Annotated in this window: 58 protein-coding genes and 1 other RNA gene (2 of these 59 running past the window's edge); 20 read left to right on the plus strand and 39 right to left on the minus strand. The window is 64.6% G+C overall.

The window, feature by feature from the left end; all coding sequences use genetic code 11:
* Positions 1–1,172, minus strand: partial view of a methylmalonyl-CoA mutase gene (gene scpA / locus FIU94_RS00325; RefSeq protein ID WP_152463872.1) — the 5' portion only. The gene continues 952 nt to the left of window position 1, outside the view; 1,172 of the gene's 2,124 nt are visible here — the first part of the coding sequence; the start codon lies at positions 1,170–1,172; its stop codon lies off the left edge, out of view.
* Positions 1,141–2,133: a hypothetical protein gene (locus FIU94_RS00330; protein WP_254702576.1), complete on the minus strand. Its 993-nt coding sequence runs from the start codon at positions 2,131–2,133 to the stop codon at positions 1,141–1,143. Before FIU94_RS00330 ends, scpA begins: the two co-directional genes overlap by 32 nt.
* 99 nt (positions 2,134–2,232) lie before the next feature.
* On the opposite strand from FIU94_RS00330, the gene FIU94_RS00335 reads away from it, so the two are divergent.
* Positions 2,233–2,694, plus strand: coding sequence for a DUF4174 domain-containing protein (locus FIU94_RS00335; RefSeq protein ID WP_152463873.1), 462 nt, complete (start codon positions 2,233–2,235; stop codon positions 2,692–2,694).
* Between the two features lie 85 nt (positions 2,695–2,779).
* On the opposite strand, the gene FIU94_RS00340 is transcribed toward FIU94_RS00335, so the two are convergent.
* The 8 genes from FIU94_RS00340 to FIU94_RS00370 all read right to left on the minus strand — a co-directional run bounded on the left by FIU94_RS00340 (position 2,780) and on the right by FIU94_RS00370 (position 9,359).
* Positions 2,780–3,556 carry a hypothetical protein gene (locus tag FIU94_RS00340; RefSeq protein ID WP_152463874.1) on the minus strand — a complete coding sequence of 259 codons (777 nt, stop codon included), beginning with the start codon at positions 3,554–3,556 and terminating at the stop codon, positions 2,780–2,782.
* 8 nt (positions 3,557–3,564) lie between these two features.
* Positions 3,565–5,565: an acetyl/propionyl/methylcrotonyl-CoA carboxylase subunit alpha gene (locus tag FIU94_RS00345; RefSeq protein WP_152463875.1), complete on the minus strand. Its 2,001-nt coding sequence runs from the start codon at positions 5,563–5,565 to the stop codon at positions 3,565–3,567.
* Between the two features lie 117 nt (positions 5,566–5,682).
* On the minus strand, positions 5,683–5,916 hold the full coding sequence (locus FIU94_RS00350) for a hypothetical protein (RefSeq protein WP_152463876.1): 234 nt from the start codon (positions 5,914–5,916) through the stop codon (positions 5,683–5,685).
* A 313-nt stretch (positions 5,917–6,229) separates the two neighbouring features.
* On the minus strand, positions 6,230–6,577 hold the full coding sequence (locus FIU94_RS00355) for a hypothetical protein (protein WP_152466893.1): 348 nt from the start codon (positions 6,575–6,577) through the stop codon (positions 6,230–6,232).
* A gap of 78 nt (positions 6,578–6,655) precedes the next feature.
* Positions 6,656–6,802 carry a hypothetical protein gene (locus FIU94_RS20805; protein ID WP_172975818.1) on the minus strand — a complete coding sequence of 49 codons (147 nt, stop codon included), beginning with the start codon at positions 6,800–6,802 and terminating at the stop codon, positions 6,656–6,658.
* Positions 6,803–7,016: 214 nt separating this feature from the next.
* Positions 7,017–7,397 carry a DUF6497 family protein gene (locus FIU94_RS00360; protein ID WP_152463877.1) on the minus strand — a complete coding sequence of 127 codons (381 nt, stop codon included), beginning with the start codon at positions 7,395–7,397 and terminating at the stop codon, positions 7,017–7,019.
* Positions 7,398–7,443: 46 nt separating this feature from the next.
* Positions 7,444–7,698 carry a Rho termination factor gene (locus FIU94_RS00365; protein WP_152463878.1) on the minus strand — a complete coding sequence of 85 codons (255 nt, stop codon included), beginning with the start codon at positions 7,696–7,698 and terminating at the stop codon, positions 7,444–7,446.
* A 128-nt stretch (positions 7,699–7,826) separates the two neighbouring features.
* Positions 7,827–9,359: an acyl-CoA carboxylase subunit beta gene (locus tag FIU94_RS00370; protein ID WP_152463879.1), complete on the minus strand. Its 1,533-nt coding sequence runs from the start codon at positions 9,357–9,359 to the stop codon at positions 7,827–7,829.
* Positions 9,360–9,528: 169 nt separating this feature from the next.
* Here FIU94_RS00370 and FIU94_RS00375 point away from each other — a divergent pair, with 169 nt between their 5' ends.
* Positions 9,529–10,764: a multidrug effflux MFS transporter gene (locus tag FIU94_RS00375; RefSeq protein ID WP_152463880.1), complete on the plus strand. Its 1,236-nt coding sequence runs from the start codon at positions 9,529–9,531 to the stop codon at positions 10,762–10,764.
* Positions 10,765–10,842: 78 nt separating this feature from the next.
* Positions 10,843–12,243: a short-chain fatty acyl-CoA regulator family protein gene (locus tag FIU94_RS00380; RefSeq protein WP_152463881.1), complete on the plus strand. Its 1,401-nt coding sequence runs from the start codon at positions 10,843–10,845 to the stop codon at positions 12,241–12,243.
* Here the strand turns inward: FIU94_RS00380 and FIU94_RS00385 are convergent, their stop codons facing one another.
* From FIU94_RS00385 to FIU94_RS00415, 7 genes are all read right to left on the minus strand, one after another.
* Entirely contained in the window at positions 12,244–12,903 is a 660-nt protein-coding gene (locus FIU94_RS00385; protein ID WP_152463882.1) for a thermonuclease family protein, read from the minus strand.
* Between the two features lie 54 nt (positions 12,904–12,957).
* The gene (gene betA / locus FIU94_RS00390) at positions 12,958–14,616 is read right to left on the minus strand and encodes a choline dehydrogenase (RefSeq protein WP_152463883.1); all 1,659 of its coding nucleotides are present in this window, start codon (positions 14,614–14,616) and stop codon (positions 12,958–12,960) included.
* Between the two features lie 259 nt (positions 14,617–14,875).
* Positions 14,876–16,333, minus strand: a complete 1,458-nt coding sequence (gene betB / locus FIU94_RS00395; protein ID WP_152463884.1) for a betaine-aldehyde dehydrogenase — start codon at positions 16,331–16,333, stop codon at positions 14,876–14,878.
* A gap of 61 nt (positions 16,334–16,394) precedes the next feature.
* Positions 16,395–17,903, minus strand: a complete 1,509-nt coding sequence (gene betC / locus FIU94_RS00400) for a choline-sulfatase (RefSeq protein ID WP_152463885.1) — start codon at positions 17,901–17,903, stop codon at positions 16,395–16,397.
* A complete protein-coding gene (gene betI, locus FIU94_RS00405) occupies positions 17,900–18,478 on the minus strand; it encodes a transcriptional regulator BetI (protein WP_152463886.1) in 579 nt (192 codons plus the stop codon). The genes betC and betI overlap by 4 nt, the downstream gene beginning before the upstream one ends.
* A gap of 85 nt (positions 18,479–18,563) precedes the next feature.
* Positions 18,564–19,466: a DMT family transporter gene (locus tag FIU94_RS00410; protein ID WP_152463887.1), complete on the minus strand. Its 903-nt coding sequence runs from the start codon at positions 19,464–19,466 to the stop codon at positions 18,564–18,566.
* A gap of 37 nt (positions 19,467–19,503) precedes the next feature.
* On the minus strand, positions 19,504–20,103 hold the full coding sequence (locus tag FIU94_RS00415) for a LysE/ArgO family amino acid transporter (protein ID WP_152463888.1): 600 nt from the start codon (positions 20,101–20,103) through the stop codon (positions 19,504–19,506).
* Between the two features lie 89 nt (positions 20,104–20,192).
* On the opposite strand from FIU94_RS00415, the gene FIU94_RS00420 reads away from it, so the two are divergent.
* Together FIU94_RS00420 and FIU94_RS00425 are read left to right on the plus strand one after the other, a co-directional pair.
* Positions 20,193–21,107, plus strand: coding sequence for a LysR family transcriptional regulator ArgP (locus FIU94_RS00420; protein ID WP_152463889.1), 915 nt, complete (start codon positions 20,193–20,195; stop codon positions 21,105–21,107).
* A 73-nt stretch (positions 21,108–21,180) separates the two neighbouring features.
* A complete protein-coding gene (locus FIU94_RS00425) occupies positions 21,181–21,426 on the plus strand; it encodes a hypothetical protein (RefSeq protein WP_152463890.1) in 246 nt (81 codons plus the stop codon).
* A gap of 259 nt (positions 21,427–21,685) precedes the next feature.
* Here FIU94_RS00425 and FIU94_RS00430 read toward each other — a convergent pair whose 3' ends face one another.
* On the minus strand, positions 21,686–22,432 hold the full coding sequence (locus FIU94_RS00430; protein ID WP_152463891.1) for a YebC/PmpR family DNA-binding transcriptional regulator: 747 nt from the start codon (positions 22,430–22,432) through the stop codon (positions 21,686–21,688).
* A 152-nt stretch (positions 22,433–22,584) separates the two neighbouring features.
* Between FIU94_RS00430 and FIU94_RS00435 the strand changes: the two genes are divergently transcribed.
* On the plus strand, positions 22,585–24,357 hold the full coding sequence (locus FIU94_RS00435) for an SLC13 family permease (protein WP_152463892.1): 1,773 nt from the start codon (positions 22,585–22,587) through the stop codon (positions 24,355–24,357).
* Positions 24,358–24,486: 129 nt separating this feature from the next.
* Here FIU94_RS00435 and FIU94_RS00440 read toward each other — a convergent pair whose 3' ends face one another.
* Positions 24,487–25,887, minus strand: coding sequence for a hypothetical protein (locus tag FIU94_RS00440; RefSeq protein WP_152463893.1), 1,401 nt, complete (start codon positions 25,885–25,887; stop codon positions 24,487–24,489).
* 331 nt (positions 25,888–26,218) lie between these two features.
* Here FIU94_RS00440 and FIU94_RS00445 point away from each other — a divergent pair, with 331 nt between their 5' ends.
* Positions 26,219–27,253 (plus strand): aminoglycoside phosphotransferase family protein, encoded by a 1,035-nt coding sequence (locus tag FIU94_RS00445; protein ID WP_254702577.1) that lies wholly within the window; start codon positions 26,219–26,221, stop codon positions 27,251–27,253.
* Here the strand turns inward: FIU94_RS00445 and FIU94_RS00450 are convergent.
* From FIU94_RS00450 to mgtE, 5 genes are all read right to left on the minus strand, one after another.
* Positions 27,250–29,022 (minus strand): SLC13 family permease, encoded by a 1,773-nt coding sequence (locus FIU94_RS00450; RefSeq protein WP_152466895.1) that lies wholly within the window; start codon positions 29,020–29,022, stop codon positions 27,250–27,252. The two genes, FIU94_RS00445 and FIU94_RS00450, sit on opposite strands and share 4 nt — an antisense overlap.
* A gap of 118 nt (positions 29,023–29,140) precedes the next feature.
* Positions 29,141–29,953 (minus strand): TIGR00282 family metallophosphoesterase, encoded by an 813-nt coding sequence (locus FIU94_RS00455; protein ID WP_152463894.1) that lies wholly within the window; start codon positions 29,951–29,953, stop codon positions 29,141–29,143.
* Positions 29,954–30,067: 114 nt separating this feature from the next.
* Positions 30,068–31,258, minus strand: a complete 1,191-nt coding sequence (locus FIU94_RS00460) for a hypothetical protein (RefSeq protein WP_152463895.1) — start codon at positions 31,256–31,258, stop codon at positions 30,068–30,070.
* A 134-nt stretch (positions 31,259–31,392) separates the two neighbouring features.
* Positions 31,393–31,956: a 5-formyltetrahydrofolate cyclo-ligase gene (locus FIU94_RS00465; RefSeq protein ID WP_152463896.1), complete on the minus strand. Its 564-nt coding sequence runs from the start codon at positions 31,954–31,956 to the stop codon at positions 31,393–31,395.
* Positions 31,953–33,359, minus strand: coding sequence for a magnesium transporter (gene mgtE, locus FIU94_RS00470; RefSeq protein WP_152463897.1), 1,407 nt, complete (start codon positions 33,357–33,359; stop codon positions 31,953–31,955). Before mgtE ends, FIU94_RS00465 begins: the two co-directional genes overlap by 4 nt.
* Before the next feature lie 100 nt (positions 33,360–33,459).
* Between mgtE and guaD the strand changes: the two genes are divergently transcribed.
* Positions 33,460–34,764, plus strand: coding sequence for a guanine deaminase (gene guaD, locus FIU94_RS00475; protein ID WP_152463898.1), 1,305 nt, complete (start codon positions 33,460–33,462; stop codon positions 34,762–34,764).
* 120 nt (positions 34,765–34,884) lie between these two features.
* Here guaD and FIU94_RS00480 read toward each other — a convergent pair whose 3' ends face one another.
* From FIU94_RS00480 to FIU94_RS00495, 4 genes are all read right to left on the minus strand, one after another.
* A complete protein-coding gene (locus tag FIU94_RS00480) occupies positions 34,885–36,225 on the minus strand; it encodes an 8-oxoguanine deaminase (RefSeq protein WP_152463899.1) in 1,341 nt (446 codons plus the stop codon).
* A gap of 116 nt (positions 36,226–36,341) precedes the next feature.
* Complete coding sequence (locus FIU94_RS00485) at positions 36,342–37,142, minus strand: inositol monophosphatase family protein (protein ID WP_254702578.1); 801 nt, start codon at positions 37,140–37,142, stop codon at positions 36,342–36,344.
* A 67-nt stretch (positions 37,143–37,209) separates the two neighbouring features.
* On the minus strand, positions 37,210–37,584 hold the full coding sequence (locus FIU94_RS00490; protein WP_152463901.1) for a helix-turn-helix domain-containing protein: 375 nt from the start codon (positions 37,582–37,584) through the stop codon (positions 37,210–37,212).
* Positions 37,585–37,856: 272 nt separating this feature from the next.
* Positions 37,857–38,735 carry a LysR family transcriptional regulator gene (locus FIU94_RS00495; RefSeq protein ID WP_152463903.1) on the minus strand — a complete coding sequence of 293 codons (879 nt, stop codon included), beginning with the start codon at positions 38,733–38,735 and terminating at the stop codon, positions 37,857–37,859.
* A 123-nt stretch (positions 38,736–38,858) separates the two neighbouring features.
* Between FIU94_RS00495 and FIU94_RS00500 the strand changes: the two genes are divergently transcribed.
* The 3 genes from FIU94_RS00500 (at position 38,859) to FIU94_RS00510 (ending at position 40,379) form a co-directional block, all read left to right on the plus strand.
* Complete coding sequence (locus FIU94_RS00500; protein ID WP_152463905.1) at positions 38,859–39,086, plus strand: DUF1127 domain-containing protein; 228 nt, start codon at positions 38,859–38,861, stop codon at positions 39,084–39,086.
* A gap of 139 nt (positions 39,087–39,225) precedes the next feature.
* A complete protein-coding gene (locus FIU94_RS00505) occupies positions 39,226–40,002 on the plus strand; it encodes a Bax inhibitor-1/YccA family protein (protein WP_152463907.1) in 777 nt (258 codons plus the stop codon).
* Between the two features lie 68 nt (positions 40,003–40,070).
* Positions 40,071–40,379 carry a DUF1272 domain-containing protein gene (locus tag FIU94_RS00510; RefSeq protein WP_216643254.1) on the plus strand — a complete coding sequence of 103 codons (309 nt, stop codon included), beginning with the start codon at positions 40,071–40,073 and terminating at the stop codon, positions 40,377–40,379.
* Positions 40,380–40,400: 21 nt separating this feature from the next.
* On the opposite strand, the gene FIU94_RS20810 is transcribed toward FIU94_RS00510, so the two are convergent.
* From FIU94_RS20810 to gatC, 8 genes are all read right to left on the minus strand, one after another.
* Positions 40,401–40,547: a hypothetical protein gene (locus tag FIU94_RS20810; protein ID WP_172975819.1), complete on the minus strand. Its 147-nt coding sequence runs from the start codon at positions 40,545–40,547 to the stop codon at positions 40,401–40,403.
* Between the two features lie 82 nt (positions 40,548–40,629).
* Positions 40,630–41,709, minus strand: a complete 1,080-nt coding sequence (locus FIU94_RS00515; protein WP_254702579.1) for a Hint domain-containing protein — start codon at positions 41,707–41,709, stop codon at positions 40,630–40,632.
* A gap of 128 nt (positions 41,710–41,837) precedes the next feature.
* A complete protein-coding gene (rpmG, locus tag FIU94_RS00520) occupies positions 41,838–42,005 on the minus strand; it encodes a 50S ribosomal protein L33 (protein ID WP_007119221.1) in 168 nt (55 codons plus the stop codon).
* A gap of 190 nt (positions 42,006–42,195) precedes the next feature.
* An RNA gene (gene rnpB, locus FIU94_RS00525) (RNase P RNA component class A) lies at positions 42,196–42,617 on the minus strand.
* A 95-nt stretch (positions 42,618–42,712) separates the two neighbouring features.
* A complete protein-coding gene (locus FIU94_RS00530; RefSeq protein WP_254702580.1) occupies positions 42,713–43,306 on the minus strand; it encodes an N-acetylmuramoyl-L-alanine amidase in 594 nt (197 codons plus the stop codon).
* Positions 43,307–43,365: 59 nt separating this feature from the next.
* Positions 43,366–44,130, minus strand: a complete 765-nt coding sequence (locus tag FIU94_RS00535; protein WP_152463910.1) for a hypothetical protein — start codon at positions 44,128–44,130, stop codon at positions 43,366–43,368.
* A 37-nt stretch (positions 44,131–44,167) separates the two neighbouring features.
* The gene (gene gatA, locus FIU94_RS00540) at positions 44,168–45,655 is read right to left on the minus strand and encodes an Asp-tRNA(Asn)/Glu-tRNA(Gln) amidotransferase subunit GatA (protein WP_152463912.1); all 1,488 of its coding nucleotides are present in this window, start codon (positions 45,653–45,655) and stop codon (positions 44,168–44,170) included.
* Positions 45,655–45,942 carry an Asp-tRNA(Asn)/Glu-tRNA(Gln) amidotransferase subunit GatC gene (gene gatC / locus FIU94_RS00545; protein ID WP_152463913.1) on the minus strand — a complete coding sequence of 96 codons (288 nt, stop codon included), beginning with the start codon at positions 45,940–45,942 and terminating at the stop codon, positions 45,655–45,657. The genes gatA and gatC overlap by 1 nt, the downstream gene beginning before the upstream one ends.
* Positions 45,943–46,088: 146 nt before the next feature.
* Between gatC and FIU94_RS00550 the strand changes: the two genes are divergently transcribed.
* The gene (locus FIU94_RS00550; RefSeq protein WP_152463915.1) at positions 46,089–46,781 is read left to right on the plus strand and encodes a metal-dependent hydrolase; all 693 of its coding nucleotides are present in this window, start codon (positions 46,089–46,091) and stop codon (positions 46,779–46,781) included.
* Here FIU94_RS00550 and FIU94_RS00555 read toward each other — a convergent pair.
* From FIU94_RS00555 to FIU94_RS00565, 3 genes are read right to left on the minus strand one after another with little or no spacing between them, the layout of a single operon-like run.
* The gene (locus FIU94_RS00555; protein ID WP_152463917.1) at positions 46,771–47,220 is read right to left on the minus strand and encodes a hypothetical protein; all 450 of its coding nucleotides are present in this window, start codon (positions 47,218–47,220) and stop codon (positions 46,771–46,773) included. The genes FIU94_RS00550 and FIU94_RS00555 overlap by 11 nt on opposite strands.
* Positions 47,217–47,837, minus strand: a complete 621-nt coding sequence (locus tag FIU94_RS00560; protein WP_152463919.1) for a DUF5671 domain-containing protein — start codon at positions 47,835–47,837, stop codon at positions 47,217–47,219. The genes FIU94_RS00555 and FIU94_RS00560 overlap by 4 nt, the downstream gene beginning before the upstream one ends.
* Complete coding sequence (locus FIU94_RS00565; RefSeq protein ID WP_152463920.1) at positions 47,838–48,296, minus strand: nucleoside deaminase; 459 nt, start codon at positions 48,294–48,296, stop codon at positions 47,838–47,840.
* A gap of 62 nt (positions 48,297–48,358) precedes the next feature.
* Here FIU94_RS00565 and FIU94_RS00570 point away from each other — a divergent pair, with 62 nt between their 5' ends.
* From FIU94_RS00570 to FIU94_RS00605, 8 genes are all read left to right on the plus strand, one after another.
* On the plus strand, positions 48,359–49,189 hold the full coding sequence (locus FIU94_RS00570) for a pseudouridine synthase (protein ID WP_172975820.1): 831 nt from the start codon (positions 48,359–48,361) through the stop codon (positions 49,187–49,189).
* A gap of 202 nt (positions 49,190–49,391) precedes the next feature.
* Positions 49,392–50,210, plus strand: coding sequence for a TerC family protein (locus FIU94_RS00575; RefSeq protein WP_152463922.1), 819 nt, complete (start codon positions 49,392–49,394; stop codon positions 50,208–50,210).
* A 44-nt stretch (positions 50,211–50,254) separates the two neighbouring features.
* Complete coding sequence (locus FIU94_RS00580) at positions 50,255–50,485, plus strand: hypothetical protein (protein ID WP_152463923.1); 231 nt, start codon at positions 50,255–50,257, stop codon at positions 50,483–50,485.
* A 2-nt stretch (positions 50,486–50,487) separates the two neighbouring features.
* Positions 50,488–51,378: a 5-bromo-4-chloroindolyl phosphate hydrolysis family protein gene (locus tag FIU94_RS00585; RefSeq protein ID WP_152463925.1), complete on the plus strand. Its 891-nt coding sequence runs from the start codon at positions 50,488–50,490 to the stop codon at positions 51,376–51,378.
* 39 nt (positions 51,379–51,417) lie between these two features.
* The gene (locus tag FIU94_RS00590; protein ID WP_152463927.1) at positions 51,418–52,614 is read left to right on the plus strand and encodes a toxic anion resistance protein; all 1,197 of its coding nucleotides are present in this window, start codon (positions 51,418–51,420) and stop codon (positions 52,612–52,614) included.
* 7 nt (positions 52,615–52,621) lie between these two features.
* Positions 52,622–53,581, plus strand: coding sequence for a DUF2927 domain-containing protein (locus tag FIU94_RS00595; RefSeq protein ID WP_152463929.1), 960 nt, complete (start codon positions 52,622–52,624; stop codon positions 53,579–53,581).
* A gap of 157 nt (positions 53,582–53,738) precedes the next feature.
* Positions 53,739–54,854: an SPFH domain-containing protein gene (locus tag FIU94_RS00600; RefSeq protein WP_152463930.1), complete on the plus strand. Its 1,116-nt coding sequence runs from the start codon at positions 53,739–53,741 to the stop codon at positions 54,852–54,854.
* A gap of 231 nt (positions 54,855–55,085) precedes the next feature.
* Positions 55,086–55,503, plus strand: the 5' portion of a protein-coding gene (locus tag FIU94_RS00605; protein WP_152463932.1) for a cytochrome b/b6 domain-containing protein. The gene runs 137 nt beyond the window's last position; 418 of the gene's 555 nt are visible here — the first part of the coding sequence; it begins with the start codon at positions 55,086–55,088; its stop codon lies off the right edge, out of view.

Raw genomic sequence — 55,503 nt, forward strand, 5'->3', positions numbered from 1 at the left:
CCTGCCAGCGGATCGACCACGTTCGTCACCCCGGTTTCCTCCTGCAGGATCAGCTGGGTATTGCGCGCGATGCGGGCAGAGTGGTCGGTGGGCAGACCGATGGCTTCGTCAAGCGAGTTGGTATGCAGCGACTGGGTGCCGCCCAGGACCGCGCTCATCGCCTCATAGGCCGTACGCACCACGTTGTTGTAAGGGTCCTGCTCCGCGAGGCTGACGCCGGAAGTCTGGCAATGGGTGCGCAACATGGACGACTTTTCGTTCTTGGGTTCGAACTCCTCCATGATCCGCGACCACAACAGACGCGCGGCGCGCAGCTTGGCCGCCTCCATGAAAAAGTTCATGCCGATGGCAAAGAAGAACGACAAGCGCGGCGCAAAACGATCCACGTCCATACCGGCGGCAATGGCCGTGCGCACGTATTCGCGCCCGTCAGCGAGCGTAAACGCAAGCTCCTGCACCAGGTTCGCGCCGGCCTCCTGCATGTGGTAGCCCGAGATCGAGATGGAGTTGAATTTCGGCATCTCGTTAGCGGTGTATTCGATGATGTCCGAAATGATCCGCATCGAGGGTTCGGGCGGATAGACGTAAGTGTTGCGGACCATGAACTCCTTGAGAATGTCGTTCTGGATCGTCCCCGACAGCTGTGCCCGGTCCACGCCCTGTTCCTCTCCCGCGACGATGAAGCTGGCCAGGATCGGGATCACCGCGCCGTTCATGGTCATCGAGACCGAAACCTGATCGAGCGGGATGCCGTCGAACAGGATCTTCATGTCCTCCACGCTGTCGATGGCCACGCCCGCCTTGCCCACGTCGCCCTCCACCCGGGGGTGGTCGCTGTCATAGCCGCGGTGGGTGGCCAGGTCGAAGGCAACCGACACCCCCTGCTGGCCCGCCGCCAAGTTGCGCCGGTAGAAGGCGTTGGATTCCTCGGCGGTGGAGAAACCGGCGTATTGCCGGATCGTCCAGGGCCGCCCCGCGTACATCGTGGCCTTGACCCCGCGCGTGAACGGCGCTTCACCGGGGATCGACCCCAGATGATCCAGCCCTTCGGTGTCCTGCGCCGTATACAGCGGCTGTACGTCGATCCCTTCCAGCGTGCGCCAGGTCAGATCGTCCAGGCTGCGTCCGCGCAGTTCCTTCTCAGCGATGCTGCGCCATTTGTCTTTGCTCATGAGCTTGTCCTTCCGTCATATGCGCCGGAGGCAGGCTTGTGCCCGCTCTTTTCCGGGTTTCATCCACTGTCAGTGTCGCAAGACCATCTGCACCGGCGGCAAGCCAGTGCAGATCGTCGGCATATCTTTCGCGCAACGCGGCGGCCTGCGCGGGGGTAAAGGGCTGCCAGCGGCCCTGGCCGCGCGGCAGCACCGTCGGGTCCTCCCCCCTTTCGGTGAGAACGCCGCGCAGGTCGGTCAGGGTCAGCGACCGGTTCAACCAGCGCATGCGGCTGTCGCCCGGCAGGTCCAGGCCCACCGCCTCGCGCAGCATCCGCTCGGGGCGGCCTGCAAAGGTCTCGAACGGCATTACCCTGATGTCCGCCTCCGGCAGGGCGCAGGTAAGGTCGGTGATCACCGCGCGCCAGCCGCGTTGGCCCCGCGCGATCTGCGCGTATTTTTCCGTGTCATGGATACTGTGCCCCCGCGCCGCCGTCAGCGCCGAGGCGGAGGCCCACCACAGGTCCTGCGCGCGGATCGACAGCACCACCCGCGACACCCGCCCGCCAAAGGCGGCCGCGAGCCGCGCCGCGCGGTCGCCCGCGGCGGGATACAACATGGCGTTGCGGAACGCCGTGGTGCAACTGCCCAGCATGTTCTCATCGCTGACCACCAGCTTTTCGAAGCCGCGGGCTTCGGCGCGGTCCGCAAGCATCCGCACCCGGCCCTCGGCCCGGCGACGCGCGCGGGGCGACATGCCATGGAACAGTCCGGGAAAGACCGATTTGCGGGTCCGCCCCGGCCCCCAGAACCCGATGTGGTTACGCTCAAGCGTGCCGAGGTGGTCGCGGACATAATGCTGAAATGTGGTCGTGCCGGTGCGATGTGCGCCGAGATGCAGAATGACATCCATGATGCTCTGGCCAATCTTCTTGCAGAAGGCCGCCCGGTCCGGCCATGTCACGGGGAACGTCCCGGTCATGGGGCCAAAACCCTTGAGGTGTGCTTAATGGGCGCAGTACCGAGAATGTGCATCGCATTTGCGCGCACAGCACCTATATTCAAGTTCATGAAGAGAGTTATGGAACGTCTGCTTGCGCTTGTTTTTGCTGGGGTATTCGCTGCCACAGCTTCGGCCCAGTCCAACGCTTTCGGCGAAGGCGGGCTGCTGTTCGCCCCCGGTGAAACGGCTGATTTGAGCGAATTTCGCTGGAAAAAGCGCCCCGTAGTGGTCTTTGCCGACAGCCCGAACGACCCGGCGTATATCGAACAGATGGAACTTTTGCGTGCCCGGCCCGAAGATCTGGCCGTGCGCGATGTCATCGTCCTGAGCGATACCGACCCGGACGCACGGTCGCCTCTGCGGCTCAAGATGCGGCCCCGTGGCTTCATGCTGGTGCTGGTGGGCAAGGACGGCGGGATCAAGCTGCGCAAACCCTTTCCCTGGGACGTGCGCGAGATCACGCGGAGCATCGACAAGATGCCCATGCGCCAGCGCGAGATCCGCGAGCGCAAGGAGGCCGAGGGCGTCGTCATCCAGTAAACCTTGTGACCGGCGGCCCGCTGCCTTATATTGAGGGGGCAAGAGGGAAGGAACACGATTATGGACAAAGACCCTGACATCCCGTTCACACCGATCCCCGTGACCTGGCGGACAGGTCCGCGTCCCGGCTATTGATCACTCGATCGGCGGCTTTTCGGCCGCCGTCGGAATAGGCGCGTATCAGCCGCAGCGCGTGCTTGCCAAAGACGAACGCCTGTTTTCTCATCCCCACGTAATCCGAATAGATCGCGATCCGCCGCTCGGCGTCCAACGTGCGGAACGTGTCGCCGCGCATGTCGTCGACCAGCGCCGACATCGCCTTGATCACGCTGTAATACGCGACGATGGCGTCAATGGTCTGGCGTGGCAGCACATCGAGTTCGGCGATCACCGCATCGTAGACATGGTCGTGCTGTTCGCGCGGCAGAAAAGGGATGTAGTCGTGGTCTTCGCGCATCCGGTCGATCAGGTCGGTCACATATTGCTCTGAACTGTCGGCCTCCCAAAGCGATTCCAGCGTATTGCCGATCTCGGCGTAAAGCGCCTTGTGATAGTCGCGGGTCTTTTCCGCCCGTGCCCGCGCCTTGCCGCCTTCGGCAAAGATCGCCGTGGTCAGCCAGCCGATGGCGATGACCAGACCGGCGATGATCGCCTGGCTCACGCGCGGGTCGATCTGCCCCATCATCGGCAGCGCCAGCCAGACCAGCGCCCCCACCACCACGACCACCGGCAGCCCGATGGTCAGAAAGAACTGCGCAATGATACGCCCGGCAACCTGTGCTTCCTTCCAGACCGCCAGCAGCACGGCGCATAGCACCGCAGCCGCCAGCAGGATCAGGGGAAAGGTCGGGGTTGCCAGCATGGGACCGGTTACTCGAATTCCATGATCACGTCATCGACCGCCAGACTGTCGCCCTCGCCCGCGTTGATCTTGGACACGACGCCCTTGCGTTCGGCGCGCAGGATGTTCTCCATCTTCATCGCCTCGATGGTGCAAAGCGCCTGCCCCTCCTGGACCTCTTCGCCCTGTTCGACCGACATCTTGACCACAAGGCCCGGCATCGGACAGAGCAGCAGCTTGGAGGTATCTGCCGCTTCCTTGACCGGCATCAGCCGGGCCAGTTCCGCCTGACGCGGGCTGCGCACATGGACCCGCAGGTCGGCGCCGCGGGTGCGAATGCGGAAACCGCCCGAAATCTTGCCCACTTTCAACACCAGCGGGGCGTCGCCAACCTTCATCTTGGCCAGTTGGTCGCCCGGTCGCCAGTCGCCGCTGACGCGCATTTCCTCGCCGTCCTCGAAACGCACTGTCGCCCCGGCCTGGTCGGCTTGGGTGATCACGTCAAAGGAGTGTCCCTGAAGCGCCACGTTCCAGTCGCTGCCCACCTTGCGTTCATGGTTGTCCATGCGTCCCGATACCCGCGCGCGGCGGATTTCGGCCACCCGGTGCATCGCGGCGGTGGCCGCCGCGATACGGCGCAAATCGGCCTCGGGCAGTTCGACACCCTGGAACCCCTCCGGATATTCCTCGGCGATGAAGGCGGTGGTCATGTCGCCTGACACGAACTTGGGGTGATCCATCACGGCTGAAAGGAACGGCAGGTTGTGGCCGATCCCCTCGACCTCGAAACTGTCCAGCGCCACGCGCATCCGTTCAATGGCCTCGGCCCGTGTCGGGGCCCAGGTGCAAAGCTTGGCGATCATCGGATCGTAGTACATGCTGATCTCGCCGCCCTCGTAGACGCCTGTGTCGTTGCGCACGATATGGTCGCTTTCGACCACCTCCTCCGGCGGGCGGTAGCGGGTCAGCCGTCCGATGGACGGCAGAAAGCCGCGATAGGGGTCCTCGGCGTAGAGCCGGTTCTCGATGGCCCAGCCGTTGATCTTTACATCGTCCTGCGACATCTCCAGCTTCTGGCCGTCCGCCACGCGGATCATCTGCTCGACCAGATCGACCCCGGTGATCAGTTCGGTCACGGGGTGTTCCACCTGCAGGCGGGTGTTCATCTCAAGGAAGTAGAAGTTCTTGTCCCCGTCCACGATGAATTCCACCGTGCCGGCACTGGTGTAGCCCACGGCCTGCGCCAGCGCCACGGCCTGTTCGCCCATCGCCTTGCGGGTCTCTTCGTCCAGAAACGGGCTGGGCGCTTCCTCGACCACCTTCTGGTTCCGGCGCTGGATCGAACATTCGCGTTCCGCCAGGTAGATGCCGTTGCCATGCGCATCGCACAGCACCTGGATTTCGATGTGCCGGGGCTGCGTGACGAATTTCTCGATAAAGATGCGGTCGTCGCCGAAGGAACTGGCCGCCTCGTTCTTGGAGGACTGGAACCCCTCGCGCGCCTCGTCGTCGTTCCAGGCGATGCGCATCCCCTTGCCGCCGCCCCCGGCGGACGCCTTGAGCATGACGGGATAGCCGATCTCGTTCGAGATCTTCACCGCTTCCTCGGCATCCTCGATCAGGCCCATGTAGCCCGGCACGGTGCTGACGCCCGCCTCCTTGGCGATCTTCTTGGAGGTGATCTTGTCCCCCATCTTCTCGATCGCACCCACGGGCGGCCCGACAAAGGCGACACCGGCGGCATTCAGCGCCTCGGCGAACTTGCTGTTCTCGGAAAGAAAACCATAGCCGGGATGCACCGCTTCCGCGCCGCTGGACTTGATCGCTTCCATCACCTTGTCGATCACGATGTAGGACTGGTTCGCCGGGGCCGGACCGATATGCACCGCCTCATCGGCCATCTGCACATGCAGGGCGTTGGCATCGGCATCGGAATAGATGGCAACGGTGGTGATGCCCATCCGGCGCGCGGTCTTGATGACGCGGCAGGCGATCTCGCCCCGGTTGGCGATCAGGATTTTCTTGAACATGCACTGTCCTTCTTGGTCTTGGGTAAAACGCGGAAACCCCGCTGCAGCGGATGCTGCGCGGGGCTGATCGAGCGGGGCCGGCCACCCGTCGGGGACCGGCGTTGCGTCAGGTGAGCGTCAGTTGCACTTGCCCGGGTTGAGCTGGCAATAGGCGAGGTTTGCACCCGCGCCGATGGCCGCGCCCTGCAGCAGGCTGCCACCGGTAACGGCTGCAGCTCCGGCACCCACGGCACCGCCGCCCAGCGCCTGCTCACCGATGGTGTCGCCGCAGGCCGCAAGCGCGCCGCAGGCGGCAACCGCCAATACGACGTTGCGGGCCGATTTCGATGTGATCTGAAGTTGGTCGAACATGTGCCTGTACCTTCTGTTCTTGTTTGCGAAGCAACAACGCGGCATCCGTCAACTGGTTCCCATCGCGCCCCGGCAGTATTGCCAACCCGATCCCCCCGACCGGAAAAAACGGGCAGCAGGGTCGCTGACCACTGCTGCCCAGAGGGGGAAGGGGTCTGGTTTCGGTGCGAGACCGTCAGGCCCGCCTCGGGCGCGCCGGTCTCTTTTCCGACAGTGCCCCAAGGCTTTGCAGGCCGAAAGCCCGAACCGTGTGACGGCGACGGATCGGCCATGAGCCGCTGAAACAAGGCGGGCGCGAGCAAATTCATGCCGATCAGCCCTCGAAAGCTTCGGGAAAGGAGGCGCGGGCAGCTCTCTCGTCGATGACCAGAATCGCTTCGTAGTCCGCCGGATCGAAAGGGTCGGTGGCGGGCAGTACCTCGCGCCCGAACAGCCACGACAGCCGCCCCGCGTCGAGATTGCCGCGCTCGAACGGCTCCCCTCCGAAATGCTCCCACAATGCCTTCATAAAGGCCGCATCCGCGCGCCTATCCGCCGGCTTACGGTCGGAACGACGTTCGCGCCGGATCAGCGGCGTGACACCCTTGGGATTCGGTCTGCGGATTGTGAACTGGAAATCGGTGCCGGACAGTCGGCCCGGAAACCCGCGATGTTTCAACATATATGCGGGCATCACGCCGTCCTCCGCATCGGAGGAAGCGTGGTCAGGGCAGGCGCGAACGCCTGCCCCGGAAATAGCTTACTTGTATTTGCCGGTGTAGGTCGGCTCAACAGAGATGGGCTCCGGCTCGACGACGACGTATTCTTCGTCGGTCTGACCGCTGGTGCATGCCGATACAGCGGCGATGAAGCCGAAGGCTGCGATGAGTTTGATGCTCTTGGACATCTAAGTCTCCTGTCATTGTTGATGGGGCGCGGCACTGCTACATGCCTCGCACGCCCCGGTTCAGAGGTAAGGGATACCTGGGTATTCCTTGGCGGCAGATTACGGCAAAGAAAATCCCAATGATACGGGTGCCGTGTCAATCGGCGTTTATGTGTCTCCAAAGCATCATATTGACCAAAAAGACCACCCGACGCCGCTATATATAGAGCATGCATCACAAGCCCTCCCAAATACAGCGGCCCTCTTCAACGCGGAACGCTTCGAAAAACTGGGTTGCGTCGGGGTCGGCGACGCCGAATTCGGTCTCGCGGTCGGCCAGTGAAATCACGATGACGTCGCCCGTCAGATCGAACTCCGCAATATAGGGAAGCGCCAGATCCTGGCACAGGTGCATCATGTCACCTGATACGGTCTCGTAATCCAGATCGGACGTCTCGCGCGCAATGGCAGGGGCGACCAGGCGAAAGCGGACGAAGGTCTGCGATCCAACCGGATCGACCAGAACCTCCTGCAACTCCACGCCCTGCCCCGATGGCACATCCAGCGCAACCGCCGGTCCGGCGACCATCGTGAGGATGACCGCGAGCCACCTCATGACATCGCCTTTCGGCCCGCACCCCGGGGCGCGGGCGCGCGCCCTGTCAGTGGTTGCGCAGTGCCTTGATCAGCGCATCTTTGGTCATGTCCGACCGTCCCTCGATCCCGATTTCCTGCGCCCGCTCGTAGAGTTCGTCCTTGGTCCAGTCCTCGTAGGGGGGCGCCTTGCCACCCTTCTCGGAAGGATGCATGTCGTCGTTGGCCCGTGCATTGGCGATCCGGGCGGCCTTCTCCTTTGACGCTCCGTCGTCGCGCAGCGCCTGATAGGTGTCTTCGTCCTTGATGGATGGGTTGGGCATGGCGTTCTCCTTTGGCAGGCAAACGCGCGGGGGCTGGCCCGGTTCCGCAGCCCCCCGCGCCGGTCCCGGACCGTGGCACCGCCATCCAATTCTGGAAAATCGTCCTGCAGTCGTTCACCGCCCTGCCCTCACAACGGAATGTTGTCGTGCTTCTTCCACGGCGTCACGACCTTCTTGTTGCGCAACGACGCAAAGGCGCGCGCAACGCGCTTGCGGGTGGAATGCGGCATGATCACCTCGTCGATGAAGCCCCGCTCGGCGGCGACAAAGGGGTTCGCGAACCGATCTTCGTAGTCCTTGGTATGCCGGGCGATCTTCTCGGGGTCCTTGAGGTCGGCACGGTGGATGATCTCTGTCGCGCCCTTGGCCCCCATCACCGCGACCTCGGCCGTGGGCCAGGCATAGTTGAAATCCGACCGAAGATGTTTCGACGCCATCACGTCATAGGCCCCGCCGTATGCCTTGCGGGTGATCACCGTGACCATCGGCACCGTCGCCTGTCCGTAGGCGAACAGCAGCTTGGCCCCGTGCTTGATCACGCCGCCGTATTCCTGGCTGGTGCCGGGCAGAAAGCCGGGGACATCCACCAGCGTCAGGATCGGGATCTCGAAGGCGTCGCAGAACCGGACGAACCGCGCCGCCTTGCGTGAGCTGTCGATGTCGAGACACCCGGCCAGCACCATCGGCTGATTGGCGACAACCCCCACGGTGCGCCCTTCGATCCGCATGAAGCCGGTGATGATGTTCTTGGCGAAATCCTCCTGGATCTCGTAGAAATCGCCCTCGTCGCCCAGTTTGAGGATCAGCTCCTTCATGTCGTAGGGCGTGTTGGCGTTCTCTGGCACCAGCGTATCCAGCGACATTTCGATCCGGTCGGAATCGTCAAAGAACGGGCGCACGGGCGGTTTCTCGCGGTTGTTCGCGGGCAGGAAATCGACCAACCGACGCACTTCCGCCAGCGCCTCGACGTCGTTGTCGAAGGCCGAGTCGGCGACAGAGGATTTGCGGGTATGGGTGACGGCACCGCCCAGTTCCTCGGCCGTGACCTGTTCGTTCGTGACCGTCTTGACCACATCGGGGCCGGTCACGAACATGTACGAGGTGTCCTTGACCATGAAGATGAAGTCGGTCATCGCCGGAGAGTACACCGCCCCGCCCGCGCAGGGGCCCATGATGACGCTGATCTGCGGGATCACGCCCGAAGCTTCGATATTGCGCTGGAAGACTTCCGCATATCCGGCAAGGCTTGCCACCCCCTCCTGAATCCGCGCGCCGCCGGAATCGTTGATGCCGATGACCGGCGCGCCGTTCTGTATCGCCATGTCCATGATCTTGCAGATCTTCTGTGCGTGCGTTTCGGACAACGAACCACCAAAGACCGTGAAGTCCTGGCTGAAGACATAGACGAGGCGCCCATTGATCGTGCCCCAGCCAGTGACGACACCGTCGCCGTAGGGACGGTTCTTTTCCATCCCGAAGTCGGTGCAGCGGTGGGCCACGAAGGTGTCGAACTCCTCAAAGCTGCCCTCGTCCAGCAGCAGGTCGATGCGCTCGCGCGCGGTCAGCTTTCCGCGACCATGCTGCGCGTCGATCCGGGCCTGCCCACCGCCCAGACGGGCATCTGCGCGGCGCTCTTCGAGCTGTTCGAGAATATCTTTCATGGACCGTCTCCCATACTGGTTTGCGCCACTGTAGGCCCCGGCAAGGGTCAATGGGAGTCCGTTTCTGAATATTTGCAAACTATTTTCAACACGCTGACTGCTAATTGCAAATCCGCAAAGATCGGAACCGAGATGGACAATCGGTCGCAGCCGCATTAATTGCATTTGCATGATTGAAGCACAGCCCCCTGCGCCGGTGATCCGATTTCTGGACCGGCGCACGCCGCCGCACATTCTGACCCTGATCATGCTCGCCGGGCTGTCCGCGCTGGCCATGAACATCTTCCTGCCCAGTCTGCCGCAGATGGCGGATTATTTCGGCACGTCTTACGCGGTGATGCAGCTTTCCGTTCCGCTGTATCTGCTGTTCTCGGCGATCCTGCAGCTTTTCATCGGGCCCATCTCGGACAACCTGGGGCGTCGAAAGGTGATGATCTGGGGCCTTGCGCTGTTCATGCTGGCCACGCTGGGCTGCATCCTCGCCCCCAATGCCACGGTCTTTTTGCTGTTTCGCATCGGTCAGGCGGTTGCGGCCACGGCAATGGTGCTGAGCCGCGCGGTGATCCGGGACCTCTATACGCAGGACCAGTCAGCCTCGATGATCGGCTATGTCACCATGGGCATGGCGCTGGTGCCGATGATCGCCCCGGCCGTCGGCGGCGCGATCGAGCAGCAGTTCGACTGGCACATGACATTCTGGGTCATGCTGGCCATCGGCGGCCTGATCCTCGCCCTCGTGGTTGCCGACATGGGCGAAACCTCGCAGGCATCCGGAAAGACCATGATCGGGCAGTTCCGCGAATACCCCGAATTGCTGCGCTCACCGCGCTTCTGGGGCTATGCGCTGGCCGCCGGTTTCTGCTCCGGCGCGTTCTTCGCCTATCTGGGCGGCGCGCCCTTCGTCGGGTCCACCGTCTTTGGACTGGACCCGTTCTGGCTGGGCATCTATTTCGGCTCTCCTGCAATCGGCTATTTCGCGGGCAACTTTCTGACCGGCCTGTTCGCCACCCGCTTTGGCGTCAATGCCATGGTGTTCTGGGGCTGCATGGCGAATGCCGTCGGCGGGTCGGTGTCGCTGCTGATCTTCCTGTCCGGCCACGGCTCCGCGCTCACCTTCTTCGGGATGATGACGCTGGTGGGCCTGGGCAACGGGCTTTGCATTCCCAACGCCACCGCAGGCATGCTGTCGGTGCGCCCGCACCTGGCAGGCACCGCGTCCGGGCTGGGCGGCGCGATCATGATCGGGGGCGGGTCGGCGCTGGCGGTGCTGGCCGGTGTCCTGCTGACGCCCGAAACCGGGGCCTACCCGCTGCTGTTGCTCATGCTGATCACGGCAATTGCCGGCGTCGCCTCCATCTGGGTTGTCATCCGGCGCGAGAAAGCCCTTGGCTTAAGGCCCCGTTAACCCGGATCGCCGACCTTGCGGAGGGCAGTTTGCAAAGCTAGCGTGCTACAAACTGCAAATCTGCAAAGAAAGCGCGCCATGGCGGTCAAGAAACTATATGCGGGGGTAAAGCTGCGCGAACTGCGCAGTCGCATCGGGCTGACCCAAAAGGACTTTGCCGCGCGGCTCAACATCTCGTTGCCCTATCTCAACCAGATGGAAAACAACAACCGCCCGGTCAGCACCACGGTTGTCCTCGCGCTTGCCACCGAATTCGGTCTCGACGTGACGGAGTTGAGCGCGGGAGACGGCGAACGTCTGGTCACCGACATGCGCGAAGCTCTCAGCGATCCGATCTTTGCCGGCACACCGCCGCCCCTGGCCGACCTGCGGCTGACCGCCTCCAACGCCCCGGCCCTGGCGCGCGCCTTTCTGGAACTGCACCAGCAGTACCGCCAGGCGCATGAACGGCTCGCCTCCCTGGACGAGGCGCTGGGGCGCGAAGATGCCCGCGCCGCCCCGTCGCCCTGGGAAGAGGTCCGGGATTTCTTTCACTACTGCGACAATTACATCGACGCCGTCGACCGCGCCGCCGAACATTTCGCCAGCCAGCCGGGTGGCCCGAGAAACACCCGCGTCGCCGCCGTCTCGGCGCTGTCGACCGCAGGTGTCAGCGTGATCTTTGCCGATACCGACACGCTGCGCCACTTCGACCCGGTGGAAAAGGTGCTGACCCTCTCGGACCGCAGCGCACCGGAGACCCAGACCTTCCAGCTGCTGCTGCAGGTCGCGCTGACCCGGCAGGACCAGCTGCTGGAGGCGACGCTGGATTTGGCCCGGTTTCAGGCCGGTCCGGCCCGGGACATCGCCAAGATCGGCCTGGCGAACTACTTTGCCGGGGCGGTGCTGATGCCCTACAACGCCTTCCTGGCCAAGGCGCAGGCCTGCCGCCACGATCTGGAAATTCTCGCCGGGCATTTCGGCGCCTCCATCGAACAGGTGGCACACCGCCTGTCCACCCTGCAGCGGTCGGGGGCCAAAGGCATCCCGTTCTTCTTTGTGCGCGTCGACCAGGCCGGCACCATCACCAAGCGCCATTCCGCCACGCGGCTGCAATTCGCCCGTTTCGGCGGGGCCTGCCCGTTGTGGAACGTCCACCGCGCGTTTGAAACACCGGGCCGGTTCCTGCGGCAATTGGCCGAAACGCCGGACGGCGTGCGCTATATCAGCTTGGCGCGGGACATCTCGAAACCCGCGGGCCGCTTTGGCGCGCCGGTGCGGCGCTATGCCATCGCCCTGGGCTGCGAGGTGCGCCACGCCGACGCGCTGGTCTATGCCGACGGTCTGGATGTGACCCGCGGTTCCGCCTTTGAACCCATCGGCATTTCCTGCCGGATCTGCGAACGCAAGACTTGCCACCAGCGCGCCGTGCCCCCGCTGGAGCGGCACCTGGTGGTCGACCCCGACCGGCGCGATACGCTGCCCTACCGGATCGAATGATCAACGCCGTGCGGGCCGCCACCCCGAGGCGCGCGCCTGCGCTTCGGAACAGAACCAGCGTTCGCCCTGTTCCGGCCTGATCCCGGTGCGATCGTAAAACGCCTGTCCAGGCAGGTGATAGATGCGCGGGCCATGCGCGTTGATATTGCCCTTGATCCGGCAGGCCGGGTCTGGCGCGTGGCGCCCCGTGATCCGCGTCAGCCTGTAGCGGGCGGGCGACTGCAGGACAAAGCCGTGGATGCCGCGTTCGGCGACGTATGCCGCCTTCTCGTCCAGATCGTAGTCCATCGAGTAGCGGCGATAGGCATAGGCCAGCCCCTCCTGCACCAGGACGCGGCCCATGTCAGCCTCCCCGATGCTGCAGCGCGCAATCACGCGCCCGTAACGGTCATGATCCAGCGGCACGCAACGGGCAGCGCGCCCTTCGAACCGGTCGCGCACCTGGCGCGTGACCCAGTCGCCGCAGCCCCAGTTCTGACCCGCCAGTGTGGTACAGGGTTGATCACGCTCAGGCGCGTCGATGCCGTGCAGGCGGATGCGGATGCCGCCCACATCCACCGTATCCCCGTCCACCACCCGCAGGGTGCCGCGGATATCCTCGGCCAGCGCCGCCCCTGCCAGCCCCAGGGCCAGCACGAACCATGAACAAACTCTTAACATTCCGTTAACGTGACAGGCCTTTCCTGCCCCCGCAACGGCTATCGTTCAGAATTGTTAACGCTGCGCGGTGCGCCAGTCGGGATGGATCCAGGGCACATCGTTGGCCCGCGCCAGCGGCTCCCGGCCCAGCAACAGATCCGACACCTTTTCACCCACCATGATCGACGGCCCGTTGAGGTTGCCATTGGTGATGCGCGGAAACACCGAACTGTCCGCCACGCGCAACCCGTCGACCCCGATCACCCGTGCCTCGGGGTCCACCACCGCGTTGCGGTCGTCGGCGCGGCCCATCCGGCAGGTACCGCAGGGATGATAGGCGCTCTCGGCATGTTCGCGGACAAAGCTGTCCAGCTCATCATCCGACTGAAGCGCGGCACCGGGCTGGATTTCATGTTTGACGAAAGGCTCGAAGGCCGGTTGCGCAAATATCTCGCGGGTCAGGCGGATGCAGGCGCGGAAGTCCTCCCAATCCTCGGGATGCGACATGTAGTTGAACCGGATCACCGGTTCCGCCGCCGGATCGGCGGACCGAAGGGTCACGGTGCCTCGCGATTTCGACCGCATCGGCCCGGTATGCGCCTGAAACCCGTGCCCCTCTGCCGCCGCCTGCCCGTCATACCGCACGGCGATGGGCAGGAAATGATACTGTATGTCAGGATAGGGCACACCCGCACGCGACCGGATGAAGGCGGCGCTTTCGAATTGGTTCGACGCCCCCATGCCACCTTTGGTAAAGAGCCACTGCGCCCCGATCAGCCCCTTGGACAGAAGGTTCCAATGCCGATAGAGCGTGATCGGCTGGCTCGACGCCATCTGGATGTAAAGCTCCAGGTGGTCCTGCAGGTTCTGACCCACGCCGGGCCGGTCGGCGACCACGTCGATCCCGTGCTCGGCCAGATGCGCGGCGGGGCCGATGCCCGACAGCATCAGCAGCTTGGGTGAATTCAGCGAAGACGCCGCCAGCACCACCTCGCGTTCCGCCGCGATCACCTCGCGCCGGCCCCGGCGCAGCACCTCGACCCCGGTGGCGCGGCCGCCGTCGATCACCACCCGCTGTGCCAGCGCACGGATCAGCTGCACATTGCCGGTCCGCTGGGCGGGCCGCAGATAGGCATTGGCCGCCGACCAGCGCCGCCCGTTCCAGACGGTCTGCTCCATCGGGCCGAAACCCTCCTGCTTCTCGCCGTTGTAATCGTCAGTGACGTGATAACCGGCCTGCTCTCCGGCCCGCACGAAAGCCTCGAACAACGGGTTCTTGCGCGGACCGCGGCTGACGTGCAGCGGCCCGTCATTGCCGCGCCAGGCCGGGTCCCCGCCATGCCCCATGTCGTGCCAGTTCTCCATTCTCTTGAAGTAGGGCAAGACATCCGCATAGGACCAGCCACTGGCGCCGCTTTCTTGCCAATGGTCAAAGTCCATCGCGTGACCGCGCACATAGACCATCCCGTTGATCGACGACGAACCGCCGATCACCTTGCCCCGCGGACAGGCCAGCCGACGCCCGCCCAGATGGGGCTCCGGCTCGGTCCGGTAGCCCCAGTCGTAGGTCTTCATGTTCATCGGATAGCTCAGCGCGGCGGGCATCTGGATGAAGGGACCGGCGTCAGACCCCCCGTGTTCGATCACGATCACCCGACGCCCCGCCTCGGCCAGCCGGTACGCCATGGCACACCCCGCCGAGCCCGCCCCAACGATTACGAATTCCGCCTGCATCGCCGCCTCTTCTTCCTTGCGTGATTCCGCGCCGGGTCAAGGAGGCGAAGCCCCGTGCGCAGCACGGCCTGTCCTTGACGCGGCGGGGAATCGCACCCCCAAAATCGTCGAGGTGTCTTGAGCCACAGAATGTGGGCGCAAGCACCTCTCAGCAAATTTCAAACCCCCTCCGCACGCGCGCGGTCAGGCCATCGGGGCTCAGACCGCAACCGGCGCCGGGAATGTCATGCGCGTCAGCGCACAATTGGATCATGCCCTGTCAAAAGGGCGCCTCCACGTCGTCCATGCGCACAAAGACCGACTTGAGCTGGCTGTAATGCGCGATCGCCGCCTTCGAGTTTTCCCGCCCCACCCCGGACATCTTCGAGCCGCCGAACGGCGCTTCCACCGGGGCGTCGTTATAGGTGTTGATATAGCAGGTCCCGGCCTGGAACCCGGCGGCCACCCGATGGGCGCGCGCGAGGTCCCTGGTAAAGACACCGGCGGCCAGGCCGAACTCCGTGTCATTGGCGCGGGCCATCACCTCGGCCTCGTCTTCGAAATCCAGAACCGCCATGACGGGGCCGAAAATCTCTTCCCGCGCGATTGTCATGCTGTCGGTCACATCGGCAAACACCGTCGGCTGCAGGTAGAACCCTTCGCGGTCGATCCGCGCGCCGCCTGTGACCACCCGCGCCCCTTCGGCGCGGCCCTTCTCGATATAGCTCAAGACGATGTTCATCTGCCGCTCGGAAACCATCGGGCCAAAGCTGGTGGCGGGGTCCATCGGATCGCCGATCACCGCATTGCCCAGCCGTTCGGCCAGCCGGGTCAGGAACTTCTCCTTGATGGCGCTGTGCACGAAGACCCGCGTGCCGTTGGAACAGACCTGTCCCGAGCTGTAGAAATTGCCCAGGATCGCCCCGCCCACCGCATTCTCGATATCCGCGTCCTCAAAGACGATCAGCGGCGACTTGCCGCCCAGCTCCATCGTGACATGCTTGATCCCCTCGGCGGCGGCGGCATAGACCTTGCGCCCCGTGGGCACCGATCCGGTCAGCGACACCTTGTCGACGCGCGGGTCCGTCACCAGCGCCGCGCCGACTTCGCCCATGCCCTGAACCACGTTGAACAGCCCGGCAGGCAGACCCGCCTCCAGCAGGATCTCGGCCACCTTCAGCGCCGACAGCGGCGTGGTCTCGGAGGGCTTGAAGATCATCGCATTGCCACAGGCCAGCGCGGGCGCGCCCTTCCAGCAGGCGATCTGGGTGGGGTAGTTCCAGGCCCCGATCCCGACACAGACACCCAGCGGCTCGCGCCGGGTGTAGACCCAGTTTTCGCCCAGCTGGATATGCTCCCCGGTCAGGGTCGCGGCCATGCCGCCGAAGTATTCCAGCGCATCCGCCCCCGAGGTCGCATCGGCCACGGTGGTTTCCTGGTAGGGTTTGCCGGTGTCCCAGGTCTCCAGCACGCTGAGGTCATGGTTGCGCTCGCGCATGATGTCGGCCGCGCGGCGCAGGATGCGACCGCGTTCCGTGCCGGTCATCGCCGCCCAGTCCACCTGTGCCCGGCGCGCCGCCGCGATCGCCAGTTCGATGATCGCCGGGGTGGCGGCGTGCAGCGTGGCAATGGTCTCGCCGGTGGCAGGATAGATCACCGGGATCTCGGTGCCCGCCCTGTCCTCCACATAGGCGCCGTCGATGAAGTGACTGGCTGGCGGTTGCGTTTCATAGGGCATGTCGGCTCTTTCCGGATGTGCGTGCAGGTGTATTTTTTGGAACAATGAAGTCACGGGGCGGTCATTCCCCCCGGGGGTAACGCTTGCTTTCCTCAAGGATGTTCAGATCCATGTGATTGCGCATGTATTGCTCCGAGGCGCGCCGCAGCGGCTGGTAATCCCAAGGGTAGTAGCCGCCCTCGCGCAGGGCCTCGTAGACCACCCAGCGGCGCGCCTGGCTCTGGCGGACATCCGCATCGAAGGCCTCCATGTCCCAGCGGCCCGCGGCGTCGATGCGGAAAGCTTCGAGCCGGTCGGAATGGGCGGGGTCCTGGGCCAGATTGGTCAGCTCGTGCGGGTCGGACTCCAGGTCGAACAGCTGTTCGGGGTCGATGGCGCAGTTGGTGTATTTCCACCGCCCCTGGCGCAGCGCCACCATCGGAGACTGAGAAGCTTCGGCGGCATATTCCATCGCCACCGGCTCCGTCCGCTCGCCGCCCTGCCCGAGGGGAAGCAGGCTTTGTCCCGTGGTCCAGGGCATCACGTCGGCCATGCTGACGCCGGCGAGGTCGCACAGGGTCGGGCAGACGTCGATGTTGCTGACCGGCGTGGTGTTCAGCCCCGGCGTCATCTGGGGCGCCGCGATCATCATCGGCACGCGCGACGAACCTTCGAAGAAGGACATCTTGAACCACAGCCCCCGCTCGCCCAGCATGTCGCCGTGATCGGATACGAAGACCACGATGGCCTCCTGCCGGGTATCCTCAAGGGTTTGCAGGATCTCTCCGATCTTGTCGTCGAGATAGCTGATGTTGGCGAAATACGCCCGGCGGGAGCGGCGGATGTCATCTTCGGTGATGTCGAATTCGCGCCAGTTGTTGGCATCGAAGATGCGCTGCGAATGGGGATCGTGGTCTGCGTAATCCATCGCCGGGACCTTCGGCAGCAGATGCTCGCAGTCTTCGTAGAGGTCCCAGTACTTGCGCCGCGCGACATAAGGGTCGTGGGGGTGGGTAAAGCTGGCCGTCAGGCACCAGGGACGGGTATCGCCGCCGCGGGCGTATTCATAGATCTGGCGCACGGCGTTGTAGGCGACCTCGTCGTCGTATTCCATCTGGTTGGAGGTCTCGGCCACACCGGCGCCGGTGACGGAGCCCATGTTGTGATACCACCAGTCGATCCGCTCGCCCGGTTTGCGGTAATCGGGGGTCCAGCCGAAATCGGCGGGATAGATGTCGGTGGTGAGCCGGTCCTCGAACCCGTGAAGCTGGTCGGGCCCGACAAAGTGCATTTTGCCCGACAGACAGGTCCGGTACCCCGCGCGGCGCAGGTGGTGGGCGTAGGTCGGGATGGACGAGGTGAATTCCGCCGCATTGTCATAGACCCCCGTGCCAGAGGGCAGCTGCCCCGACATGAAGGCGGCCCGTCCCGGCGCGCAGAGCGGCGAGGCGGTATAAGCATTGCGGAACCGGGTAGAGCGCGCCGCAAGACGCTTGAGGTTCGGCGCATGCAGCCAGTCGGCAGGACCATCTGGAAACAAGGTGCCGTTCAGCTGGTCCACCATCAGGATAAGGATGTTCGGTCTGGTCATCGCGATGCCCCCAGGATCAGGTCAAGTGTGGATAGTGCGCTTTCACGGGCGAATTCGCGGCGACCGCTCTGCGACAGGGCGACGCGCAGGTAGAGCCCGTCGATCAGCGCCGCGATGGTGTCGGCATCGGCCCGCGGCCTGACGCTGATCCCGCGCAAGGCATAGGTCAGGTTCGATCGCAGTCGCCGCTGATAGATCCGCAGCAGGCGGCGCGTTTCGGGGTGGGTCCGCGATGCCGCGTAGAGTGTCATCCACGCCGAAACGGTATCGGGGGCGAAGCAGGTCTCGTCGAAGCTGGCCTCGATGATCGCCACCGCCCGCGCCTTGCCGTCGCCGGCCTGCCGGTTCAGACGCCTGAGCACCTCTTGCTTGTACTCGTTCAGGATGTGGCGCATCGCCGCGAGAAAGATCTGATCCTTGCCGCCGAAATAATGATGCGCCAGTGCCGTGGACATGCCCGCGCGGCGGGCAATCTGGCCCACCGTGACGTCGAGCGAATGCGCCGCACCGATCTCGGCGATGGTGGCTTCGACCAGGGCAGAGCGACGGATCGGCTCCATTCCGACTTTGGGCATGCGGATTCGACCTTTCGGTTGCTGCTGTCCCTTCCTAAAGGTGAGTTTATTGATCCGTCAATCAATAAACCAATCCGGTGCGCCTTCACACCTTGGTCTGGTACTTGATCGGGGTGATTTCCCGCTTCAGCATCGCCTCGCGCCAGGTGATGAAGGTCACTGAACCGAGAATGACGAAGCCGCCCAGCACGACCCATATGTCGACCGGTTCCGCAAAGGCGACCGCGCCCAGGGCGGTGGCCCAGACAAGCTGTAGAAAGGTGACTGGCTGGGTCACTGTGACCGGGGCGACGGCAAAGGCCAGGGTCATCGTGTAATGGCCCGCGGTGGCGAATACGGCAACGGTCGCCAGCAGCATCAGCTCCGTGGCCGTCGGGGCGATCCAGACGGGCAGCGCAAAGGGGGCCAGCCCGATGGTCACGAAGATCGACATCATGCCCACCACGATGGCCGGGCGCACCTCGTCTGCCAGCACCTTGGCCAGCAGATAGGACCCGGCAAGGACCACCGCCGCGGCCAGCATCGCGAGATGGCCGGGGCTGACCTCGCGAAAGCCGGGGCGCAGGATGATGGCCGCGCCTGTCAGCCCCATCAGGACGGCGATGATCCGTCTTGCGGCCAGCTTTTCCCCCAGAAACAGGGCCGCGCCGATGGTCACGTAGATCGGGGCGAGATAGTTCAGCGCCGTGAGTTCGGAGATGGAGATCCGCGGCATCGCGAAGAACCACAGGATCACGCCAAGCGCGTGACACAGGCCGCGCAGGCCGAACAGGGACCACTGGCGTCTTGTCGGGCGGGCGCGCAGCAGCGTCCCGATGGCGGGCAGCAGGAACACCAGGCCAAAGGCGTAGCGGATGAACGCGGCCTCTGCCGAGGGCAGGCGCGGCCCCATGTATTTGACCAGCGCCGTCACGGCGAGAAAGCAAAAGCCGGTGACAAGCATCCAGAAGATGCCGAGCAGCGGACGGTGGGAGGAAGGATCTGTCATGGCGCGACCATGGCCCCACCACCCGGCAAGGGCAAGATCACATCAGCAGGAGCTTTGCGGCAATCGCCCACATGGTGAGTGCGATGATGGCGTCCAGCACCTGCCAGCTGCGCGGGTTCGCGAATAGCGGTCTGAGAAGCCGCGCGCCGTATCCCAGCGAAAAGAAGAAACAGAAGCTGGCCAGAACCGCACCGACACCAAAGGCGACCCGGTCGGGATACTGGGCCGAGATCGACCCGAGCAGGATCACCGTGTCGAGGTATACATGCGGGTTGAGCCAGGTCAGCGCCAGCAGCGTGAGCAGCGTGTTGCGCAAACTTGCCCAAGCGCCCCCCTCAACCGAAAGAGCGGCCCCGCCGCGCCAGGCCGACAGCGCGTTGCGCGCACCGTACCAGATGAGAAAACCCGCGCCACCGTAGCGCATCAGCGGCTCGAACCACTGCAGACGCGCCGCCAGACCGCCGAACCCGGCCACCCCGCCCGTGATCAGGACCGCGTCGGATAGCGCGCAGGTCAGGCAGACCCAAAAGACATGTGCCCGCCGCAGCCCCTGCCGCAGGACGAAAGCGTTCTGAGCGCCGATGGCGAGGATCAGCGTGAGGCTCAGCGCGAAGCCGGGCAGGAACGAGGTGAGCATGGGACCTCCAGCGGTTGTGGCACCGCTTGACTAGACACGACGCCCTGATTACGCAAATTAATCTCGATAATGTGGATTAAGGAATTCTAATGCCGCTCGATCCCCATCAGCTCGCCGCGCTTTCGGCTGTCCTGAGGCTGGGCAGCTTCGACGCCGCGGCAGCGGCGCTGCGGGTGACGCCCTCGGCAGTGTCCCAGCGGATCAAGGCGCTTGAGGAAAACGTCGGCACCACGCTCGTGCATCGCGGCCAGCCCTGCACCGGCACAGAGACGGGCGCGCGGCTGGCACGGCACGCAGAGGATGTGGCGCTGTTGGAAGCGCAGGCGCTGGCGGGTGTCGCAGGGCGGAACGAGACCGCGCCGCGGGTGTCGCTGGCCGTGCCGGCGGACAGTCTTGCCACCTGGTTGATCCCCGCCCTGGCGCAGGTCGAGGGGCTGCTGTTCGACCTCGTGCTGGACGACCAGGATACCTCGGACGACTGGCTGCGCCGGGGCGAAGTCAACGCCGCTGTCACCGGCCATGCCCGCGCCGCTCCGGGCTGCGACGTGCATCCGCTGGGCAGCCTGCGCTACGTGGCCACAGCCAGCCCCGACTTCATGGCGCGATATTTCGGCGGCGGGTTTTCGCTGGATGCGCTGGCAGCCGCGCCGCTGCTGGTGTTCAACCCCAAGGATCGGCTGCAGCACCGCTGGGCAGAGGCACGCGGCGCGCGGCGGTTTCACCCGCCCGTTCATCACCTGCCTTCGAGCCACGGTTTCGCGGATGCCGCGCTGTGCGGGCTGGGCTGGGGCATGAACCCGCTTGCCCTGGTCGCCGACCACCTGGCGCGCGGCGCCTTGGTCCCACTGGTGCCGGATGCGCCGCTGGACGTCCCGTTGTTCTGGCAGGTGACGCGGGTGATGGCCCCTGCCCTGAAACCGCTGACGGACGCGGTCAGGAAAAACGCAAGTTGGTGCTTGCGCCCGGCCAGCGGAACGCCCATGTCACAAAAAGTACACAAGTGAGTGATCCGGCTGAGAAACTTCTGGCGCATCCCACCCGTGCCTCTAGATAACGCGCAGCACCAAAGGACACGCCATGCTGGATAACAATAAAAAGATCGAAGTCAGCGCCGAGCAACTCGAAGTCATCGAATCCGCGCTGCACACCCAGTCCAAGATCCTGAATGTTCAGGCGGAAGCGGGCGGTAATACCGCGCGTCAGCGTTTGAACGAGGTCAAGCGCCTGCTGGCGCAGCTGTCACAGCACAAGCCCGCCCCGCAAAGCCAGGGCTGCAACCGGCGCGCTTTCGGCTGGTTCAAAGGGATGCGCAGCGCAGAGTAACCGGCGACGGTATTGCAGGTGCGGTCCGGCACGGGACCGCCCCTCAGCCCGGCCTCATATCCCGTTGAGACCGCGACCATGGACGGCCCGCGCGATCCTCTGGCGCGGACTGACGATGTGGCCAGGCCACACATGCCTGCACGGCCCGTCTAGAATCATGTGCCGCAGCTAGAGCCATTGCATCGGTCGGGCGCTGGACGGCGCGGGTCGGGCAGCCCCGCACATGCGGTGGCTGCCACGAAGTGGTCCCGAAGGGGTTTCAGCCGTTCAGGGCTTCCATGACCTCGTCGGATGCCTCGAAATTCGTGGTGACACGCTGCACGTCGTCGTCGTCCTCCAGCGCGTCCACCAGCTTCATCAGCTTTTCCATGTTCTCAAGGTCCATTTCGGTGGTCGTGGTGGGCCGCCAGACCAGCTTGGTCGATTCGGACTCGCCCAGTTCCGCCTCCAGCGCCGTCGAGACCTCGTTGAGGTCGGTGTCCGCGCACCAGATCGTGTGACCTTCCTCGGAACTTTCGACGTCTTCCGCCCCGGCCTCGATCGCGGCCATCATGACGGTGTCGGCATCCCCGACCGAGGCGGGATAGCTTACCGCGCCCTTGCGGTCGAACATGAAACCGACCGATCCGGTCTCGCCCAGGTTGCCGCCGTTCTTGGTGAAGGTGGACCGCACGTTCGACGCGGTGCGGTTGCGGTTGTCGGTCATCGCCTCGACGATCACGGCCACGCCGTTGGGGCCATAGCCCTCATAGCGGATTTCCTCGTAATCCTCGCCATCCTGTACCGTGGATTTCTTGATCGCGCGGTCGATCACATCCTTCGGGACGGAAACCGCCTTGGCCTCCTTGACCGCCAGACGCAGGCGCGGATTCTTGTCCGGGTCGGGGTCGCCCATCTTGGCCGCGACCGTGATTTCCTTGGACATCTTGGAAAACACCTTCGCGCGAACGGAATCCTGCCTGTTCTTGCGGTGCTGAATGTTTGCCCATTTGGAATGGCCTGCCATGAAAACCTCATGTTCGATGAAAGCTGATATCGCGCCTCTATAAATCAGGCCTCTTGCCCAAACAAGCCACAGCACCCCTCGCCAAGGCTTTGTCGGTCCGGGCGCGGACAAGTCCACTTCCCCGTCTGCCGCATCCAAGCTACACCGGTGCCATGACGACAGATCAGATCATCCTCTTCACCCTCTTCGCGGCTGTGTTCGGCCTGCTGCTCTGGGGCCGGTTCCGCTATGACCTCGTGGCTTTCGCCGCCCTCATGGCGGGGGTGGTCCTGGGCGTCGTGCCCAGCGAAAGCGCCTTTGCCGGGTTCGGGCACCCGGCGACGCTGGTGGTGGCGCTGGTGCTGGTGGTCTCGGCCGGTCTGGTGCGGTCGGGCGCGGTGTTCCTGATCACCCGCACGCTGGTCGATGCCTCGCGGTCGCTGGGCGCGCATATCACCCTGATGGGGGCGGTCGGCGGGGTGCTGTCCGCCTTCATGAACAATGTCGCGGCCCTTGCCCTGCTGATGCCAGTGGACATCCAGACCGCGCGCAAGGCGGGGCGGAAGCCGGGGCTGAGCCTGATGCCGCTGAGCTTTGCCACGATCCTGGGCGGCATGGCCACGCTGATCGGCACACCGCCCAACATCATTATCGCCAGCATCCGGCAGGAATCGCTGGGCGCGCCTTTCCGCATGTTCGACTTTGCCCCGGTGGGCGGGCTGGCCGCCATCGCCGGGCTGGCCTTCGTCGCCCTGATCGGCTGGCGCCTGATCCCGGCGCGCGACGACGCGACGTTGGACCCGGAGGATATTTCGCAATACATCGCCGAACTGACCGTGCCGGAAGAGAGCAAGCAGATCGGCAAGCGGCTGTCCGAACTGTTCGAGACGGCAGAGAAATCGGACGTCGCCATTCTGGGCCTGATCCGCGACGGCAAGCGCCGCTATGGCCAGTCGCGCAACGTGACCCTGCAGGCGGGCGATGCGCTGGTGCTGGAGGCGACGCCGGATGCGCTGGACGAATTCCGCACCACGCTGGACCTGGCCCTGGCGGACGAAAGCCGCGAAGAACGCCTGAAGGCCGGTGGCGAAGGGGTCGAGATCATCGAGGTCGTGGTGCCTGAAAACACCCGTCTGACCGGCCGCACCGCGCAGGCCGTGGGCCTGGCCTGGCGGCAACGGACGATCCTGCTGGGCATCTCGCGCAAGGGCCGCAAGATCACCTCGTCGTTGCGCACCACGGAAATCCAGCCGGGCGACATCCTGCTGTTGCTGGTGCCGCGCGAAACGGCGGCCCATGTCACCGACTGGCTGGGCGTGCTGCCGCTGGCGGATCGGGGGCTGACCGTCACCGACAACGCCAAGGTCTGGCTGGCCATCGGGCTGTTCGGCGCCGCCGTCGCCGCGGCCAGCGTCGGGCTAATCTACCTGCCCATCGCGCTGGGGATCGTTGTGGTGGCCTATGTGCTGACCCGTATCGTGCCGCTATCGGAACTCTACACCCATATCGAATGGCCGGTCGTGGTGCTGCTGGGGTCGATGATCCCCCTGGGGGCGGCGCTGGAGTCGTCCGGCGGGACCGAGCTGATCGCGGGGGCGCTTGTCGGCCTCACAGACGGACTGGCGCCCTGGATGGTGCTGACGGTGCTGATGGTTGTCACCATGTCGCTGTCGGATGTGTTGAACAACACCGCCACCACCATCGTTGCAGCCCCCGTGGGCATCCAGATGGCCCAGTCGATGAATGTCTCGCCCGACCCCTTTCTGATGGCGGTTGCGGTGGCGGCGTCCTCGGCGTTTCTCACCCCCATCGGGCACAAGAACAATACGCTGATCCTGGGTCCCGGCGGCTATTCCTTCGGGGACTACTGGCGCATGGGCCTGCCGCTGGAGATCATCGTGGTCGCCGTGTCGATCCCCGCGATCCTGTTCTTCTGGCCGCTCTGATCGACGGCCCCCTGCCCCCGGTCCCTGCTGGTGGGTTCCGGTCCTGGCCGTTTACACGGGCAGCCTCGGGCGCATGCAAAAAGGGCGCGCGGTCTCCCGCGCGCCCCTGTTCGTTCCGGATGACCGGGATCAGACCTCCATCAGGTCCTCTTCTTCCTCGGCCTCTTCCAGCTCTTCGTCTTCGTCCAGCTCGACCGTCATCAGGCCCATCACGTCTTCCAGCGTGATCTCGCTGTCCGCGGCGGCATCCGCCGGATCGAAGGCCGGATCGTCGCTTGCGCTGACGCCCAGGACTTCGCCATCGCCGGTCTCGGAGTCGACCACAAGGCGCATGCCCGCGAAGTCGATATCGTCAATCGTGACGGCGCCATCGTCGGACCACAGGGTAAAGTTGGTCTGAGTGACCACTCCCTCCGAGCTGTCCGCGACCTGGCCGAACTGCAGACCCACATCGTAGGGCTGGTCCACGCCTGCGCCGCTGGGCAGTGTGGTCACGCTGTCCGCCTCGGCCTGAACGTCGGTCAGCTCGTAGCCTGGCGCGTTCTCGTCCGGGAAGAAGTTCAGCGAGTCGAGTTCGCTGTCGTCGGTCAGGTTGAAGAACAGGCCGTCGATATCGGTCGGCGCGCCATCAAAGCTCGTCTGGCTGATGCTGACGAACAGCTGGCCCTGCAGGTCCTGCGTGACCGAGATGTCGATCTCGCCTTCATCGCCCATCGTGTAGTGATAAGTGACCTTGCCGTCATCAGGCTCTTCTGTCGGTGTCTCCGGTTCTTCCGAACCCTTGGTCCCGCAGGAGCCCTTGCCGGTGCCATCGGAACCCTTGCCGGTCCCATCGGAGCCCTTGCCGGTGCCGTCGGAACCCCAGGACCACCATTTACCGGAGCCATCGGAGCCCTTGCCAGTCCCGTCCGAGCCCTTGCCGGTACCGTCCGAGCCCTTGCCGGTGCCATCCGATCCCTTGCCGGTGCCGTCCGATCCCCAGGACCACCACTTGCCGGTGCCATCAGACCCCTTGCCGGTGCCGTCAGACCCCTTGCCGGTGCCGTCAGACCCCTTGCCGGTGCCGTCATGGCCATCGAACCAACGGTCGAACTTGTCCGCGAAATGCGACTTGGAGAAATGGTCAGACAGGTGATTGTCGTACCACTTGGAGAACTTCGAGCCTTCGATGCCGCCGTTGTGATAGGAGTTGCCGCCACATGCATCGCCGCCCGACCCCTTGCCGGTGCCGTCGGAGCCCTTGCCCGACCCTTTGGCTGTTCCGTCCGAACCCTTGCCCGAACCCTTGCCGGTCGCGTCAGAACCCTTGCCGGTGCCGTCAGAGCCTTTGCCGGTGCCATCGGAACCGCGATCCCACCACTTGTGCGACCCGTCCGAGCCCTTGCCAGTACCGTCAGACCCCTTGCCCGTCCCGTCGGAGCCGTGGCCCCAGGTCTTGCTGAAGTACTTGTGATGGTTGCTGTGGCTGTTCCATGTGCTCTTCACATGGCTCTTTCCCCAAGAGCCGAAGCTCGAAAATCTGAATGTCATATCCGCATCCCCAAATTTTTAACAAACAACGCTCTAGGGCGGGCCAAAGGATATCGGCACGCTGGTTTTCTCCTGAACGTCAGGCGATGAAAATATGTATCCCGGTGGTTCCTTTCGGGACAAACATTTTGACGATTTACGCCTTATTTATATGAATTTACCGGCCATTCCGGAAACAGTTCCGAGAACTATTTGACGATTGTTCGATCACATCGGCCAATGGAATTTGCAGCCCGGCGAATCAATCCGCCTTCCGCCGCGCACACGCCCTATTTTGGCCAAGATGCTCGGGTAGCCGCAGAAGCTGACCCATATCCGACAGGAACCCGCCATGACCGACACTGCCGGCAAGACCGCGCGCGACTACATCGTCGAGACAGCCGAAGCTTTCTTTGACCGCCCGGTCGAGGACGTGACCGCGCCCGGCGGCGAAAGCCGGGCCAGCTTTCGGTTGCGCATCGGCGGGCGCAGTCTGATCGCGACCCTGCGGCCCAATTTCCGCCGCACCCACCTGGAAGCACATGTCCTGCGCGAACTGGGCGAACATTGCGACGACCTGCCGGTCTGCCTTGGCGTCTCGGGCGAGGTCATGTTCCAGTCCGACGTGGGGTCGCGGCGGCTGAACACGCTGATTGCGACCCTTGACGCCCCCCGCCAGCTCGACCTCGCGGCCGAGGCGGTTGCGGCGCTGTTCCGCATCCACGCAGCGGCGCGCAAGACCAAGCTGCACGAGATCATGCCCCACCTCGGCGCCACGGAATCCTGGGTCGAGACCTTCATCGGCGGCATCGACCAGTTGCAAGAGTTGACGGGTGGCATTTCGGATGCTTTCGACCGCAACGCCGCCTGCGCCGCGGTCGCGATCACCGGGTATCAGTTCGTCAAATGGGATTGCCGGTCGGGCAACGCGGCGATTGACGACGACGACCGGCTGCGCTGGTTCGACTTCGAATATGCGGGGATGCGCCACGGGGCGGAGGATTTTGCCTGGCTCATCGGGGACGAGGCCTGGCCGATCGCGCCCGACCGCATGGTGGACGTCCTGATAGATGCCTTCGATCCGTCATGCGGCATCCCGTTGGACGACTACATGCACTACCTTGCCATCTACATGACGTTCCACGCCACCCAGCGTATGAACCTGGTGGCCCGCGAGGCCAAGAAACGCGGCTGGGCGAGCAAGCATCACATCCGCAAGTATGACGACGCGGGCCGCAACCCCGCATTCGCGGTGCATATCGCCGAGGTCGGCGCGTATTTCTCGGATCAGACGACGCTGACCGCGCCCCTGACCCGCAACTTCCTGGCGGCGCGTGACGGTTTTGCGGGCATCCTGGCCGAGCGGCTGGAGAAGCGCAGCGCCTAGAACAGGAACGGGATCGCCAGGCTCGCCACGACGGACATCAGCAGGTTCAGCGGCGCGCCGATGCGCAGGAAGTCGGTAAAGCGGTAGCCGCCCGGCCCGTAGACCAGCGTGTTCGTCTGGTATCCGATGGGCGTCGCAAAGGCGCAGGAGGCCGCGATCATCACCGCCACCACCAGCGGGCGCGGGTCCAGTCCCAGCGCGGTGGCCAGTGAAATCGCGATGGGCGTCATGATCACGGCAACCGCGTTGTTGGACACCACTTCGGTCAGCACCGTGGTCAGCAGAAAGACCGCAAAGATCACCGCACCCGGCGGCAGTTGCCCCAGCGCAGGCGCGATGCCGTCCACCAGCAGCGCGATGGCACCCGAATTCTGCAGCCCCGCCCCCACCGCGAGCATGGCAAAGATCAGCGCCAGCAGCCGACCGTCGACAAAGGAAAACGCCTCTTCCGCGTCGATGCAGCCGGTGACGAGCACAAGCGCCACCGCGATCACCGCCAGCAGAAGGATCGGTGCCACGTTGAGGGCGGCCAGAACCACGATCCCCACCAGCGCGCCGATGGCGATGGGCGCGTGACCCCGCCGGAATGCGCGGGCCGAAGGGGTGCTCACGTCCACCATGTCCATGTCCACCGCAAGGCGCTGAATGTCCTCGGGCGCGCCCTCCAGCAGCAGGGTATCGCCGACCTTGACGATCAGGTCGTCCAGCTGCCGACCGATGTTCTGGTTCCGCCGGTGCACCGCCAGCGGATAGACACCGTAGCGCCGACGCAGACGCATCGACCCCAACGAGCGCCCCACCAGCCGGCAGCCCGGCGTGATCAGCACCTCCACCGTTCGCGTCTCGACCGCCGAAAGCTGGTCCACGCGCTTCAGTTCCTTGTTCTTTTGCAGGCTCAAAAGCTCGGTCATCTCGGTACGCAGCACCACGCGGTCGCCCACCTGAAGCTCCACGCCCTGCAACGCGCGGCGCAGCGACTGGTCGCCCCGGATCACGTCGATCAGTCGCACGCCTTCGCGTTTGAACAGGTTCACATCCAGAACCTCACGCCCGATCAGGTTGCTTTCGGGCGGGATCACCGCCTCGGTAAAGAACTTCATCTTGGACCGGTCGCTGAGCATCGTGGCCATGCTGTCCCGGTCGGGCAGCAGCTTGCGGCCCAGCAATCCCATGTACAGCAGGCCGGTGACGCAGACCACGAGGCCGATGGGCAGGATTTCGAAGATACCGAAGGGTTCAAGACCCTGAGACCGCGCCACGCCGTCCACCAGCAGGTTGGTCGAGGTGCCGATCAGCGTCAGGGACCCGCCCATGATCGCCGCATAGCTGAGCGGGATCAGCAGCTTGGACGCCTTGGCACCCAGCGTCTTGCTCAGCTGCACGACGACCGGGATCATCACCACCACCACCGGCGTATTGTTCATGATCGCCGATGCGCCCATGACCGACAGGATCACCCCGATGACCGCGGTCTTGGGGTGACTGCGGGCATAGCGTTCCGCGGTCTGCGTCAGCACATCCAGCGCCCCGGTGCGCACCAGCGCGCCCATCACGATGAACATCGCCGCGATGGTCCAGGGGGCGGAGTTCGACAGCACCGCCTGCGCCTCCTCATAGGGCAGTACCCCGATGGCCAGCAATGTTGCGGCCCCGGCGATGGCGACGACTTCGGTCGGGAAGGATTCGCGCAGGAACAGCACGAACATAATCACCACCACGGCCAGCGTCAGAACGGCGCTTTCAGTGGGTGAAAAGCTGAGGAATTGCAGCAAGGTGCTTCAACCTTATCTTGGATCAGCGGACACTCTTATCCATCCGGTAACGGCCTGCAAGCAAAGGTGCGCCGAAGGCTGTGAATGGATGCGGAAACGGCACAGATGGCCAGTGTCAGGGCACGCTTTCCTGCAACGTGCCGCCGGTACGGACCGGCACAATGCGCGTGGCGCGCCCGGTGCGGTCGTCGGTCTCGATGTATACTCCCGACAGGGTCGCCTCGTCGTTGGCCGGGGTGAACCGTTCCTTCGGCATGCCAGTGATAAAGCGGCGCAGCGGTTCGGTCTTTTCCATGCCGATGACGGAATGGTAATCCCCGCACATGCCCGCATCGGTCAGATAGCCCGTGCCGCCCGGCAGGATCATCGCATCCGCTGTCGGCACATGGGTATGGGTGCCCACCACCAGCGACGCGCGTCCGTCGCACCAGTGACCTATCGCCATCTTCTCCGACGTCGCCTCGCAATGGAAATCCACGATGACCGCCTGTGCGAGCCCGCCCAGCGGATGGGTTTTCAGCACTGGCTCCAGCGCCGAAAAGGGGTCATCGAAGGGACGCTTCATGAACACCTGACCAAGGGCCTGTGTCACCAGCACCTTCTTGCCATTTTGCGCCGTGAACAGCCGCGCGCCCCGGCCCGGCGCGGACTTGGAAAAATTCAGCGGCCGGACGATGCGCTGCTCCTGCTCGACAAAGCTGAGCATGTCCTTCTGGTCAAAGGCATGGTCGCCCAGCGTCAGGCAGTCTGCGCCCGCGTCCAGCAGTGTTTTGGCGTGCGCCCCGGACAGGCCCATGCCACCGGTGGCGTTTTCACCGTTCACCACGACAAAGTCGAGCTTCCAATCGGTCCGCAGACGGGCGAGGTTTTCGGTGATGGCGCGCCGCCCTGCGCGGCCCATCACGTCGCCGAGAAAGAGTATTTTCATAGCCCTCGGGTTAGGTCCCTCCCCGGCGAAGGGCAAGCGCAAACTGAAGGCCGTGCCCGCCAGCATCCCCGCGACCCGCATTCCAATCATGCCGCCGCAGCCAGGGGGGACGAGCTAGACCTCGACCGCCTGCCCGAAAACCGCGATGGCAAAGCCCAGAACCGCCAGGGCCATGAACCCCGCCGCCCGTGCCTTCTGTCCGCGTCGCCATGCAACCAGCGCCGCGATGCCCGATTGCAGCGCGTAATAGACCGCAAAGGCGCGGGACGCGTAACTGATGATCTGAAACACGTCCGCGACCCAGGTCAGCACCAGCCCCGTGAGGGTCAGGATCAGATACCCAAGTCGCGGGCGGATGCGCTGTCCGGACAGCTCGGCCATCAACCCGCCCGATCCGCTGGTATCCGCGACCGCCGCGCTGAACTGTGCCGCCAGTGCCGCAGCGACCAGCAGCAGCGGCAGAAGCGGCGTGATCACCCCCATCATGTGGACAATCGCCGTCTCGCTGAACTGCAATTCGTCGCGCCGGAACACGTAGCTGACCAGAACGATGTAAAGAATGTAGATCGCCGCCGACAGCCATTGTGCCCATTTCATCGACCGTACCCGCGTGTCGGTGTCATAGCTGGCGCCAAGATAGCGCGAGGTTTCGAACCCCTGCACCGTCACGATCAATCCGAAACCCAGTGTCACCGCCGCCCAGCCTGAAATCTGCGCCACGGGAAAGACCAAAGCACCCTGACCCGACCTTTCGAAGAAGAAGGTCCCCAACCCCACCAGCAGCCCGGCAATGATCGCCAGCTTGATGGTGACGGACAGGTATTCCATCGCCTCAAGCGATCTGAAGCCCCTTGTCCACCCCACGGCGGCAATGACCAGGTAGATTGCCGTGGTCACAATCCGCGCAAACAACGCATCATCGTAGGGCGACAGGCTGACCGCGAAAGCGCCAAAGAGATTGAGGTAGTAAGCGACCGACACGACATAGGCAAAGCAGAGTGCCCAGGACGACACCGTTTCGACCGCGTCGGGCCAGGGCGTCACTCCGGCTTCGATCGCGCGCATGTTGTACCGGATGGCAGCCCCCAGCAGGTAGCTGCCGAGACACAAGGCCACCATGACAGCGGGCGCATAGGCACCGTATTCGTTGTTCAGGATCGGCCCCAGCACCAGAAATCCGCTGCCGATGATCGACGCCAGCGGTGTCGTCATGGCCCGCCAGGTGCTGGATGCACGCAAGCGCGGCCACCACAGCGCGGCGGCGAAAACCCCCACCACCGCAACGATCACGAAATCCAGAAGCATTCCATCCCATCCTTGCCAGACGCCCCGTCAGCACGGTTCAGAACTCACGCTGCGGGCCACACCGGCTTCGACGCCGTTGGAGGGCAAGAGGGCAGATTGTCATCCTCCGGTGTGGTCACGGCGCAGAGACGCTCTCAGGTCGAAATATCAATCACCCCGGCCTCTGACACGATCAGATCCAGTGGCTGGTCGGTCGGCTCCAGCGGCAGATCATCGACCTCCTGCCCCGCAAAGGCAAAGCCGATGGCCAGCGTCGGACGTTTGCCGCGCAGCATTTCAAGCGTGCGGTCATAGAACCCACCGCCATACCCCAGCCGCCCGCCCGCGCGGTTGAAGGCCAAGAGCGGCACGATCAGGATCTCGGGTTCGAAGAAGGACGGCACCGCCGGGATCATCGCGCCGAAAGCACCCGGTACCATCTCTTCTCCCGGTTGCCAACTGGCGAATTTCAGCGGTTGCGCGGGTCCCTCGATCACCGGAACGCCGACCGGGCCGTGGGCCGCGGCCTCCGCCATCGCGGGGGTCGGGTCGATCTCTGTCCGGATCGGCATGAAGCCCGACAACGGCACCCCGCGATAGCCTGCCAGCACTTCGCTGAGATAGCCTGCCTGCGCGGCGGTCGCGCTGTCGTAAAGCGGCTTGCGCCGGGCAAAGGCCGCCTTGCGCGCCGCCGCCTTGATCGCGGCCAGATCCGTCACAGCAACACCGCCGCCGCCAGCCCGAGAAAGGCAAAGAAGCCCACCACATCTGTCACCGTGGTCACGAACGCGCCCGAAGCCAGCGCAGGGTCAATGCCCACCTTCTCCAGCAGGATGGGAATGCCGGTGCCCGCCAGACCGGCGATGACCATGTTGATCACCATCGCCGCAGCGATCACGTAGCCCAGCGCGGGCGATCCGAACCACACCAGTCCGACGACCCCCATGACCACGGCAAAGAAGGCGCCGTTGATCAGCCCCACCGCGCATTCGCGGCGGATCACCCGCCAGACGTTCGACCCGGTCAGATCCTTGGTGGCGATGGCGCGCACCGCCACGGTCAGGCTTTGCGTGCCCGCGTTGCCGCCCATGGAGGCGACGATGGGCATCAGCACGGCCAAGGCGACCACCTGCGTGATCGCTGCCTCGAAGAAGGAGATGACGATGGACGCGGCGATGGCCGTGACCAGATTGACCGCAAGCCAGGGCAGCCGCCGCCGGGTCGTCGCGCGCACCGAATCCGACAGGGTGGATTCGCCGTCCACACCGGCCAGGCGCAGGATGTCCTCTTCGTGTTCCTCGTCCAGCACCGCCATGGCGTCGTCGATGGTGATCACCCCGATCAGCCGCCCCTCGTCATCGACCACCGGGGCGGAAATCAGGTGGTACTGGTTGAACGCATAGGCCACATCGCCTTCGTCGCGCATCGCAGGGATCACCTGAAAAGTGTCTTCCAGCAGATCGGCCAGGGGCGTGGTTCGCTTCGACCGCATCAGCTTGCCCAGCGTGATGTTGCCCACCGGGTGCAGACGCGGATCCACCATGATGATGTGATAGAACTGGTCCGGCAGATCTTCCTCGGGGGTATTGCGCAGATGATCAATGGCTTCGCCAACGGTCCAGTGCTCGGGCGCCATCACGACCTCGCGCTGCATCAGGCGGCCCGCGGAATATTCCGGATAGCTCAGCGACTGCTGGACCGCCGCACGCTCGGTGTCTTCCAGCGCCCCCAAGATCGCCTCCTGCTGGGCATCCTCCAGGTCCTCGATCAGATCGACCACATCGTCGCTGTCCAGGTCCCGCACCGCCTGGGTCAGAACCTGCGGCGTCAGGACCGCGATCACGTCCTCGCGGATGCTCTCGTCCAGCTCCGACAGGATGTCGCCGTCGAATTCCATCCCGTAAAGCCGGATCAACCGGCTGCGGTCAAAGGCGTTCACCTGCTCCAGAAGGTCGGCGATATCGGCCGGGTGCAGCGGCTCCATCAGTTCGACCAGCTTCTCGCGGTCGTCAATGTCCACGGCATAAAGAACGGCGGCGACCGTCTTCGGCTCCAGCGCGTAATCCGTGCGCTCCGCCTCGTCTTCGGGGGCGTCTTCGTGCAACTCGACCTGATCAGACATACCGGTGACTCCCCTTGCCTCGGGGGACCATATGCAAGCCGCACGGGGGACACAATCCTTGGACATTGTGCCGGGGCCGCGACCTGCCTAATGTGCCGCCATGACCGACGACACCCTCCTGCTGGGTCCGACCCTGCGCTTTGACGGCGACCCCTTTCACCTGCCCTGGGCCGAGGCCGTCAGCATCGACACAGACGGGGCCGTGCTGCTGCGTGACGGCCATATCGCCGACGTGGGCCGGGCGGCGGCACTGACGGTCGCGCACCCCCGGGCACGGCAGCTGCGCTACGACGCGGATCGGCTGATCTGCCCCGGTTTCGTCGACGCCCATATGCATTACCCCCAGACCGCCATCATCGCCTCCTGGGGCAAACGGCTGATCGACTGGCTGAACGACTATACCTTCCCCGAGGAAATGCGCCTGGCCGACCCCACCTATGCCAGGGAAATTGCCGCGCGCTATCTCGACCTGACGCTGGCACAGGGAACCACCACCGTGGCCAGCTACTGCACGATCCACCCCCACAGCGTCGACGCGCTGTTCGGCGCGGCAGCCGATCGCGGGCTTCGGATCGTCGCGGGCAAGACCTGCATGGACCGCAATGCGCCCGAAGGGCTGCGCGACACGGCGCAATCGGCCTATGACGACAGCAAGGCGCTGATCACACGCTGGCACGGACGGGGGCGTGCAACCTACGCCATCACCCCGCGTTTCTCGCCCACCTCCACGCCAGATCAGCTGGCCGCGCTCGGCGCGCTCTGGACCGAACACCCCGATTGCCTGATGCAAACCCACCTCAGCGAACAGACGGACGAAATCGACTGGGTGCGCGACCTCTACCCGCAGGCGCGCGACTACCTCGATACCTACGAAACCCACGGGCTGCTGGGGGAACGCGCCGTCTATGGTCACGCCATCCACCTGACCCCGCGCGAGATCGACCGCCTGGCGGAAACCGGGGCGGCGCTTGTGCATTGCCCCACGTCGAACACCTTCATCGGGTCCGGGCTCTTTGACCTGCGAGGGCTCGCCGGACGCGGCATACCCGCAGGCCTCGCCACCGATACCGGCGGCGGCTCCTCCTTTTCGATGCTGCGCACCATGGCCGCCGCCTACGAGATCGGACAGCTGCGCGGCACCCCCCTGCACGCGGCGCAACTGATCTGGCTGGCCACCGCCGGGTCGGCGCGCAGCCTGCACCTGCAGGACCGGATCGGCAGCATCAACCCGGGACAGGAGGCAGACCTTACAATTCTCGACCTTGCCTCCACCCCCGCCATCGCCCAGCGCAGCGCCAATGCCAGCGACATATGGGAAACCCTCTTCGCCACGATCATGATGGGCGACGACCGTGCCATCGCAGAGGTCTGGATCGCGGGCCGACAGATCCCCGCGCCCCCATAGGCTTCATTGTTCCCAAAATACACCAACACGACATCACCAAACGCGGCGCCCTCACGGCCGCCGGGGCTCAGGCCGGCAAAAGGCGCCCGGAACAGCGTGCGGCGCAGCCGCTCTGCCGGATCACGCCTGGTCCTGCAAAGACCGCGCCAGGGTGTTCTGGCGTGCGATGGCCGCGCCCAGATCGAAGCGGGTGATCTGCCCCTCCCGCACCACGGCCCGCCCCTCGACGATCAGGTCGCGCACTGTCGTGGGCCCCGCCAGCAGCAGCGCCGCGGGGTCCCAGCTGCCCGCGGTCTCGATTCCGCGCACGTCCCAGATCGCCACATCCGCGCGTTTCCCCACCGCCAGCCGCTCGCATTCCGGGCGGCCCAGCACATCGGCCCCGCCGCGCGTCGCAATCTCCAGTGCGGCGCGCGCAGACATGGCATCGGCACCCGACATGACCCGCTGCAGCAACATGCACTGCCGCGCCTCGGCCACCAGGTTGCCTGCATCGTTGCTGGCCGATCCGTCCACCCCCAGCCCGACAGACACCCCCGCATCGCGCATGGCCCGGACAGGCGCCACCCCCGACCCCAACCGGCAGTTGGAACAGGGACAATGCGCGACACCGGTGCCGGTCTCGGCGAACACCGCGATCTCGGCGGCGTCGAGCTTGACGCAGTGGGCGTGCCAGACATCCGGCCCGACCCATCCGAGATCCTGGGCATATTGCCCCGGCCGGCAGCCGAACATCTCCAGCGAATAGGCTACATCCTCGTCGTTCTCGGCCAGATGCGTGTGCAACATCACACCCTTGTCCCGCGCCAGAAGCGCGCTCTGGCGCATCAGGTCCAGGCTGACCGAGAACGGCGAACAGGGCGCGATGCCGACGCGGCACATGGATCCGGGTGACGGGTCGTGAAAAGCGTCCACCACCCGGATGCAATCCTCCAGGATCGCGGCCTCATCCTCCACCAGCGCATCGGGCGGCAGGCCGCCCGCGCTCTCCCCGATGCTCATGGCGCCGCGGGTGGGCTGGAACCGAAGACCGACCTCCCGAGCGGCGGCAATCGTATCGTCCAGCCGGGACCCGTTGGGATAGAGGTAAAGGTGATCGGAACTCAGCGTGCAGCCCGACAGCGCCAGTTCCGCCAGCCCGATCTGCGCAGAGGTAAAGACATGCTCGGGCGTGAACCGCGCCCAGATCGGATAGAGGGTCCTCAGCCAGCCGAAGAGCAGCGCGTCCTGCGCCCCCGGCACCGCGCGGGTCAGCGTCTGGTAGAGGTGGTGATGCGTGTTCACCAGCCCGGGGGTCACCACGCAGCCGGTCGCGTCGATAACCTCGCCGTCGCTGCGCAGGCCACGCCCGATCTCGACGATTTCACCGTCCCGAAGGCGCAGGTCCGCATCACGCAGCTCGCGCCGGTGATCGTCCATGGTCAGCAGGTGTCCGGCATTGCGGATCAGAATTTCGGACAAGTTGGCAGATCTCTCATGCCCGCCTCATGGATCACCGGACTGCCGATGGAAAGCGGGCGCGAGAACCGGCAGGAGACCAGATAACAGGCTGATCCCCGCCGGGTCAACGGCGATGCTCAATAGCGTCGCAGAATCTCCAGCGCCTGCGCATGAATCTCGGGGTTCGCCGCAGCCAGGGCCCTGCCGCCGCCATGTGCCGGTCCCCCCTGCCAGTCGGTGACGACACCGCCCGCCGCCTGCACCACGGCGATGGGGGCCTGAATGTCATAGGGGGCCAGCCCGGCCTCGATCACCAGATCCACCTGCCCCGCCGCCAAAAGCGCATAGGCGTAACAATCCATGCCATAGCGGGTCAGCCGGGCGCGGGACGCCACGGCATGAAACCCTGCGCGGTCGCCATCCACGCCGACTTCGGGGAAGGTGGTAAAGACCACAGCCTCCGACAGGTCACGGGGGGCCCTTGTGACCAGCGCGCGCGGCCCGAACGGGCCGCTCATGCCCGCACCGTCGGGGGCGCCCTCGAACCGCTCCGCGATATAGGGCTGGTCGATGATGCCATAGAAGGGTCCCTGCGCGTCGCTCACCGCGATCAGCACGCCCCAGGTCGGCGTTCCGCTGATGAAGCCACGGGTCCCGTCGATCGGGTCCAGCACCCAGGTCAGACCGGATCGCCCGGCCTGCGCGCCGAACTCCTCGCCCAGTACGGCATCATCGGGCCGTTCGCGGCGCAGGATATCGCGCATGGCATGTTCCGCCGCCTTGTCCGCGATGGTCACAGGGTCGAACCCGGCGGAAAGCTTGTTTTCGGCCAGCAGGGCGCTGCCCCGGAAATGCGGGAGGATCGCCTCGCGTGCCGCATCCGCAAGCAGATGCGCAACGCGCCGGATATCCATATCGAAGGGCATAGCGGTCGTCATGCGGCCTGAGTGCCAGCTTGCGGCCAGACGCGCAAGACGTCGTCGGCGGTGACGCCCGACAGGCGCGTCAGGCCACGTCGCTCAGCACACGGGCCAGTTCGAACAGGCGTCGGCGCTGGTTTTGCGGAATCGCATAGTAGGAGCGGATGAGGTCCATCGCTTCCTTGTCGCTCAGAAGGTCGACGGGCACGGCGCTGTTTTGATTTTCGCCGGTGTTGTCCGCCTCTTCCACACCATCAAAGAAATAGGAAACCTGGACATCGAGCGCGTCGGCGATATCCCACAACCGAGACGCGCTGACGCGGTTCGCACCGGTTTCGTATTTTTGAATTTGCTGAAACTTGATACCCACCAGCTCGGCCAGTTTCTGTTGGGTCATTCCCGTCAACCAGCGACGCTGACGAATTCTTTTACCGACGTGCACGTCTACTTTATGTGCCATCTCGCCTTTTCCTTACTTTTAACTTGCCAGCCTGCGTCTTTCGACGCCGGGCGGATCACACTAATGAAACCAACACTACCTCACCCGTGAAGCACACCTTACGCAATCTTGCTTTCCGTGGAAAGGATTTCCGCCCTTGTACCGAATACAGCTTTAACATAACGAAAACGAGCGAATTTGCCTCACATCCCGGTTACAAACCGCACCAAACGCCACGTTCCGCGAGAAATACACTTTATCCGGCAGTAACTTGCGACGCATTCCCCACCAGGTTACGCGCCGGAAGAGGCCCGAGGCGCCTGCCCCAAGGCAAAGGCTGCCCGCAGCAGCGCGGCAAGTTGCTCTTGCGCCTCAGACCTTTTCTGATTCGCCCCATACAGGTTGATCTGCTGCCGGGGCAGAATCGGCAATGCGCCGCCATGGTCGATCTGCTGCAGATACGGCGGCTGGTTGCCGTCGATCATGGCATGGATCGCCAGATCCGCGCTGACCGCCGCCTCTACCGCCCTGTCGCTTTCGGTGTCCACGGCCATCTGCCAGTCAATCTGGGCATCGTCCAGCGCCCCCACGACACGCGGACGGAATGTGCAGTACCGGCAGAACGCCAGTTGCAGCGGCCGTTGCCGCCAGGCCGCACCGCCGGGTGCGCCGACCCACTCCAGGCTTTTTGTCACAAGGGTTTCGCCCCCCGGATCGACATCGGTCTCGGTGGTCAGGATCAGGTCGCAATCGCCCTTGGCGAACTGGTCTTTCAAGGTCCTGGTATGGGACGCCTCCAGGTGGACGCGCACGCGCGGGAATTCGGCGTGAAACTTCTTCAGCACCTGAGGCACTGCGGGATAGACGATGTCGTGCGGCACCCCCAGCGTGATCTCGCCCTCCTGGGCGTGATCGGTCAGCCGCTCGATGACCTCGTCGTTCAGAGCCACCATGCGGCGGGCATAGACCAACAGCTGTTCGCCTGAGGCGGTCAGCGCGATGGTGCGCCCCGTCCGGTCGAGCAATTCAAGACCCAGCATGTCCTCCAACCGCTTGAGCTGCATGGAGACCGCCGACTGCGTGAGGTGCAGAAACCCCGCAGCCCGCGTCACCCCGCCGCTGTCGGCGACGGTCATGAAGGATCGAAGGGTCGTGATATCGAGATTTCTCATACATCACCAGATCTGATGTCAGGGGCAACAAAGAATTGTTTTCGTTATACGTCGCGACCCCCTAAATATCAAGCATCCTAATGCGAACCGCCAACACATCACGAAATTCGAAGGAGACATCCCATGCCCCAAGCCATTGGCACCGCCGCCCACTGCGCCCCCCGCAGATCGAGGCGCCGCTCATTCCTTGCCCGTCTCTCAGGGTTTGCCGCCCTGGCGCGCAGCCGCCGCGCGCTCGCCCGGCTGGACGCCGAGGCACTTCGCGACATCGGCCTCAGCCGCGCGGAGGCGCAGCGCGAAGCCCGCCGGGCGCCCTGGGACGTTCCGTCGCATTGGACCGATGCGCGCTAAAAACAACGCATGCCTGCATAAATTGGCGCAAGTGACGGTGTGATTGCTACTTGAAAAGCGCGGCGGCAATCCCGATATTCTCCGGGATACCGTCCGCATCCCGCGTGGTAAGACACACTAGCCAATTGGAGGTCCATTCATGGCCGACGTGAATACAATCCGGACACAGACCGGAACCCGCGCCGCCGCAATCGACGAGGGGCTGCGCGCCCATATGAACAAGGTCTACGGCACGATGTCCGTGGGCATGCTGATCACCTTTGCCGCCGCCTGGGCGATTTCCGGTCTGGCAGTCACCTCCGATCCTTCCGGTGCGTCCGCGCAGATCGGCGCGGACCGGTATCTGACCGACATCGGCTATGCGCTGTATGCCTCGCCGCTGAAATGGCTGGTGATGTTCGCGCCGCTGATCTTCGTCTTCGGCTTCGGCGCTGCGATCAACAAGATGTCGGCAGCCACCGCGCAGACCGTGTTCTATATCTTTGCCGCGGTGATGGGCATTTCCATCAGCTCGATCTTCCTGGTCTTCACCGGCTATTCCATCGCGCAGGTCTTCCTGATCACGGCCATCGCCTTTGCCGGGCTGTCGCTCTGGGGCTACACCACCAAGAAGGACATCTCGGGCTGGGGCAGCTTCCTGATCATGGGCGTCATCGGCCTGATCGTCGCGTCGATCGTGAACATTTTCCTGGGCTCGCCCGCGCTGATGTTCGCAATCTCGGCGATCGGTGTGCTGATCTTTGCCGGTCTCACCGCCTATGACACCCAGTCGATCAAGAACGAGTACCTGGCGCACGCGCAGCACGGCGACAGCGAATGGCTGGGCAAAGCGGCAATCATGGGTGCCCTGCGGCTGTATCTGGACTTCATCAACATGTTCATGATGCTGCTGCAACTCTTCGGCAATCGCGAATAAGCATTGCATTCATGACGCGACATGGGCCAATCCTGCAAGGGATTGGCCCTTTTTCGTTGGAGCGACCCTTGCTTGAAATCAGACCCAACTGCGAGATGTGCGACCGCGATCTGCCCCCCGAATCCACAGAGGCGCGCATTTGCAGTTATGAATGCACCTTCTGTGCGGACTGCGTCGAGACCGTGCTGCACAATGTCTGCCCGAACTGCGCGGGGGGTTTTGCGGCACGTCCGATCCGGCCACGACAGGCCCGGCGACCGGGCGTCAGCCTGGCCCACCAACCGGCGGGCACGCAGCGGCGCAGCCTGAAATATGGGCGTGATGACATCGCCGCCCATGTCGCCACGACGCGGGACATTCCGCCCGAAGACAGGTAGGGACAGGCCCCCGGGGCGCCTTCAGAAAGGCTCGGTGCCGACGCCGGTAAAGCCGATGCTGTGAGAATAGGCCCCCCCGAATACCGGCGCGGGCGGCGGGCCACCGATTTCTCCGGTACAGGCAGAGATCAGACCTGCAAGGGTCAAGGCAGCGATCGTCTTGGACATGTGATGTTCCTTGGCAGCTTGGGACGAAATAACTATTGCTGCTCGACCGATCCGGCGCAAGCCCGACCGGTCCGACGCTGTCTCAGCAGTGTGGCGGCGAAGGATGGTCAATGGCCGGATCCGCGACAGCGGTCAGCGGCCTGCTGTTCTTGCGGTGGCGATGAGCCAGCTTGCGCGCCAGCCGACCGGCAACCAGTCTGCGGCAGGCCATCGGCGGCATGTTCGGGGTCAGAATCGTTGCCAGCTCCGTCCGGTCCGCCTTTGTCAGGGCGCGCATCGTCCCCTCACCGGTGTAGAGACTTTCACAGGGCGCGCCATTCGCGAAAAGGATCTCGTGCCGGTCCAGCAGGATGTGAAAATAGGTCACACCGCCCGCCCCCATGTCCGGGCCGACGCGGGGCAAGGCGGCAAGATGCCGGGTCGGAACGAGGACTTCGTCCTCTCCGAACATGCGCGCGGCAATCTTTGACCGGACAAGAACACGGTGCTGGGGCGAAAGCAGCAGATCTGCAACGGGGTGTCCCGGTCCCAGTGCCCCCGCGCCGATCCGGATGGGCCTGACATTCGGGTTGGCGGCCAGCACAGCCTCTGACAACCGGCGTGCGGCAATCCACCGGATCGGTTGCAAGCCGTGATCCAGGGTGTTGACCTTGTCGCCAACCCGCAACCGTTCCACCGGTTTCTGAACGCCCCTGGTGGTTTCGATCAGCGTTCCGGCGGCAAAGCAGACCACCTCGACGCTGTTGTTCGTGGTCGAGACAATACCGGCGTCGTGGCCGGCTACGTCCTGAATGGCACCGGTGGTGATCGCCTGGACATTGATATCACCATAGCTGTCATTCGGAACGATGAAATGCCGGACATCGCCACCGTTCGAAACGGTCAGAAAGACGACGCTCAGGTTGCTTTCATGGCCCGCACCGAATGTAGCGGTCGATCCGTCGCCCATAAGGAACCCGCCGTCGCTGGCAGGCTCCTGGATCTGATCGATCGTATAGGCGACCCCGCCGATCGTGACGACATCGCCTGCATCGAATTCACCATCGTCGAGCGCGGCGGAGCTCATGTTATCCACGACACCCAGAAGATTGCCGTTGGTCAGCGAATAGGTCGTGTGTGACGCAATGTCGGTCACTTCCAGAAGATCGTGAATTATCGCCATGTCGCCCCCTTTCGCGCAGGAACGAAGGCATAGGGCAGGTGTCTTGCGATGCGGTTAAGGGAGCAGGACGTCAAAACGCAAAAGGCCGCGCGAAACGCGCGGCCTTGCTATCCGGACGGCAGGCGATCTTACTTGATCTTGCCTTCCTTGTATTCGACGTGCTTGCGCGCGACGGGGTCGTATTTCTTGATCACCATCTTTTCGGTCATGGTGCGCGCGTTTTTCTTGGTGACGTAGAAATGGCCTGTGCCCGCGGACGAGTTCAGACGGATCTTGATCGTGGTTGGCTTCGCCATTTTGCTTCTCCTGTTGCCGACCACACATGGGGTCTGGCGTGAATTCTGAACCCCGGCTTTTACCCGGATGCGCCTCCGAGTCAACAGCAAAAGGCGTAAGAATTTCAAACCGGGGGGCAGGTTTGCGCGGGGCCGGAAAATTGCAATTTTCCGGCCCGGATTTTTGCAAAAATCCGGCACCCTGACGATAACGCGCGGAAGGCCTGTAAGCCGGATTCTGTCCCGGGGTTGCCCCCATGGATGACCATTCCTCTGACCCTGCGGTTGCCCGCAGGGCTACAGCTGCCAACCCGGACCTGCTGGGGCAAAAGCGGCCCCGCCCCGGCCCGAAGGCCGGCGGCACGCGGTCCCTATTTGGCATTGCTCCCGGTGGGGCTTGCCATGCCGTCCCTGTTGCCAGGGACGCGGTGGGCTCTTACCCCACCTTTTCACCCTTACCCCGCCGTGGTTTCGGTCGTCCGACCTGCCGCGGGGCGGTATCATCTCTGTGGCGCTTTCCGTCGGGTTGCCCCGCCCGGGCGTTACCCGGCACCGTGTCTTTTCGGAGTCCGGACTTTCCTCCCCGCCCATCCGCCGGAGCGGATGCGGCGAAGCGGCCATCCAGCCTTCCGCGCGACGTTCGGAATAGGCGCATCATGCCGACCGCGTCAAGGATGGACAGCCAGGCGTTCGAGTATTTAAAGCATAAAGAAGCGAGGGCCCGCGCCTCAGATCGGGGGCAGCGCGAAATCCGCGGCACAGAGGGGGCCCTGGCGCCAGGGGCCGTGCCGCAGCCGTGTCGCGGCGAGCAGCGTCTCAACCGGCACATCGGCGGTGTAGCCTGCGGCACGGGCCGCCCTGCGAAAGGCGGCATCGCTGACAGGCCCTTCCTGCGGCGAAGGCGTCGCGGCGGCCAGCCCCTGCCGGGCCAGACGCGCCCAGTCGAAACGGGGGCCGGGGTCCTGTTTCCGCCCCGGCGCGATGTCGGAGTGGCCCAGCACCCCGGCAGGAGAGATATCCCACCGGGTCATCAGGTCGCGCAGGAGCGTTTCGAGCGCGACCATCTGCGGTTCGGGAAAGGGGTGCGAGCCGCGGTTGTCCAGTTCGATCCCGATGGAGCGGGAGTTGATGTCCTGCTGGCCCGCCCATTGCCCTGCCCCGGCGTGCCAGGCGCGCTTGTCCTCGGGCACCAATTGCAGGCAGTGCCCGTCGCAGGCGATCAGATAGTGGGACGACACTTCGGCCTGCGGATCGCAAAGCCGGTCCACCGCGGCGTCCGCGCTTTGCATCGCGGTGTAGTGGAGGACGATCAGGCTGGGCACAAGGCCGCCGCGCCGCGGTCCGAAGTTGGGAGAGCAGCGGACCTCCACCCGGGGCCGCCTCAGCCGGCCTGCGCGGCCCGGCGGAAGGGGGTCGGGTCCCAATCACAAGCGAAACCGTCGCCGTCAGGGTCCATGCCGTTGCGGTCCTTTTCCGGCCCGCCCGCCTCAAGGAAAGCGATTTGCGCCTGGTCAGGGTGCGAGAATTGTCCGCAGGCGCGGGCGAATTTCGACGCCTTGTTCAGCCCGATGCGCCGGTAGACCTGGGTGCCGCGCGCATTGGTCGTGCTCAGGGCGTAGGCCACGATGTTCGGCCCCGCATCGGCGCGGTCCGGCAGCGCCTGGGGCTGCACCACCTGGTATTGCGCCCTGTTGGCGGCAAGGCGGGCAGCATCGTCGCCGATACTGCGCTGCCCCGAAACAGCATCGAAATTGTTTTCATTCGAAATGCCCGCGCTGTTCAGCACGGCGGGGGGCGGGTTCGAGGGGCTGGCGTTGATCGGGGCCGTGCCGGAATTGGTCGAGGCGTCGTTGCCCACGCCATTGCTGGCGCCGCCGCGGGTTGCCGCCAGCACGCGGGCGGTTTCGGCGGCGGTGGCCTCGGCGGACCCTTCCGCCGGGGCCTGGGCCGTGCCCTGCGGCGGTGCCGAGGTCACAGCGGCGGGCGCGGGCACCCCGCCACCGGAGGCAAGTGCGGCGTCACGCGCCTGACGCTGCGCCCGGGCGCTATCGTCGAAACCGACGCCGCGGCCGGAATCCGGGACAGCAGGCTGACAGGCAGCCAACGCGACACCGGCCGCGAGAACGAGAAAAGATCTGGAAATCATGGGTCCTGCTTTGTCCGTCAGACATGTTTGCGTGGGTCTACCACCATTTTTCCGGCTTGGCCACAAACCCGGCGCTGCGTTCCAGCGCATAGGCGGAAGACAGCAGATCGGCTTCTTCCCAGGGCCGCCCGATCAGCTGCAGGCCCAGCGGCAGCCCCCTGCGATCCTGGCCCGTGGGCACCGCGACACCGGGCAGACCGGCCAGGTTCACCGTGACCGTGAACACGTCATTGAGGTACATCGCCACCGGGTCCGCATCGGTCATCTCGCCCAGACCGAAGGCGGACGAGGGGGTCGCCGGGGTCAGGATGCTGTCGATGCCATCCGCGAACACCTGTTCGAAGTCGCGCTTGATCAGGGTGCGCACCTTGCGGGCGCGGTTGTAGTAGGCATCGTAGAAGCCCGCCGACAGCACATAGGTGCCGATCATCACGCGGCGTTGCACTTCGGGTCCAAACCCTTCGGCACGGGACTTTTCGTACATCTCGGTGATGCCGTCGCCCTGCTCCAGCCCTGCGCGATGACCGTAACGCACCCCGTCGTAGCGGGCGAGGTTCGATGACGCCTCGGCGGGGGCGATCACGTAATAGGCAGGCAGCGCGTATTTGGTGTGCGGCAGCGAGATGTCGACGATCTCGGCACCGGCGTCCTTCATCATGGCGATGCCGTCGGACCAGAGCTTTTCGATCTCTTCGGGCATGCCATCCAGGCGATATTCGCGCGGGATGCCAATTTTCTTGCCACGGATGTCACCGGTCACCGCCGCTTCGAAATCGGGCACCGGCAGATCGGCAGAGGTGGAATCCTTCGGGTCATGTCCGCACATCGCTTCCAGCATGATCGCCGCGTCCCGTACCGATTTGGTCATCGGCCCGGCCTGATCAAGGCTGGAGGCGAAGGCGACGATGCCCCAGCGCGAGCAGCGCCCGTAGGTCGGTTTGATCCCCACCGTGCCGGTAAAGGCGGCGGGCTGGCGGATCGACCCGCCCGTATCGGTGCCGGTTGCCGCAAGGCAGAGGTCCGCCGCCACCGCCGCGGCAGAACCGCCCGAAGAGCCGCCGGGCGTCAGCGCCGTATCGTCATTGCCACGCCGCCACGGGTTGACCGCATTGCCGTAAACGGAGGTTTCATTCGACGAGCCCATGGCGAATTCATCCATGTTGAGCTTGCCCAGCATGACGGCGCCCGCGTCGAACAGGTTCTGGCTGACAGTGCTTTCGTATTGCGGCAAGAACCCCTGCAGGATCCGCGACCCCGCCTGGGACGGCACACCCCTGGTGCAGAAAAGATCCTTGATCCCGATCGGCAGGCCGCACATCGCAGGTGCATCGCCCGCTTTCAGACGTGCATCCGCGGCTTCCGCCTGCGCCATGGCAATCTCGGGCGTATGATGGACAAAGGCATTCAGCGCCCCTGCCCCTTCTATCGCCGTCAGGCAGGCCTCGGTCAGGGCCTTGGATGTGGTTTCACCAGCACGAAGGGCGTCGCGTGCCCCGGCCAGCCCCAGCTTGTTCAGATCAGACATTATTCCACCACCTTCGGCACGGCAAAGAACCCTTCGCGCGCATCGGGCGCGTTCTTCAGCACGTCATCCTGCAAATCGCCATCGGTCACGACGTCATCGCGGCGCTTCAGACGCTGGGGGGTGACGGAGGTCATCGGCTCCACCCCGTCCACATCGACCTCGCTCAATTGCTCGATAAAGCCCAGAATGCCGTTGAAGTCCTGGGCCAGCGCGGGCAGCGCCTCGGGATCGACCTTGATCCGGGCCAGTTTCGCCACGCGTGCGGCGGTGCTCTCGTCGATTGACATGAACGCTCTCCATCTCTTTGCGGTGCGTGTACCCTTGCTGTTCGCGCCTCGCAAGGGTGCGGCCCGCTCATCTGCTGCACGGGGCAAAAAATCCCTCCCCAAACCGCAACGGGGCGCTAGTCTTTCAGGCAAAGAGGAGACTGCACATGAATATCATATGGCTGGGCCACGGGTCCTTTCGCATCGAAATCGAGGACCAGGTGATCCTGATCGACCCCTGGCTGACCGACAATCCCATGATCGACGACGCGCAATACGATGCCGCGCTGGACGGGGCGACGCAGATCCTCGTGACCCACGGGCATTTCGACCACACCAACGACCTGAAGATGGTGGCGGACAAGACCGGCGCGCCGGTGGCGGGCATGGTCGAGCTGATGGGCTGGTTCGAAGGCCAGGGCATCGAGAACACCACCGGCTTCAACAAGGGCGGCACGATCTCCTGCGGCAAGATGGCGGTGTCGATGGTGCCGGCCACGCATTCCTCGTCGATCACCGGCGACAGCGGCCCCGTCTACATGGGCGGCGAAACCGGTTTCATCCTGAAGGGCGAAGGAAAGACGATCTATTTTTCCGGAGACACCGGCATCATGGCCGACATGGACTGGATCGGCGACTACTACAAACCCGACATCGGCATCCTGTCGGCGGGGGGGCATTTCACCATGGGCATGGCCGAAGCCGCCTATGCGGCCAAGCGGTACTTCGACTTCCAGACCGTGATCCCCTGCCACTACCGTACCTTCCCGGCGCTGGAACAGGATGCAAAGGCGCTGGCGGAGGGCCTGCCGGGCGTCGACGTGATCGAACCGCAGGTGATGCAGGCGATCAGTCTGTAGTCCAGTTCAGCGTGGCCCCGGCGGCGGCATTGTCGTCGGGGCCGCCCCCGTAGACGACGCAGCCCTCATCGCCATCGAAGACGAGGCTGGCGGAAGGCCCGGTCGCCGCGCGCTTCTGCGCGTCGGTCTCGAAGGTGGCGCAAACCCTGAAGGAGCGGGGGCCTGTTTCCGCGTACCTGTAGGGTGCGCCGGTTGCTGGGTCCACCAGGTCGGGGGCCTGTTCGTACCCCGAACACAGCGGCACAGAGGCACCGTCGGCCTGCCGGTCCTGTTGCGCCAGCACGCAGCGGTGGTAATCGGCCAGACTGCGCAGGTCGCGCGCCCGCTCGCGGTCGTGCCGCTCCATCCGGGCGTATTGCGGCCCGCCCACGATGGAAAATCCCGCGACCAGACCGCCCCCCACGATCAGCACCAGCGCGATCAGAAGCAATCGATTCATGACGCGTCACCCCTGCGGATGTCGGTGAGGTAGAACAGAAAGATCAACCCGGCGACACCGCCCACCACCAGCGCCTTGAGGAAGAACTGCAAGGTGAAATCACCGCTGAGGAACGCGTAGATCACCGCGACCGCATCCCCCAGCATCACCGCCGCCGACAGCAGCAGTGTGACATACATCAGCCAGCGCCGGATCGCGGAGCGGTGCAGCGCCGGGTCCTCGGCCAGCTTGCGCCGCTCGCGCACCGTCAGCCACAGATAGACCGGCGTGGTGACGATGAGGACCGCCATCGACCAGCGGATGCCACCGGACCAGCGGTTCCTGCTTTCCTCAAGCGCAAAGTCGATCAGCGCGTGGAACAACTGAACCACATGGACAGCGCCAAAGATCATCACCCCGAAGGTCAGGGCGTAGATGAAGAAGTCCCGCGCCGACACGGTCGCCTGCGGGCGCGGCACGGGCGGGGCAAAGACCGTCTCGGCCCAGGCGTCCAGCGCATCGGCAATTTCGGACCGGCTCCAGCCGCCGTCGTTCAGGGCCTGCGCAATCTCGGCCCGTGTCTTGCCCGCCGACAGGGCATCGCGCACGAAACGCGACAGTTGCTTGTTCACAGCCATTCAGTTCCCTTCCCTTCTGCCGGCGAAGAACGCCTTCAGCAGAGCCTCTGACGCCGGGGCGTCGATCCCGTCGTAGACTTCGGGCACATGGTGGCATTGCGGATGCGCGAACACCCTTGCCCCCTGCCCGACCCCGCCAGACTTGGGGTCGGCGGCCCCGTAGTACAAGCGCCCGATGCGCGCCGCGGCAAGCGCCGCGGCACACATCGCGCAGGGCTCCAGCGTGACATAGAGGTCATGCCCCACCAGCCGCTCGGACCCCAGCGCGGCGCAGGCGGCCCGGATCGCCAGAACCTCGGCATGGGCGGTGGGATCATGCACTTCGCGCGTGCGGTTGCCCGCTTGCGCCACAACCCGCCCCTGCGGGTCGATCACGACCGCGCCCACCGGCACCTCACCGCGTGCGGCGGCTGCGCGCGCCTCGGCCAGCGCCACCTCCATGAATGAGCGAAACGTCATGGCGCACCTTGTCCGAAAAAGCCGCCCTTTCGCAAGCGGCACAAACCGGCTAAGCGGAAGCGATGAACAGCTCGCAACCATCCGATCCGCCCAAGGGCGACCGCATCGCCAAAGTGCTCGCCCGTGCCGGCGTCGCCTCGCGCCGCGAGGCCGAGCGCATGATCGAAGCGGGCCGCGTCAGCGTGAACGGCAAGCAGATCATGTCGCCCGCCCTGAATGTGACCGCCAGTGACCATATCACTGTCGATGGCAAGGATGTCTCGGCCCCCGAACCGCCGCGCATGTGGCTCTATCACAAGCCGCCGGGGCTGGTCAGCACCGACCGGGACGAAAAGGACCGCGAGACGATCTATGCCGCCCTGCCCGATGACATGCCGCGCGTGATGTCGGTGGGACGTCTGGATATCAATTCCGAAGGACTGCTGCTGCTGACCAACGACGGCGGCATCAAGCGCAAGCTGGAACTGCCCAGCACCGGCTGGCTGCGCAAATACCGCGTGCGGGTGAATGGCCGTCCCGAAGACAAGACCCTGGCGCCCCTGCGCAAGGGGCTGGTGATCGACGGCGAACGGTTCCAGCCCATGACGGTCACGCTGGACCGCCAACAGGGGGCCAACGCCTGGCTGACCGTCGGCCTGCGCGAAGGCAAGAACCGCGAGATCCGGCGCGCGATGGAGGCCGTGGGCCTGACCGTGAACCGCCTGATCCGCGTCAGCTACGGCCCTTTCCAGCTGGGCGAACTAAAAGCCGGAGAGGTCGAGGAGATTCGCCGCAAGATCGTCCGCGACCAGCTGGGTCTGGAGCTGCCGGACGACAGTGGCACGGCGGTAAAAAAGCCCCGTAAGGTACAGCGCCCCCAACGGAAAACGCCGAACCGCCCGCGCCGGAGCTGACCCTCTTCGCGCGAAACACCGCAGGGCCATTCAGACGCCGCGGCAGTTCGAAATCTTCCAGGACCCTGGTCTGGAACGTGCTGCACCTCCGGAACGTCACCCCGGCCCGGTCGTGGTCAAAAAAACCGAAATCCGGCGGCAACCAATTCACATCAACCCGTGATCTGCATAAGAGGGGGGCAAACCGCCAAAGGAGTCTCTGATGACCGACCTGCTGACCCTTGAAAACATCGGCAACCTGCTGGTGCTGTGTTTCCTGCAAGCCGTACTGGGTTTCGACAACCTGCTTTACATCTCCATCGAAAGCCAGCGCGCGCCCGTCGCCCAGCAGGCCGCGGTCCGCAAATGGGGCATCGTCATCGCCGTGGCGCTGCGCATCGTTCTTCTGTTCGCGATGATCCGGCTGATCGACGCCTTGGCCGAACCCTTTTTCGTGCTGAACTGGGACGGTGTGCTGACCGGCGGCGTCAACTTTGCCACGCTTGTCTTCATCATCGGCGGGGTCTTCATCATCTACACCGCCGTCAAGGAAATCAGCCACATGCTGGCCATCGAACACCTTGGCACGGATGTCGAAGGCAAATCCGGGAAATCCGCAGCACACGTCGTGATGCTGATCGTCTTCATGAACCTGATCTTTTCGTTCGATTCCGTGCTGTCGGCGCTGGCCATCACCGATGTATTCGTGGTCCTGGCCACCGCGATCATCCTGTCGGGCCTGGCCATGCTGCTGCTGGCGGACCGCGTGACGGAATTCATCAAGGCCAACCGCATGTACGAGGTCCTGGGCCTGTTCATCCTGCTGATCGTGGGCATCGTGCTGCTGGGCGAATCCGGCCAGGCCGCCGCCCATGCCATGCACGACCCAGATCTCGCCTTGCGCTTCTTTGGATACGAGGTTGTGCCGATGTCCAAGACGACCTTCTACTTCTCGGTCGTGGTCCTGGTGGCGGTCGAGGTGATCCAATCAGGCTACACCCGCAAGTTGAACGCCGAACGGCGCACTGCCGCGCGTCACTAGAAAGGGCGGGTGAAAGCGCCTATGTTCATCGCAGCGAGGTCGGTATGGGCAGATTGTTTCTTTTTGCGCTTTTCTTGGGCGTCATCGTTGCCATTGTTGTCATTCTGGGCTCAATCTGGAACAGCACGGTGGATCATGGCCGACGCGCGCTCAAGCCGGTGCTCGGCCCGACCAAGGATGGTATGATGGCACCCAACGGATTGCAGAAAGTCGCTTACGTGGCATTGATCGCGCTTCTATTCGGAACAACCTCCGGCCTGTTGGGGGGCATGTAGGCATGGCCAGACGATTTGGCGGCAAGTACAGCCCCGACGGGTCCGCGAACGTCGGCACGCCGTCCGCGACGCGGGCGCGGGTCACGGTCGATCCGGTGGGCGGACGCGCCAATCTGATGTTCCTGCCGCCGGTGGTGTTGCTGGCCACCACGCTGGTCGGGGGCGCGGCCAGCCTCACGCTGGGGCTGGCAGGGGCCGGGGCGCTGGCACTGGGCGCCTGGCTGCTGCGCGAGGGGCTGAGGGCCGAGGCCGCCTTCGCCGAGCGCAAGGTCGCCCGCCGCCCCGCTTTGCCGCGCAAGATCCTGGCCGGAGGCGTGACCGGCATCGGTACCGCGCTGGCCGTGGCCGCACACCAGTCCGGCCTGTCGGAAATCGTGGCACCGGTGCTGTTCGGCCTCTGCGGCGGCGCCCTGCACATCGCGGCCTTCGGGATCGACCCGCTGAAATCCAAGGGGATGGAGGGCATCGACACCTTCCAGCAGGATCGCGTGGCCCGTGTGGTGGACGAGGCGGAAAAGACCCTGGCGGAGATGTCGGACGCCATCGCCCGCGCGGGCGACCGCAAGGCAGAGGCGCGGCTGGCCCGGTTCCAGGACACGGCCCGCACCCTGATCCGCACGGTCGAGGAAGACCCCCGCGACCTGACCGCCGCACGCAAGTACCTCAGCGTCTATCTGCGCGGCGCACGGGATGCGACGGTCAAGTTCGCCGACATCTATGCCCGCACCGGCGATACCGGGGCGCGCGACGACTACCTCGCGCTGCTTGAGGACCTTGAACAGAATTTCGCCGCCCGGACCGAGAAATCGCTGCTGGACGACCGCAGCGACCTGACTGTTGAAATTGATGTCCTGCGCGAGCGGCTGTCACGCGAAGGCGTCAGGCTGAAATGACCTGCCGCGCTCATCCAACACCTCAAGAAAGGCCCGTACATGTCTGAATCCGTTAGAAAAAAAGCCGACAAGTCCCGCGGAATGGTAGAGGAAGTGACCGCGCTGGTCCTGCCCGAACCCGCCGACGCCAATGCCGTCGTGCCGCTGGCGGAGGCGGACAAGCCGCTGGGCGACGAGATCAAGTCGCGCATGGCAGAGATCGACATGACCGACACCCAGTCGATCGTCGCCTTCGGCTCTGCCGCGCAGGCCGAACTGCAGGAGATCAGCCAGTCGATGCTGGCGGACGTGCGCAACAAGGACGTGGGCCCGGCAGGCGACAGCCTGCGCAGCATCGTGACCACCATCCGTGGGTTCTCGGTCTCGGAACTCGACGTCCGCCGCGAACGCAGCTGGTGGGAAAAACTGCTGGGCCGCGCGGCGCCCTTCGCCAAGTTCACCGCCCAGTTCGAAAAGGTGCAGGCGCAGATCGACCGCATCACCGACAACCTGCTGACCCACGAACACACGCTTCTCAAGGACATCAAATCGCTCGATATGCTCTACGAGAAGACGTTGCAGTTCTACGATGAACTCGCGCTCTACATCGCCGCGGGCGAAGCCAAGCTTGCTGAAATCGACAGCACCGACATTCCGGCAAAGGAAAAGGAACTGAACGACGCCGCCGAAGACGATCAGGTGATGATCGCGCAGGAACTGCGCGACATCCGCGCCGCCAGAGACGACCTTGAACGCCGGGTGCACGATCTGAAGCTGACCCGACAAGTCACCATGCAGTCGCTGCCGTCAATCCGGCTGGTCCAGGAGAACGACAAGTCGCTTGTGACCAAGATCAACTCGACCCTCGTGAACACCGTACCGCTGTGGGAAACCCAACTGGCACAAGCAGTTACCATTCAACGCTCTGCCGAAGCGGCGGGTGCCGTGCGCGAAGCCAACGATCTGACCAATGAACTGCTGACCTCGAACGCGAAGAACCTGCGCGAAAGCAACAAGGTCATTCGCCAGGAGATGGAGCGCGGCGTCTTCGACATCGAGGCCGTCAAGCAGGCCAACGCCGATCTGATCGGCACCATCGAGGAAAGCCTGCAGATCGCCGACGAAGGAAAAGCCAGACGCGCCGCCGCCGAAGCCGAGCTTCAGGAAATGGAAGGCAAGCTGCGCGACACGCTTGCCTCGGCCAAGGCGAAACAGACCGGTCTGGGTGACACAGCCGCCACCAGCGTTCCGGGCTAAGACCAGCATGCGGGGCGGGCGCGACATCCTGAAATGGGGTCTGGCGGGGGTATTGTCCGCCGGGCTGCTGGCCTGTGACACGGCCGTTCCGGTGGAACCTTCTCTGAAGCCGCAGGCGCGCCCCGATCCTGCGCCCGCCCCCACCCCGCCAAAGGTCGCACAGCCCACCTCCAAGAAAAGCGCCGCCCTGCGGAGCTATCTCAACCAGGTGCAGACCGCACAGCTGAGCCAGGGATTGCTGCGGCAGGACGGCGGCGGCGTCGATACGCCCTACACGTCGTCAGTGCTGGCGCGGAACTTTGAACAGATCGCCTTTTTCAACGAATACGACGGCGCTTTCACGGGCCGGGGCGGGCCCAGCCCGTTGCGCCGCTGGGAAGCCCCGGTGCGGATGGAAGTCATCTTTGGCGACAGCGTGCCGCCCTCGCAGCAGGCATCCGACCGCAAGGACGTCCATGCCTACGCCCGCAGACTGGGCCTGCTCACCGGGCACCCCGTTTCGACCGGGGGGCGGCCCAACTTTCTGGTCGTCATCGCCTCGGAGGATGACCGCGCCGCGACCCTCTCAACGATCTCCAGACGGCTTCCGGGGATCTCCGACAGCAGCCTGCGCGCCCTCAGCGAAATGCGCCGCGACACCTATTGCGCGGTCGCCGCCTATGCGTCCGGTCCGTCGGCGAATACCTACACGGCGGCCATTGCGGTAATCCGGTCGGAGAACCCCGATCTGCTGCGGCTCAGCTGCATCCACGAAGAACTGGCGCAGGGCATGGGGCTGGCAAACGACAGCCCTGCCGCCCGCCCGTCGATCTTCAACGACGATGACGAATTCGCGCTTCTGACCGGGCACGACGAACTGCTGCTGAAAATGCTCTACGATCCCCGGCTGCGCATCGGCATGAACGCGGCGGAAGCCCGCCCCATTGTCAGAGAGATCGCCGAGGAACTGGCAGGCGGGCCGGTGTAACCCGGCCCTCATCTGCCCTGTCTGTTCGATTGCCGGTCCGGTCCGCCACACTCGGGCGGGTTCCTTGGTGGGGGCGCACCAGTGTCGGCTGGCTGCTTGCCACGCCGCCCTGCCCACCATATCCTTTTCGCGCATACCCAATCCAAGGACCGACACCATGGGCATTCTCGATTTCCTCTCAGGCCAGTTCATCGACGTCATCCACTGGACCGACGATACCCGCGACACGATGGTCTGGCGGTTCGAGCGTGAAGGCCACGAGATCAAGTACGGCGCAAAGCTGACGGTGCGCGAGGGTCAGGCGGCGGTGTTCGTGCATGAGGGACAACTGGCCGATGTGTTCACGCCCGGCCTTTATATGCTCGAAACCAACAACATGCCGATCATGACGACCCTGCAGCATTGGGATCACGGCTTTCGCAGCCCCTTCAAGTCCGAGATCTATTTCGTCAACACGACCCGTTTCAACGACCTGAAATGGGGCACGAAGAACCCGATCATCGTCCGCGACCCCGAGTTCGGCCCGGTTCGGCTGCGCGCCTTCGGCACCTATTCCGTCCGCGTCAGCGAACCGGCGCGGTTCCTGACCGAGATCGTCGGCACCGATGGCGAATTCACCATGGACGAGATCAGCTACCAGATCCGCAACATCATCGTGCAGGAGTTTTCCCGTACCATCGCCCTGTCCAAGATCCCCGTGCTCGACATGGCGGCGAACACGCGCGAGCTGGGCAAACTGGTCAGCACGGAAATCTCGGCCACCGTGGCGGAATACGGGCTGACGATCCCCGAACTTTACATCGAGAACGTATCGCTCCCCCCTGCGGTGGAGCAGGTGCTGGACAAACGCACCTCAATGGGCGTGATCGGGGACCTGAACCAGTATACCCAGTTCCAGGCGGCAGAGGCCCTGGGCCGCGATGGCGGTGCCGGGGCCGCGATGCAGGCGGGGCTGGGTGCGGGACTGGGCATGCAGATCGGCCAGGCCGCGGCCCAGGCGGGCCCTTGGGGCGCACGGCCTGCCGCGGCCGCGGCACCCGCAGGCATGACCCCCCCGCCGCCGCCGGTGGAACACGTCTGGCATATCGCCGAAGGCGGCGAGACCAGCGGCCCCTACTCCAAGGCGCGCATGGGGCGGATGGCGACAGAGGGCAAGCTGACCCGCGACACCTATGTCTGGACCCCCGGACAGGACGGCTGGCAACGCGCCGAGGATGTGGCAGAGCTTGCGCAGCTCTTCACCGTCTTGCCCCCGCCGCCACCGGGGGCCTGACCCGGCGGAGAATGGCATAAGTGCGCGGGTTCATACGGGCGCGATGTATCGCACCTCTGGATCGGCGGTGCGGCCCGAAACTTTCGCCCCCTGTCCGCCGTGGCTGGGGGAATGCACAATGGTCCACATATCGGTTTTCATTGCCTTCCGATTCTGTCGGCGTCGGCCTGCCTGATCTGCCAGAGGGGGCATGCGGGCCGCTGCGGCGCGACAGCCGGACGGGGCTGAGTGATGCCGCGCCGCCTGCGTGACCGCCTGCCTGCCAGACGCAGCGCGCTCAAGGTCATGCACTGGGCCATGGTGCCGATGTTCGTCTGGTTTCTTCTGGTCACGCCGGACGACGTGCTGCCCTTCGGACCGGCCGCCTTTCAGGCCCATTCGGCGCTGGCGCTGGTGTTCGTCACGCTCTGCCTGTGCTGGACGGCGGACTATCTGCGCCGGGGGCTGGCCAGCCGACCGGGCCCCAAGCTGCCCGGTTGGGGACGGACGGTCCATCAGTGGCTGCACAAGGTGCTGATCTGGGGCCTGTTCGGCGTGGCGCTGACCGGCTTTCTTCTGGGGCTGACCTCGGCCACCCTGCTCAAGGCGGGCGGCGTGCTGCCCATCGCGCCGCCGCTGGGCCTGCGCCGCGCGAACGAGATCATCGGCC

Origin of the sequence: Sulfitobacter sp. THAF37, from assembly GCF_009363555.1 — a bacterium.
In the GTDB taxonomy this organism is placed as follows: Bacteria; Pseudomonadota; Alphaproteobacteria; order Rhodobacterales; family Rhodobacteraceae; genus Sulfitobacter.

Excerpts from the sequence above, each read along its gene's own strand:
- FIU94_RS00330 (WP_254702576.1), bottom strand. The coding sequence starts at position 2,133 with ATGACCGGGACGTTCCCCGTGACATGGCCGGACCGGGCGGCCTTCTGC.
- FIU94_RS00335 (WP_152463873.1), top strand. The coding sequence starts at position 2,233 with ATGGAACGTCTGCTTGCGCTTGTTTTTGCTGGGGTATTCGCTGCCACA.
- FIU94_RS00340 (WP_152463874.1), bottom strand. The coding sequence starts at position 3,556 with ATGCTGGCAACCCCGACCTTTCCCCTGATCCTGCTGGCGGCTGCGGTG.
- FIU94_RS00345 (WP_152463875.1), bottom strand. The coding sequence starts at position 5,565 with ATGTTCAAGAAAATCCTGATCGCCAACCGGGGCGAGATCGCCTGCCGC.
- FIU94_RS00350 (WP_152463876.1), bottom strand. The coding sequence starts at position 5,916 with ATGTTCGACCAACTTCAGATCACATCGAAATCGGCCCGCAACGTCGTA.
- FIU94_RS00355 (WP_152466893.1), bottom strand. The coding sequence starts at position 6,577 with ATGTTGAAACATCGCGGGTTTCCGGGCCGACTGTCCGGCACCGATTTC.
- FIU94_RS20805 (WP_172975818.1), bottom strand. The coding sequence starts at position 6,802 with ATGTCCAAGAGCATCAAACTCATCGCAGCCTTCGGCTTCATCGCCGCT.
- FIU94_RS00360 (WP_152463877.1), bottom strand. The coding sequence starts at position 7,397 with ATGAGGTGGCTCGCGGTCATCCTCACGATGGTCGCCGGACCGGCGGTT.
- FIU94_RS00365 (WP_152463878.1), bottom strand. The coding sequence starts at position 7,698 with ATGCCCAACCCATCCATCAAGGACGAAGACACCTATCAGGCGCTGCGC.
- FIU94_RS00370 (WP_152463879.1), bottom strand. The coding sequence starts at position 9,359 with ATGAAAGATATTCTCGAACAGCTCGAAGAGCGCCGCGCAGATGCCCGT.
- FIU94_RS00375 (WP_152463880.1), top strand. The coding sequence starts at position 9,529 with ATGATTGAAGCACAGCCCCCTGCGCCGGTGATCCGATTTCTGGACCGG.
- FIU94_RS00380 (WP_152463881.1), top strand. The coding sequence starts at position 10,843 with ATGGCGGTCAAGAAACTATATGCGGGGGTAAAGCTGCGCGAACTGCGC.
- FIU94_RS00385 (WP_152463882.1), bottom strand. The coding sequence starts at position 12,903 with ATGTTAAGAGTTTGTTCATGGTTCGTGCTGGCCCTGGGGCTGGCAGGG.
- betA (WP_152463883.1), bottom strand. The coding sequence starts at position 14,616 with ATGCAGGCGGAATTCGTAATCGTTGGGGCGGGCTCGGCGGGGTGTGCC.
- betB (WP_152463884.1), bottom strand. The coding sequence starts at position 16,333 with ATGCCCTATGAAACGCAACCGCCAGCCAGTCACTTCATCGACGGCGCC.
- betC (WP_152463885.1), bottom strand. The coding sequence starts at position 17,903 with ATGACCAGACCGAACATCCTTATCCTGATGGTGGACCAGCTGAACGGC.
- betI (WP_152463886.1), bottom strand. The coding sequence starts at position 18,478 with ATGCCCAAAGTCGGAATGGAGCCGATCCGTCGCTCTGCCCTGGTCGAA.
- FIU94_RS00410 (WP_152463887.1), bottom strand. The coding sequence starts at position 19,466 with ATGACAGATCCTTCCTCCCACCGTCCGCTGCTCGGCATCTTCTGGATG.
- FIU94_RS00415 (WP_152463888.1), bottom strand. The coding sequence starts at position 20,103 with ATGCTCACCTCGTTCCTGCCCGGCTTCGCGCTGAGCCTCACGCTGATC.
- FIU94_RS00420 (WP_152463889.1), top strand. The coding sequence starts at position 20,193 with ATGCCGCTCGATCCCCATCAGCTCGCCGCGCTTTCGGCTGTCCTGAGG.
- FIU94_RS00425 (WP_152463890.1), top strand. The coding sequence starts at position 21,181 with ATGCTGGATAACAATAAAAAGATCGAAGTCAGCGCCGAGCAACTCGAA.
- FIU94_RS00430 (WP_152463891.1), bottom strand. The coding sequence starts at position 22,432 with ATGGCAGGCCATTCCAAATGGGCAAACATTCAGCACCGCAAGAACAGG.
- FIU94_RS00435 (WP_152463892.1), top strand. The coding sequence starts at position 22,585 with ATGACGACAGATCAGATCATCCTCTTCACCCTCTTCGCGGCTGTGTTC.
- FIU94_RS00440 (WP_152463893.1), bottom strand. The coding sequence starts at position 25,887 with ATGACATTCAGATTTTCGAGCTTCGGCTCTTGGGGAAAGAGCCATGTG.
- FIU94_RS00445 (WP_254702577.1), top strand. The coding sequence starts at position 26,219 with ATGACCGACACTGCCGGCAAGACCGCGCGCGACTACATCGTCGAGACA.
- FIU94_RS00455 (WP_152463894.1), bottom strand. The coding sequence starts at position 29,953 with ATGAAAATACTCTTTCTCGGCGACGTGATGGGCCGCGCAGGGCGGCGC.
- FIU94_RS00460 (WP_152463895.1), bottom strand. The coding sequence starts at position 31,258 with ATGCTTCTGGATTTCGTGATCGTTGCGGTGGTGGGGGTTTTCGCCGCC.
- mgtE (WP_152463897.1), bottom strand. The coding sequence starts at position 33,359 with ATGTCTGATCAGGTCGAGTTGCACGAAGACGCCCCCGAAGACGAGGCG.
- guaD (WP_152463898.1), top strand. The coding sequence starts at position 33,460 with ATGACCGACGACACCCTCCTGCTGGGTCCGACCCTGCGCTTTGACGGC.
- FIU94_RS00485 (WP_254702578.1), bottom strand. The coding sequence starts at position 37,142 with ATGACGACCGCTATGCCCTTCGATATGGATATCCGGCGCGTTGCGCAT.
- FIU94_RS00490 (WP_152463901.1), bottom strand. The coding sequence starts at position 37,584 with ATGGCACATAAAGTAGACGTGCACGTCGGTAAAAGAATTCGTCAGCGT.
- FIU94_RS00495 (WP_152463903.1), bottom strand. The coding sequence starts at position 38,735 with ATGAGAAATCTCGATATCACGACCCTTCGATCCTTCATGACCGTCGCC.
- FIU94_RS00500 (WP_152463905.1), top strand. The coding sequence starts at position 38,859 with ATGCCCCAAGCCATTGGCACCGCCGCCCACTGCGCCCCCCGCAGATCG.
- FIU94_RS00505 (WP_152463907.1), top strand. The coding sequence starts at position 39,226 with ATGGCCGACGTGAATACAATCCGGACACAGACCGGAACCCGCGCCGCC.
- FIU94_RS20810 (WP_172975819.1), bottom strand. The coding sequence starts at position 40,547 with ATGTCCAAGACGATCGCTGCCTTGACCCTTGCAGGTCTGATCTCTGCC.
- FIU94_RS00515 (WP_254702579.1), bottom strand. The coding sequence starts at position 41,709 with ATGGCGATAATTCACGATCTTCTGGAAGTGACCGACATTGCGTCACAC.
- rpmG (WP_007119221.1), bottom strand. The coding sequence starts at position 42,005 with ATGGCGAAGCCAACCACGATCAAGATCCGTCTGAACTCGTCCGCGGGC.
- FIU94_RS00535 (WP_152463910.1), bottom strand. The coding sequence starts at position 44,130 with ATGATTTCCAGATCTTTTCTCGTTCTCGCGGCCGGTGTCGCGTTGGCT.
- gatA (WP_152463912.1), bottom strand. The coding sequence starts at position 45,655 with ATGTCTGATCTGAACAAGCTGGGGCTGGCCGGGGCACGCGACGCCCTT.
- gatC (WP_152463913.1), bottom strand. The coding sequence starts at position 45,942 with ATGTCAATCGACGAGAGCACCGCCGCACGCGTGGCGAAACTGGCCCGG.
- FIU94_RS00550 (WP_152463915.1), top strand. The coding sequence starts at position 46,089 with ATGAATATCATATGGCTGGGCCACGGGTCCTTTCGCATCGAAATCGAG.
- FIU94_RS00555 (WP_152463917.1), bottom strand. The coding sequence starts at position 47,220 with ATGAATCGATTGCTTCTGATCGCGCTGGTGCTGATCGTGGGGGGCGGT.
- FIU94_RS00560 (WP_152463919.1), bottom strand. The coding sequence starts at position 47,837 with ATGGCTGTGAACAAGCAACTGTCGCGTTTCGTGCGCGATGCCCTGTCG.
- FIU94_RS00565 (WP_152463920.1), bottom strand. The coding sequence starts at position 48,296 with ATGACGTTTCGCTCATTCATGGAGGTGGCGCTGGCCGAGGCGCGCGCA.
- FIU94_RS00570 (WP_172975820.1), top strand. The coding sequence starts at position 48,359 with ATGAACAGCTCGCAACCATCCGATCCGCCCAAGGGCGACCGCATCGCC.
- FIU94_RS00575 (WP_152463922.1), top strand. The coding sequence starts at position 49,392 with ATGACCGACCTGCTGACCCTTGAAAACATCGGCAACCTGCTGGTGCTG.
- FIU94_RS00580 (WP_152463923.1), top strand. The coding sequence starts at position 50,255 with ATGGGCAGATTGTTTCTTTTTGCGCTTTTCTTGGGCGTCATCGTTGCC.
- FIU94_RS00585 (WP_152463925.1), top strand. The coding sequence starts at position 50,488 with ATGGCCAGACGATTTGGCGGCAAGTACAGCCCCGACGGGTCCGCGAAC.
- FIU94_RS00590 (WP_152463927.1), top strand. The coding sequence starts at position 51,418 with ATGTCTGAATCCGTTAGAAAAAAAGCCGACAAGTCCCGCGGAATGGTA.
- FIU94_RS00595 (WP_152463929.1), top strand. The coding sequence starts at position 52,622 with ATGCGGGGCGGGCGCGACATCCTGAAATGGGGTCTGGCGGGGGTATTG.
- FIU94_RS00600 (WP_152463930.1), top strand. The coding sequence starts at position 53,739 with ATGGGCATTCTCGATTTCCTCTCAGGCCAGTTCATCGACGTCATCCAC.